The following is a 57671-nucleotide window of genomic DNA, read 5'->3' as shown; positions in this document are numbered from 1 at the left end:
TTCAGCAGACAATAAAAATGTAAAGATGTCCAATATTGTTGTAAAAGAAAAGGAATCTATAAGTGATAATCATAATTCTACTTCCTCTCTTTTAAACCGTAATTATTATATTAAAATTGGAAAAGCAGATGCTCTTTTAAAAGAATTAGGCATAATGAGTAAAGATTCCAAGGTAAAAAATGATAAAATAAGAAAATATAATCAAATAGACCATTATGTAGAATTACTTGAAGGAATAATTGATAAACTTCCAAAGGGTAATACAATAAACATATTAGATTGTGGTTGTGGAAAATCCTATTTAACTTTTGTACTTAACTACTATTTAACAGAAGTAAAGAAAATTAAGTGTCATTTTATCGGCCTTGATCATTCAGAAGAAGTTATCAAATCTTCTGAAAAAATGGCTAAAAATTTAGGTTATAGGAATATGGAATTTAAAGCACTAGATATAAAAGAGTATAATCCCAACAAAAAAATTAATGTAGTAGTATCTCTCCATGCCTGTGATACAGCTACAGATATGGCCATAGCTTTAGGTATAAAAGTTGAAGCTAACGCCATAATTGCTGTACCTTGCTGCCATAAAGAACTTGCAAGTCAATATAAGTATGAACCTTTTAAAGAAATACTTAAGCATGGTGTATTTAAAACACGTCTTGCGGATGTACTAACCGATGGTATGAGATCTCTTATGTTAGAAGCTAAGGGCTATGATGTATCTGTAATTGAATACATATCCCCTTTAGAAACACCTAAGAACCTTATGATAAGAGCGCTTAAAACTAAAGATGAAAATGAAAATTTATTAAATTCTTATATTCAGCTTATGTCGAATTTAAATGTCTACCCAGCTTTATATGATTTTATTAATAATTGGTAGGTTCCTTCATAAAAAGGCTTTATTTTTAAACATATTTCTGTGAAAAAATTTATTAATCACTATCTTAATGAAAATATATTACTATAAAAATCTATTAAATTAAAATAAATTTTTATAGCAATTATTTAATAAACTCTTTTTATCGATTTTATTAACGAAATATTCACTTTAATTGACATATTTTATCTATTAATAAGTACAATATATGATAAAATATATAATCATGATAAAAAAATTAAAATTTAGGATGGTGTTAAAATTTAGGATGGTGTTAAAATTAATGAGGATAATTGTTAAAAAGAGGACAATTATACTAATGCTATTGTGCCTAGCTATAGGTTTTGCCTTTGCTTATAGAATTTATGTGACACCTAAAGCTGATTCTAAACCTTGGACAATCACTAAAACAGCAGATGGTTCTAAAAAATTTATTACAAAGGATACTTTAGTAACTCAGATTAAACAAAAGCAAAAACTTATAACTACTGAAGTAAATTTAAATCAAAAAATGACCATAGATAATAGTTGGGGAAGCCTTAGCATTTTTAAGAAAATGCAAAATATAGATTTTATAGGTACTGGTATTTATGTATTAGATCTTTCTAATATAAATTCTGATAATATTAGTATAAATGAAAACTCAATCTCTATGACTTTACCAAAACCTTCTATAGAAACGATCACTTTAGATGAAGAAAAAACAGTATATGAAACTCCTGAAAGAGGACCACTTAGATTTGGTGACATAAAACTATCTCCTGAGGAACATGAACAATTAATAGGCGTGGTAAAAGATAAGATGAAAAGTAAGATGATGCAAGATCAATATTATAATACGGCTATAGATAATTCTGAGAAATCAATGAAAACTTTAGTTCAATCTCTATCAAACAGTAACTATAACATAAACATCAGCTTTCAATAATACTATATTTATGTACATGCTTGTAATTTAATTTCTTGTCCTTAAAACAATAAATTCTTAGATTCATATTGAGCAAACTTCTTGTGAATCTAAGAATTATAATAGGAATATTTTATATTTACTTAAACTTCGTATTTTTATTAGTTTATACTTATTATATCTTTCATTTCATTAAATAAGCCTTTTGAACACTTATCTCCATTAAAATTTATGCAATTGCTACAACTTTCACTGAGCCTTCCTACACTCATAGTGACTATTTTAAACTTAGTTTCATAAGAGCCACAATTTTCTGCTATTACACTTTTCATTTCACTGTCAAGCATATAAACACCGCCTATATTGTTTTTTATTATTATTACTCAAATTATGAAAAAAATTCTCTTTAATAATAAAAAGCTAGTATGAAAATCAATTAAATTTTCATACTAGCTTTAAGCTAATTTATGTTATATATTTTTTTAAATTTTTTATTTAAATATTCAATAAAATATTTCTCCGAAAGTTCCTCTCCTGTCACTCTTTTAATTAGCTCTGTTGGCTTATATATTGCTCCATATTTATGAATATTCTCATTTAGCCATTCATGGACAATAGTTAAATTACCTTGAGATATTTTTTCATATATATCAGGTATATCTATCTTCATCTTATTTAAAAATTGAGTGCCATAAAGATTCCCCAAAGCATAACTAGGGAAATAACCAAAACTACCATCAGACCAATGTATGTCTTGTAATACACCTTCTGCATCATTTTTAGGTTCTACTCCTAGATATTCTTTATATTTTTCATTCCATATATTTGGCAGATCTTCTACTGAAATATCACCATTTATAAGTAATTTTTCAATTTCATATCTTATTATTATATGTAAGCTGTAGGTTAACTCATCAGCTTCTGTTCTAATCAATGAAGGTTCTACAAAATTAATTCCTCTATAAAAATCCTCTAAGGATATATCTTTAAATTGTGGAAACCGTTCTAATGCTTCTGAATAGAAAAAGTCCCAAAAATACTTACTCTTACCTATAATATTTTCATAAAATCTTGACTGCGATTCATGAATACCCATGGAAGCCCCCTGCGCAAGGAGAGTTCCCTGAAGAGTATCTGGAATATCCTGTTCGTATATTGCATGACCCGCTTCATGTATAAAGCTAAATAGTGCTGGCCTAAAATCATTTTCATAATAATGAGTAGTTATCCTAACGTCTTTATTACCAAAATTAGTAGTAAATGGGTGTGTGGATTCATCTATTCTACCTGCTTCTTTGAAATCATATCCCATCTTACCCATTATCTTTTTTGCAAATTCCTCTTGAGCATCTTTAGGAAAATTTCCTTTAAGGAATTTAATATCGGGGCTATTGCCTGACTCTTTAATTTTATTTAATAATTGTACAATTGCATCTCTTAAATTGCCAAATACTTTATCTAATTTTTCTGTAGTAATACCTGGCTCATATATGTCTAGAAGAGCATCATATCTATTTTTTTTAAAACCCCAATAATCAGCAAATTTTTGATTATACTCTACCATTTTTTTCAGATGAGGCTGGAATATTTTAAAATCCGATTTCTTTTTAGCCTCTTCCCAAGCGGCTCCTGAAATAGATCCTGCAACTATATATTGCTTGTATTCTTTTTTAGGTATTCTATTATTTCTTATATAATCCTTTGATATCTTCTTTATAGTTCCTTTAGTTATATCATCTAAGTTCTTCGAATTACTGAAAAAATCAATGTATTGTTTAATTTTTTTTGATGTAGATATTTTATAACTTTCTCCAGAAAGATAACCTAATATTTCACTTCTATATTCAACTGCCTTACTAGGCATATTAACAATACTATCCCATTGTATCAAAGCTATTGAACTTGTTAAATATTCTAGCTTTTTCAAATATTCCTTTAGACCATCTAATTTTTCTTGAAATTCTCTTGCCATTTACATACCTCCATAAAATATAATATTATTTAACTACATAATACTGATTCCGTTTCCCTACAGTATCTTGTGATTAAACACTGTCCTAGGTTTCTAGGACATTTTTTGCACATACAATCCGTAACTTTACCATCGCAATTACCATTCTTTAATTCCGAACAATACTTGCAATTTGCTCCTTCTTTAATCATTTATAACACCTCTATATAGAACATCTACTTCTGTCTATTTTCCTGTTCCTTATATCTTTCCCTATAAGTATTCATCATTCCGCTAAAAATCTTAGCACTAGTTGGTGGTGTATAGGTTATTGCATTGGCACCAGCCTCAATAGTTTCCATTATTGATTCTTCCGTAGGGCCACCCGTAGCTATAATAGGAAATTCAGGAAATTTTTCTCTTATTTTCCTAACTATATAAGCAGTTCTCTTTGCACCTGTAACATTTAAAATTGTAGTTCCTGCATCAATTCTAGCCTGAATGTCATCATACTCCGAAAGCACACTTACAACTATAGGTATATCTATAGTTTCTCTTACGAGTCTTATAACCTCATTAGATGTAGGTCCATTTAGAACAATTCCCATGGCACCTTTAAATTCCGCATCTAAAGCTAAATTAATGACTCTCTTCCCTGTAGTTACTCCTCCCCCTACTCCGCAAAATACGGGAACATCTGCTGATAAAACTAAAGCAGCTGTAATTACAGGTTGTGGAGTAAATGGATACACTGCAATAACAGCATCTGCATTAGTGTTTCTGATTATTGCAACATCTGTAGTAAAAACAAAAGACTTTAGTCTTTTACCAAATACTCTTATACCACTTGCATTTCTTATAACCTCTGGTAATTCTATCATATGACTTCTTAAAGTTCCTTTTATGTCTGGAACAAATTTGTTATTACCCATATACTCACCTCTAACCATACTTTTACCTAAACTTGTTTCTTTAATAATTACAAATTGAAAACATTAAAATACAGACTAGAAATTTTACAACTCAATATACAAATATTTCTAAAACTATATTATCACGTTAACTGTAATTTTACTACATTTAAACAATAATTGTTACTTAGATTTAATAATTAAATTTATAAGTTTTTAAACATAGTATATATATATTGTAATAAATTATCTTCATTAATAAAATAGCTATTTTATGTAAACATCATCTCTGAGCTATTATTAATTAAATATAAATTTAAATTGCAAATTACATATTTATGGAAAATACCATTGACAGAATTATTGATATAGTGTACTATTTGAATATGACGCATACTATAATGGTAAATATAAAATTAAATACTATAATAGTTAATTAATAGGTTAATTACTTATTAATGTAATATTTGTTATAATATAATTGCAACTTTAAAATTATTATGTTATATATAATAATAGCTTTATTCTACTAATAACTACTAAAATACAAGGAGGTTTTAATTTATGTCTTATGTACTAGAGGTAAAGGATCTTTATAAAACTCTAGGTAAAAGAGAGATTATAAAGGGAATAAGTTTTTCAATAAAAGAAGGTGAAATTTTTGGATTCTTAGGTCCCAATGGTGCTGGAAAAACTACTACAATAAAAATGCTTGTAGGCCTTATTTCCCCTAATAGAGGTTCCATTAAAGTAATGGGGAATAATATACAGACAAACAAAGTTGAAGCATTAAAAAATGTAGGTGCTGTTGTAGAAACACCTGAATTATATACATACTTAACCGGAAGACAAAATTTACAACAACTTGCAAGAATACAAAAAAGTATAACTGAAAAAGATATTGAAAATATAGTTGAAATTGTTGGTTTAAAAGATAGAATTGATGACAAAGTAAAAAAATACTCTCTTGGTATGAAACAACGTCTTGGTCTTGCTGAAGCATTAATAGGAAAGCCTAAATTTATAATACTGGACGAGCCAACAAATGGATTAGATCCTACAGGAATTATAGAATTTAGAAATATTATTAAAAAGGCAGCAAAGGAAACAAAAACAGCTGTGTTTATTTCATCTCATATTTTAAGTGAAATTCAAAAGCTTTGCGATACTGTAGCTTTTATAAATAATGGAGAAATACAATCTATTGAAACTATAAATGGCAATTATAATGAAAATACTGATAATACTGATTCAAATGTTACTGAAAAATTTGAACATGTGGTTATCAGCACAAAAGAAAAAGAAAATTGTATTAAAATTCTAAACTCAATAAATTATATTAAGAATGTAACTGAAAACGAAAATGAAATTAACATAGAAATCACTGAAGGTTCTGTTCCAAAGCTAATTTTTAATCTAGCAAAAGAAAATATACCTGTTGAGGAAATATATAAGAAATATTTAAAATTAGAAGACAGATATATAGAACTAGTACAAGGAGGGAATAAATAATGCTTGGATTAATATCAAATGAATTTATAAAATTGTGGCATAGAAAAAAGTTTATAATTACTGTAATAATTTTAGCAGCACTTTGTGCATTATTTGCTTTTGCCGATGTAAAATTCTCTAAGCTCCAAACTCCCGATGCACAAATAAATGCTTATAAGCAGGCTGTTACTTCAATTCAAAATGAAAAAAATAGCACAAAAGATGAAAAAAAGCAAGCTCAGCTTCAAGACCAAATAGATCAGCTCAATACTCAAATTAGTCAACTTCAATTGTCAAAAGCCGCAGACTCAGATAACTGGAAAGATACTTTAAATAATAGTATAAAAGAATTAAAACAGCAGAGAGATAATGCATCAGATCTAACTGAGGCAAGTTCAAAAGAATATTTTAATAAACAAATTATAACTAATCAATATTACATTGACCATAACATAAGACCAGAAAAAAGTGGAGATGTATCAGCACAATCATTTTTACAAGGCTTAATCACCCTAATAGGTTCAATTTTTATACCTATTATAATAGCTATACTTGTAGCTGATATTGTTTCCGGAGAATATACACCACCTACAATGAAAGTATTATTAACCAGACCTATTACAAGAAATAAATTACTTTTATCAAAGTTTTTATCTGCTATATTATCAAGTTTTGCAGTAATTATAATAGTAGAATTAATTTCCTACGTAATAATGGGTTTAATCTTCGGCTTCGGAAATCCTCTAAATCCAGTTACCGTTGGTACAACCTATGTTAAAGCAATTATATCTACTAATGTAGGACAAACCTCATTAATACCTGTGTTTGGAAGTACATCAATAATGCCTGCATGGCAATTTATTATACTTATATTCTTATTTCAACTAATTTATATATTTGCTTGTTCATCTATATTTTTCTTACTTTCCACAATTTTGAAAAGCAGCTCAATATCTATGACTATAAGTATTCTTATACCAATTGTATTTATAATACTAGGTCAAATACCTTATTTACAGAAAATATGGCCTTTCTTATTTACAACCTACGGTTCTTCTGGAAGCGTACTAAGTAACTCTTTAGCACCTAGATTAGGAGTAACCTATGCAACACCATTATTCTCTGTTATATTTTTAATTGCTATAGGCATTATTTGCTATATTATTTCTCATCTTGTATTTAGAAAAAAAGATCTATTATTATAATTAGCAATTAAAAGCTATTTATAAATAAAAAAGGGGTGTCTCCGATGCATATTAATACATTTGGGGACGATCCCTTTTTAATATATTTTTTTATGTAACTTTTATTTTTAATACTAAACTTTCTATTATAGCTCGCAGCTTCCATCATCACATCTATAAGCCTTTTTGTCTTTATGCCCTACATTTTTAAGTACTTTTCTCACTACACTTTTTCCTATTTCATCTTCACACATTTCACAAAGTGCATCCTCTAAATTGCTCCAATCAACCCACTCTACTTCATCTGACTTTATTATATCACCACTTTCGTATTTCACCATAAATGTCAGCATTATTATTTCTCTTGATGATAAATAATAACTTCCTAAATATTTTGGTTCTTTCACAACTATTCCAGTTTCTTCTTTAACTTCTCTTAGTACTGTATCTTCTACAATTTCTCCATTAGTTACATATCCTGATACTAATACTTTTGAATGTTTAAAAATATAACTTTGCTTCAATAGCAATATTTTATCATCTTTAACAACTGCTACTATTACGCAAGGTGTAGGGGTATCAAAGTACATAATATCGTCTTTGGGACAATATGGAACTCCTCCCTCGTCATAACTAAACTTTTCCTCTAGTTTTCCACCACATATAGGACAATATTTAAATTTCATAATTATAAGTTATCCCCCTAAGCTATAATCTTATTATTAGTTATAGAATCTAATTTAAGTTTTATTTTATTTATATAAACATTATAAGTAAAATAAAACTTAATGTACATTATTTTATAATATAACATCTATTTCATTAGAGATAGTTATAAATTTTTCTGCCACATTACATTCATAGGCGAAAATATCAACTTGACTTTCCTTAGCTTTTCTAAGTGCTTCTCCAAACTTATAATCCATAGAATCGTATGGACTAAAAGACTTCATATTATCCATCTGAAGAACAAACATAACCCCTGCATTCATCCCCTCATTTTTCACATCAATTAGTTCAATTAAATGTTTTCTTCCTCTATCTGTAGGTGCATCTGGAAACTTGGCCTTACCATCCTCCTCATAGGTAACCCCCTTTACTTCTAAATAATATATGCCACCCTTAGAATCCGTAAGCTTAAAATCGAATCTACTATTACCATAATTTTTTTCTCTCTCTATATTAGTAAATCTTTTTAGCTTTTTAATTTTTTTTTGTATCAATGCTTCGTGAACTACTTTATTGGGTATTTGTGAATCTATATTTATAAGTTTATCTCCCTTATAGGCAGCAATTAAATCATATTTAGTTTTTCTATTTACTCCATTTTCTTCTCTTAAAATTACTGTGCAGCCAGGAATTAATATCTCTTTACATCTTCCCGTATTAGGCACATGAACCATAATAATTTCGTTATTTAATTTTACATATGCCTGAAATCTGTTAGGCCTATTTATAAATTGTACAGATATTGTATTTTTTTCTATATTCATATCATCATCTTCCATTCAATATAATATTATGACACACTTAACAAATAACTATCAATATTTTTATGAATTACTAAAAATTAAGCATAATATCAACATATAATGTTGATAAGTTATACACAGTATATATTATAACTCTGTAAACACTTATACTGTAATGGATTAGCTATGTATATAAGTTATTAACATTATGCACAATACTATATATTGATAATTTATATTTTTAAACTACAAAATATATAAAAATTATTATATTTATTCACAGCTTTCTGTTAATATCTATAAAAAACTGTGGATAAACTTAAATTTATCCACAGTTTTTTTAAAATCTCACTATAAAGCTTCAATTTAATAATAAAGTAAGTGAAAAAATTTTATACTTTTTATAAATCTTAGTTCTGCTATCCATAAACTTTTTGAATGACCATCTTAACTTATCTTTCACTAAATCACAATCTAACTTTAAGATACATAATAAAAAAAGAACCTTCTATATTTCAAGAAGATTCTTTTGGTGCGTCTTAAGGGATTCGAACCCCTGGCCCACGCCTTAGAAGGGCGTTGCTCTATCCAGCTGAGCTAAAGACGCATATGGAGCGGGTGAAGGGAATCGAACCCTCGTAACCAGCTTGGAAGGCTGACACTCTACCATTGAGTTACACCCGCATATATTTGGAGCGGAAGACGAGATTCGAACTCGCGACGTTCACCTTGGCAAGGTGACGCTCTACCACTGAGCCACTCCCGCTTAAAATTGGTGCAGGTGAAGGGAGTCGAACCCCCATGCCATAGGCGCTAGATCCTAAGTCTAGTGCGTCTGCCAATTCCGCCACACCTGCACAAATAATTAATAAACAAATGCTTAGTTAAACAACTTAAGGTAAAACCAAGCATAAGTAATTGGTGACCCCTACGGGACTTGAACCCATGATACCACCGTGAAAGGGTGGTGTCTTAACCGCTTGACCAAGGGGCCATAAAATAGTATTAAAAATACTATAAACCCAGCATCGACCTACTCTGCCACAGGGCTACCCCTGCAGTACCATCAGCACATAAGAGCTTAACCTTCGTGTTCGGAATGGGAACGGGTGTTACCTCTAAGTCATAGACACTGGATATATTAAATTGAGAGTTAAAATTAAGAATTAAAATGTACTCTCAAAATTGCATAGTAAAGGGTAAAAGTAAAATATAATATTATATTATATACTAATATACACTTTAGTAATTTATTTAAATATTGGTCAAGCCCTCGACCTATTAGTATCAGTCAGCTGAATACATTGCTGCACTTACACCTCTGACCTATCAACCTGATGTTCTTTCAGGGGTCTTACTAGCTTACGCTATGGGAAATCTAATCTTGAGGTGGGCTTCACGCTTAGATGCTTTCAGCGTTTATCCCATCCCGACATAGCTACCCAGCTGTGCCACTGGCGTGACAACTGGTGCACCAGAGGTCAGTCCATCCCGGTCCTCTCGTACTAAGGACAGCTCCTCTCAAATTTCCTACGCCCGCGACGGATAGGGACCGAACTGTCTCACGACGTTCTGAACCCAGCTCGCGTGCCGCTTTAATGGGCGAACAGCCCAACCCTTGGGACCTACTTCAGCCCCAGGATGCGACGAGCCGACATCGAGGTGCCAAACCTCCCCGTCGATGTGGACTCTTGGGGGAGATCAGCCTGTTATCCCCGAGGTAGCTTTTATCCGTTGAGCGATGGCCCTCCCACGAGGAACCACCGGATCACTAAGCCCGACTTTCGTCCCTGCTCCACTTGTTTGTGTCGCAGTGAGGCTCCCTTATGCCTTTGCACTCTACGCGCGATTTCCAACCGCGCTGAGGGAACCTTTGGGCGCCTCCGTTACTTTTTTGGAGGCGACCGCCCCAGTCAAACTGCCCATCTAGCAATGTCCCGTGACCAGCTTCATGGCCTCCGGTTAGAATTCCAGTACTGTCAGGGTGGTATCCCAAGGACGACTCCACAGCAGCTGACGCCGCTGTATCCCAGTCTCCCACCTATCCTGTACAGACAATACCGAAACTCAATGCTAAACTACAGTAAAGCTCTACGGGGTCTTTCCGTCCAATCGCGGGTAGCAAGCATCTTCACTTGCACTACAATTTCGCCGGATTCGTTGTTGAGACAGTGCCCAAATCATTACGCCATTCGTGCGGGTCGGAACTTACCCGACAAGGAATTTCGCTACCTTAGGACCGTTATAGTTACGGCCGCCGTTTACTGGGGCTTAAGTTCACCGCTTCGATTACTCTAACGGATCCCCTTAACCTTCCAGCACCGGGCAGGCGTCAGCCCCTATACATCAGCTTACGCTTTAGCAGAGACCTGTGTTTTTGCTAAACAGTTGCTTGGGCCTATCCTCTGCGGCCTACGTTAAGTAGGCACCCCTTCTCCCGAAGTTACGGGGTCAATTTGCCGAGTTCCTTAACAACGATTCTTCCGATGGTCTTAGGATTCTCTCCTCACCTACCTGTGTCGGTTTGCGGTACGGGCACCTTAATTCCTTGATAGAGGCTTTTCTTGGCAGTGTGAAATCAGATACTTCGCTAAAAATTAGCTCCCCATAACACCTCAACTAAGCAGGCGGATTTGCCAACCTGCACGTCTTAGTGCTTAGACGCACATCCAATAGTGCGCACATCTTATCCTTCTGCGTCACCCCATCTCTCAAAACGGAAAAAGGTGGTATCGGAATATCAACCGATTATCCATCACCTACGCCTTTCGGCCTCGGCTTAGGACCCGACTAACCCTGAGCGGACGAGCCTTCCTCAGGAAACCTTAGGTTTTCGACCACTAAGATTCTCACTTAGTTCTCGCTACTTATGCCAGCATACTCACTCCTGTATAGTCCACCGCTCCTTACGGTACGACTTCAATCCATACAGGAAGCTCCTCTACCGCTCTTACGAGCCCATAGCTTCGGTGGTAAGTTTTAGCCCCGGACATTTTCGGCGCAGGATCTCTTGACTAGTGAGCTATTACGCACTCTTTAAATGAGTGGCTGCTTCTGAGCCAACATCCTAGTTGTCTTAGAAATCCCACATCCTTTACCACTTAACTTACACTTAGGGACCTTAGCTGATGATCTGGGCTGTTTCCCTTTTGACTACGGATCTTATCATTCGCAGTCTGACTGCCGAAATAAAAGTATATGGCATTCGGAGTTTGATAGAGTTCAGTAACTGTTGTCAGCCCCTACCTCATTCAGTGCTCTACCTCCATAACTCAATTAATCGACGCTAGCCCTAAAGCTATTTCGAGGAGAACCAGCTATCTCCGAGTTCGATTGGAATTTCTCCGCTATCCACAGCTCATCCCATGGTTTTTCAACACCAATGTGGTTCGGTCCTCCACGGAATTTTACTTCCGCTTCAACCTGGCCATGGATAGGTCACCCGGTTTCGGGTCTACAGCATGCAACTAGTCGCCCTATTAAGACTCGGTTTCCCTTCGGCTGCGCACCAGAAGTGCTTAACCTTGCTGCATACCGTAACTCGCTGGCTCGTTCTACAAAAAGCACGTCGTCACACATAAAAAGTGCTTCGACCGGTTGTAGGCACACGGTTTCAGGTTCTATTTCACTCCCCTTCCGGGGTTCTTTTCACCTTTCCCTCACGGTACTGCTTCACTATCGGTCACTAGAAAGTATTTAGCCTTGGGAGGTGGTCCTCCCAGCTTCCCACAAGGTTTCACGTGTCTCGTGGTACTCTGGAATAGATCCGGCCATTTTCTCTTTTAATCTACAGGACTGTTACCTTCTACGGTAGAGCTTTCCAGAACTCTTCGATTAAGATATTAGGCTTTAATGATCTATCCACAACCCCAGGAACAAAGTTCCTGGTTTGGGCTCATTCCATTTCGCTCGCCGCTACTAAGGAAATCGATATTTCTTTCTCTTCCTCCGGGTACTTAGATGTTTCAGTTCCCCGGGTATGTCTCTATATACCTATGTATTCAGTATAAAGTACATGTCGTTAAGACATGTGGGTTGCCCCATTCGGAAATCTCCGGATCACAGGCTATTTGCGCCTACCCGAAGCTTATCGCAGCTTGTCGCGTCCTTCTTCGACTTCTAGTGCCAAGGCATTCACCATGCGCCCTTTGTAGCTTGACCTGTTATACTCTTAAGCGTTAGCTTTTCGAGTTTAGTCTTTTATTTTGTTTTAATCTTCATTTTATTAAAGATAAAGATTAATTATACAAAGGATATTTGTTTTATTATTTTACTTTACTTTTTGTTTCACTATGCAATTTTCAAAGTACATTTAAGAGATATTGATCTCTCAAAATTAAACAGAGATAAGAGTTAAACAACCATATCACAGTAGTTATCCTACCATGCTTACTCCTTAGAAAGGAGGTGATCCAGCCGCAGGTTCTCCTACGGCTACCTTGTTACGACTTCACCCCAATCACTAATCCCACCTTCGGCCGCTGGCCCCATAAAGGTTACCTCACGGACTTCGGGTGTTACCAGCTCTCATGGTGTGACGGGCGGTGTGTACAAGGCCCGGGAACGTATTCACCGCGACATTCTGATTCGCGATTACTAGCAACTCCAACTTCATGTAGGCGAATTTCAGCCTGCAATCCGAACTGGGATGAGTTTTCAAGTTTGGCTCCACCTCGCGGTATTGCATCTCGTTGTTCTCACCATTGTAGCACGTGTGTAGCCCTAGACATAAGGGGCATGATGATTTGACGTCATCCCCGCCTTCCTCCCGGTTAACCCGGGCAGTCTCACTAGAGTGCTCAACTTAATGGTAGCAACTAATGATAAGGGTTGCGCTCGTTGCGGGACTTAACCCAACATCTCACGACACGAGCTGACGACAACCATGCACCACCTGTCTTCCTGCCCCGAAGGGCTTCACGTATCTCTACGCTATTCAGGAGATGTCAAGTCTAGGTAAGGTTCTTCGCGTTGCTTCGAATTAAACCACATGCTCCGCTGCTTGTGCGGGCCCCCGTCAATTCCTTTGAGTTTTAATCTTGCGACCGTACTTCCCAGGCGGAGTACTTATTGTGTTAACTGCGGCACAGAAGGAGTCGATACCTCCTACACCTAGTACTCATCGTTTACGGCGTGGACTACCAGGGTATCTAATCCTGTTTGCTCCCCACGCTTTCATGCCTCAGCGTCAGTTACAGTCCAGAAAGCCGCCTTCGCCACTGATGTTCTTCCTAATCTCTACGCATTTCACCGCTACACTAGGAATTCCGCTTTCCTCTCCTGCACTCTAGATACCCAGTTTGAAATGCAGTCCCCAGGTTAAGCCCGGGGCTTTCACATCTCACTTAAGTATCCGCCTACACATCCTTTACGCCCAGTAAATCCGGACAACGCTTGCCACCTACGTATTACCGCGGCTGCTGGCACGTAGTTAGCCGTGGCTTCCTCCTTTGGTACCGTCATTATCGTCCCAAAAGACAGAGCTTTACAATCCGAAGACCGTCATCACTCACGCGGCGTTGCTGCATCAGGCTTTCGCCCATTGTGCAATATTCCCCACTGCTGCCTCCCGTAGGAGTCTGGACCGTGTCTCAGTTCCAATGTGGCCGATCACCCTCTCAGGTCGGCTACGCATCGTCGCCTTGGTGAGCCGTTACCTCTCCAACTAGCTAATGCGCCGCGGGTCCATCTCAAAGTGGATTACTCCTTTAATTACTGCTTCATGCGAAGCTGTAATATTATGCGGTATTAATCTCCCTTTCGGGAGGCTATTCCCCTCTTTGAGGCAGGTTACCCACGTGTTACTCACCCGTCCGCCGCTAGAAACCCGAAGGTTTCTCGCTCGACTTGCATGTGTTAAGCACGCCGCCAGCGTTCGTCCTGAGCCAGGATCAAACTCTCAATTTATAAGTTTGATGTTAACTCATCGCTTTGCTTCTCCATTTTACTGAAGAATTTGTTACTCTTGATTTCAATTTCTTAAAATCTAAAGAATTGCTGGTTTGTTTTATTCTTATACTCTGTTTAATTTTCAAAGATCAATTCCTGTCATCTGACAGCTTTTATATAATATCATTATTTAAGAATCTTGTCAACATTTTTTATTTTTTAATATTGAGTAGATTATTTTTATAAAATTGCAATGAGTATTATAATAGCATAAAGTTTAATTTATTATAATATGTTATTACTCATTATATTTATATTAGTCCTATATGATAGCTATATCTATTATTAACAATCTTTTTTACTTATAGATACACTAGGATAAGTATACATATAAACTAGTCCATTTAACCTAATGTGCGGATTTCTCCTATCTCTATAGGTGGGAGATGGATAGTACATTAATATGAATGATTCCATAGCATTTATATTAATTAAATTTGTATAATTATTATTATTTTAGATATAATATAAATGTTAGTTACTCTTTGTAAACTGAATATATAAGGCTGTGGGGAGAATACAAAAATGCGAAAACCAAGCTATGCCTTCCCTACGTAAAATCCAAGACTCATATAGGTCTCTATCGCATAGTTCCCTCAGTGCAAGTGGATTTCAAGCCTGTAAAGATTGTAGATTAATAACTCTTGGAAGCAGGAAGCTCTTACTTCTTTAAGTTGGAGTAGTTCGCAGAATACATAGGAAACCTTCAGAAAAAACTTAATAACATTCCTCATGTTATTAAATTAATATTGAGACCGCTATAAATGATATAGTGAAAATTAATTTATAGCTTTTTGTGGTTTAATCATAAAATAAATTTAAAAATTAATAAAAAAATAACTCCTGGAACACCAAAAAAGCCTGCTACAAGTGCTGTTACTAAGTTAATTCCTATGGTAAACCCAAAATGAACTCCTACTAAATTCACTATAAACAAGAGTATAGTTCCAAGTACTGCATTTATTATCAACTTAATGAATATTTTTAATGGCCACGCTAGTAGTCTAACAACAATAAATAATCCTATTATCGCTATTAAAAAATATCCCACGTATTCCATTTGATCATCCCCCTATTTATACATGTTAATCAACATTCTCTTCCACAGTATATATATTAAATCCGTCAACTCTTATGTTTAATTTTTTCGCTTCTGCAAGAAGATATATATATCTCGCCTTAGCTGCCGCTTCTTTGTAAATAGCATAATCTATTAATACAGGCTCATTCACAAGTTCAAAATAATCTCTACAAGCTTGTAGTTCCTTTCTGGCTTCTTCTATAGCAGCAATAATATCTTTTTGATCCAAATTATATTTAATATTGTTATTTAATTTTACACTTTTTTTCTTAACCATAAAAAAACCTCCCATTTTATACCTCTTTACAATTATAGACATAAAATGGGAATAATATTCCTGTTATATTTCTTTTCTTCCCTCAAGAGCTTTTGATAAAGTTATTTCATCTGCATATTCAAGATCTCCACCCATAGGTATTCCATGTGCAATTCTAGTAACCTTAATGCTTAATGGCTTCAATAATTTAGATATATACATAGCAGTAGCTTCTCCATCAACATTAGGATTTGTTGCAACTATCACTTCTTTAATTTCATCCTTCATGCGGCTTACTAGTTCTTTTAATTTTATGGAATCCGGACCTTTTCCAGACATTGGTGATATTACTCCATGTAACACATGATATACACCATTATATTCTCTAACCTTTTCTATAGCCATGATATCCTTAGGTTCTTCTACTACACAAATAATCTTTTTATCCCGGCTTGGATTAGAACATATAGCACATGGATCAGTATCAGTAAAATTTCCACATATAGAACAATACTTTATAGTACCTCTGGCTTTAACAAGTGCTTTTGAAAATTCATCAACTTCTTCTTTGGGCAAATTTAACACATAAAGGGTTAGTCTTTGAGCAGTTTTATGCCCTATACCAGGAAGTTTAGCAAATTCCTCTATTAACTTCTCTATTGCTACTGGATAAAAATCCAACACCGTCACCTCAATTATTAAAACATTCCAGGTATATTCATTCCACCTGTCATTTTTTTCATTTCACCTGCTGATTCATCCTCAGCTTTTTTAAAAGCTTCATTACAAGCTGATATAATTAAATCTTGAAGCATTTCTACATCATCTGGGTCAACTACTTCTGGTTTTATTTTAACATCAATTAATTGTTTCTTGCCATTAACTACAGCCGTAACAGCACCGCCACCCACAGTAGCCTCAAAGCTTTTATTTTCAAGGTCCTTTTGCATATCCTCCATTTGCTTTTGGAACTTTTGTGCCTGCTTTATCAAATTGTTCATGTTTCCTCCGCCCATTCCTGGGAATCCACCTTTTGCCATATATATACCCTCCTAAAATAAACTAAATTAAGTTTCAGTATTTTATATTTTACCATTTAAAACATCATTCATCAATAATATCAACTATTTCTTCTCCAAAGGTCTGCTTTATTATATCCTCTGGTGATAACTTTGTTTCCTCCTCATTTTTTTCTACACTATACTGCACTTTTATCTTTTCTTTAAGTATCTCTGAAAATATATCTTCAACTTTTTTATTATTTTCAGACTTTTGTAAATTCTGCTTACTGAAATTATAACTCTTTTTAAATCTCACTTCTATTATACTATGTTTACAGCTTACAGGTTCACCATTACTAAGATGAGCACCTAATACTCTTAATCTTCTAGCTTTAAAAGTTTCAAGTATGTCTTTCCAGACTTTTTTTACATCATCTAAAGTTAATTTTGATTCAATATTTATAAAATTATCTGTTATTTCTACAGAGGATTTATTTTCTTCATTAACACTCTTAGATATTTTTCTTATATCCTGTTTTACATCATTTTTCTTGGATGCTTTATTATTATATACTATATTTCCATTCTTTATCATACCCTCAAGTTTATTAAGTCTTGCAAGTATAATTTCATTAGAGGTATCATATTCTATTTTACACATTTTTATGACAGCTAATTCTAGATATATTCTACTTTGCTTACTCCACTTAGACTCTTCTTCTGTATCCTGAAGTATTTTTATATACCTCATAATTTCTTCAACTCTTATTTTTTCAGACTGTTCTCTAATAAGCTTTATATTTTCCTGTGACATATCTAAAATTTCTTCTGGATTCTTACTAATTTTAACCATCATGAGATTTCTCATATGGATTATAAGATCTTTAATAAATATATTTATATCCTTACCACTAGACACTATGCTATCCACTGTTTTCATGGCATTTTCGATACTCTTTTCTATTAATGCAGAGGTTATTTTAATAAGATATTCATTGGTCACAAGTCCAAGCATATTAATAATATCATCATACTGAACCTTACCATTTCCTGTAGATATAGCTTGATCCAATATGCTAAGTGCATCTCTCATGGCACCATCAGATATTCTTGCTATTAGATTTAAACTTTCATCATCTGCAAATACACCTTGTTTTGCAACTATTTCTCTGAGTCTTTGAAACATTTCATCTTTTTTTATTCTTTTAAAATCAAATCTTTGACATCTTGAAAGTATTGTTATTGGTAATCTTTGAGGATCTGTTGTAGCCAAGATAAACATAACATTTTTAGGTGGTTCTTCAAGAGTCTTTAAGAAAGCATTCACTGCACCCATAGAAAGCATGTGTACTTCATCTATAATATATACCTTAAACCTTGCTTCATGTGGAGGATATTGAACATCATCTATAATATTTCTTATATCTTCTACACCATTATGCGAAGCAGCATCTAATTCTGTAACATCTATTTCAAGACCAGCATTGATTTTTTTACACATTTCACATTGATTACATGGCTCCCCATTCTGAGGACTCAAGCAATTCACTGCCTTTGAAAGTATTTTAGCAGTTGACGTCTTACCAGTTCCTCTTGTGCCGCACAATAGATAAGCATGGGCTATTCTATTATCCTTAACTTGATTTTTTAATGTTATAGTAACATGTTTTTGCCCTACAACCTCATCAAAAGTTTTTGGCCTCCACTCCCTATATAACGCTGTATATCCCACTTTTTTCACCTCATTGTTGTTGAAACAAATATAAAATCCATAGTAAATAATACCCATTTACATTATACTACATTTACATAAACTAATTTAATATATAATAAAAAAAGATGCTGTATGCACCTTAAGAATTTATATTTAATTAAATGTCGTGCACCTTGTCTCGACTATAATCCATGAGCGTTACTTATACAGTTAGCTCAAACCAGGTTTTTCCACGGCACACGAAAGGGTTCACTTACCGCTGCTTCCTTCCAGATCTGACGGGGTTCATGAATTTTCGTTGCGTGGGACCAAGCTCTCAACACCACTTATATAAGGCAGACCTCACAGATTAAAGCCTCAACAAGGACTTCAACCCTGCTATAGCGGATTGCAGGTTACAAGACACCGCTAACTCCCCATCTAGCACGACAAAGTTTTAATGGCGGAGAAAGGGGGATTCGAACCCCCGGTTGAGTTTCCCCAACACACGCTTTCCAGGCGTGCTCCTTAAACCGCTCGGACATCTCTCCATATTTTATACAATTTACAGAACAAATTGTCACGCAGTTTATTATATACTTTTAATTTTACTTCGTCAATAAGTAAATATTAGCATTAATTATTAAATATTTTGGTTTTACTGTAAAATACAGAATAGGAGCAAGAAAAGACTAAAATCTCTTTTCTTGCTCCTATTTTTATTATTTTAACTCACTTACCATTTGAGTAACTTCAGTTTTAAGCTGTTGAACCTCATTCTCTGGTGCATCCTTAGTAGGATACCAAGCTCTTTGTTTCATTGCATCAAATACTTTATATTGAATATCCTGAGCACTTCTAAAATTATTTACAAGTGTATTTCTTAGATTAGCACAAGATGTTTCAGTTATACCTGTGCTGTAGGAGGAAATAACTTGTTTTTCTGTGGCTAATAGATCTTGCATCATTTCCTTTTCACTAAAATTACCATTGCTCTCCATAATATATACCTCCAAATTTTTATTATTGATGTGAATCAAGATAAGTTTTTAAACTATTAAAATTTTCTCTATGGGCATTACTTGCTTCAGTGCATAGTGACTTAAGCTGAGCATCATTACAACAATCTGCATATTTATGAAATTTTTTATTCATTAATAACTCATATTCAATTTCATCTTTAATTACCTTTAAATTATTGGCTTCTATTTGCTTTGAAGCTGTAGCATTCATAATATGACCTCCAGTTATTTTTTAATATTTTATTTCTAAATTATTTTACCCTTTTACAAATAAAATATAATGTCAATAAGCACCAATATGAAATTCTATCATATATTATTTTTTTGTTATAATTACATGAATTAATTTATTTTTTTTTAGTTATGTTGTAAAATAATGTTTGAAGTAATTCTATCTCAAGTATACTTATTAATTTCAAAAATATAAAAGGAAGTGATAAAGTGAATCCAGTAGCATTTACAATATTAGGTTTGTCTATAAGATGGTATGGAATTATAATAGCCTGTGGTATGTTAATTGGTATTATAATTGCTAATTTCACATCAAAAATCAAAGATATAAATTATGATGAACTATTTAATATAATTTTAATAGCCTTGCCCCTAGCTATAATAGGCGCAAGATTATATTACGACATTTTTAATTTTAGTTACTACAAAAGCAATTTATCAGAAATTTTTAATACACGTCAAGGTGGTCTGGCCATACATGGTGGTGTTATTACAGGTTTAATTGTTGCATATTTATATACATATTATAAAAAGCTTAATTTTTGGAAGTATGCAGATGTAGCTGCACCTTCAATAATACTAGCTCAAGGAATAGGTAGATGGGGAAATTTTTTTAACCAAGAAGCTCATGGTGGGCCAGTTTCTGCTGCTTTTATAAGCCATTTCCCGAGTTTTATACAAAAGGGAATGTATATAGACGGTATTTATTATCATCCCACTTTTTTATACGAATCAATTTGGGATATTTTGGTCTTTATTGTATTATTTATATTATTAAAAAATACTAAAAAAACAGGAATTGCAATATTTACCTATATAGGTTTATATTCTTTAGGAAGATTTTTTATAGAGGGCTTAAGAACAGATAGTCTTATGCTTGGTCCTGTTAGAGTAGCACAGCTTGTAAGTTTATTTGGTATAGGTATTTGGATAGTATTTTTGCTTATACTTCGCAAGAAAGGTGATTTTTTAAAGTAGCTTAATTTTATTATTAATTTTGAAAATATATTAATTTCGGAATAGATATTCACTTACTTTAATACCATTATGTATATATACTGCATAAATGCTATTTATTATGAATAAATCTTACTGAGTGTGAGTTTGCTTCTCACACTCAGTTTAAATGATAATTAATTTAAAATCTGAATTTTATAAATAAATAACTCTATGCAATTTATTTAATACATGCTATTTAAATATCTTGTACCATATGTAGTTTTAAAATACTTATCTTTTATGACTTCAATAGAATCTTTTTTAACGTTATCTTCAAATATGTTAACTAAAAAATCAGATTCTACTAATATCTGAAAATCTATATCATCTATTTTTGAATAAGTATGATGATTTCCTATAATATACAGTATTCTGTTTAATATTTTACTATCAAGATTAAATTTCTCCAATATTTCTTTTGCTACCTTTGGCCCCTCTAATTCCTGATATTTTCCTGAGGATGAATTATATTTTTTTTCACTTATTTTTATACCTATATCATGTAAAACTGCTGAAATTTCTAAAATAAACTGTTTATCATCATCCAATCTTTCTAAATTACCTATATTTTGGGAAAGCCCATGTACTTTTAATGCATGATTAATTCTAGATACATCATTTCCAAAATAATTGATCATGGATTCTATTATTTCTTCTATCATTCTACACCTCATAATAACTAAGTTTTTATAGTATTATATCAAATATTAACAAACAAGTTAAGCTAAGGTCTCATTAAATTATTTTTCAATTTAACACCAAAATAAAATACCAATAATTTAAATTATTGGTATTTATAAAGCACTTTATTATTGATTGCTTTGATTACTTTGATTATTAGAATTTTGTCTATTACCTCTTAAACCTTGCATTACTTTATCTGCTTGTTCCTGAGTTATAACCCCATCACTTACTAACTTACTTAAAGGATTATTTCTAGGTGTGCCTGTTTGATTATTCTTACCATTACCCTGTGTAGTATTATTTTGTGAATTTCCTTGATTATTTGGTCTCCTTCTACCTTGTCCCATATTATTCATATTTGCTGTAAGAGAATCTAATATTTTAGTAGATTGATCCTGCGTTATTGTACCAGCCTTTACTAATGCCTGAAGATCTTGCTCATATCTTTGTTTAACAGCATCTGCATTAAAAGTTCTTCCACCATTTGACCCTGAAGAATTCTGAGAACTACCACTATTTTTGCTTTGGCATCCCATAATTAAAAATGCAGACATAGTTAAAACCAATAGCATTATGGCTATCTTATTAAAAGTTCTAAACTTTGCCACTTAAAACACATCCTTTATAAATAATTTATCTATGAATAATAGTTTAGATTGGTTCTGTGTCTTTAATTTGGCAAATTTGTTAATGTTTTATTAAGGTATATTCATTTTAAAATCTCTTAGTTAGGTTAAAGCTCTGTAATACCTTTATTTTAAATAATTTCTAAACATTTTTTATTTTCATTGAAAATTATGGCGGAGAGAAAGGGATTCGAACCCTTGGCGGAGTCACCCCCACAGCAGTTTTCGAGGCTGCCACCTTCGACCTCTCGGACATCTCTCCTTATTAATACACTTAATTAGTCTCTTGCAGAATTTCGCAAGCATTGATTTGACTAGCTTTTAGTCCTTAGACTTTTATATTTTACTTATTATGAAACTTAACATATTAATTAATTATACTATTATACAAGTATAAATCTCAAGCATGTATTTTCACTTTTTTATTTATTGTCTTCTTTCCTTAAAAAAATCCTTAATAATTTTACTACAATCTTCTGAATATATCCATTTAACCTCTGTATTATAATTTAAATATTCATTTTGAAGCAAATTTACAACAGATCCTCCCGCTCCCATATTGGGGTCAAAAGTTCCTATATATACTTTCCTTATTCTAGACGCTGAAATTGCAGCAGCGCACATAGGACAAGGTTCTAATGTTACATACATTTCACAACTATTCAATCTCCAATTTTTTAATACCGAAGCTGCTCGCCTTATTGCCAATATTTCTGCATGCGCTGTGCAGTCCTTCAAACTTTCCTTTAGGTTATGAGCTCTCGCTAATATTATATTGTCCTTAACTATAATAGCACCCACCGGAACCTCTTTTATTTGTTTTGCTCTTTCAGCTTCTATTAATGCCTCTTTTATATATAATTCCTCCATATTTTTTCTCCTACCTATTTATTTAATGCTATAACATTATGAATATTAAATTCTATAATAATCATTACACTTAATTTATATACTTTTATCCTATATTGAGCAATTAATCTCTACAAGTATTGTTACTGCTAAGATTACACGCAAAAAATTTTTAATAGAGAATTAGGTATTATCAATGAGTTGCAAGGTTATTTGCCGAGTTAATGTTTGTATTATATAAATACGTCCGCTTTATCACAACAAAAGAGACACCAGTTATAACTGGTGCTAAATTAAAATATATATTTAAAAGAAGTAATCTTTACATTTTTATAATAGTAAATTAATGTTACAATTTATTTTCCATATTGTAACTATTGTATTTAAAATTTAAACATATTTTGTCAATTAAGATATAAAATTCAATACTGATATTTAATTACAAATATAAAAGAAACACTTTAATAATTAAATTATTCTAGTGTTTCTTACTTGGTGCACCTAAGAGGATTCGAACCTCCGGCACATGGTTTCGATTAAACACATTTTAATGATATATTTATTTAATTGTATTCCCTCTTATCCATTGGTATTGCTAGCTTTTCTCTTATTCAAAGTTATTGTTATTTTCAGTTTATCAATAACTTTGGAGGGAAAATGGAGGGAATTTTTAATGCTAATTTTTATTTATAGCACTTATGATCCATAACAATAAAATGAATATAAAAAGCATGTCCAATTAATCTTCCCAATATTCTACTTGGCGTTGGATTATTATTGGGATAAATTCTAATAATACAATACTTTTTAGGGCAACAAGATTTAATATATTCATTACTTGAAAAATCAGGATGGCACTTTGCTTTAATGGATATACCCTTATCTTCAATATATTCTAGCCCACGTTCCTTGCTAATAGAATGTATTTGTACTAAATCCATAGATGATAATTCACATAATCTATCAATTATATCTGCTTTCATATCCCTTGTTAAATTTTTAAAATTGTATTCAGAATTTGTACTTAAAAAAGAGAAGTTAAATTGTATACGCTTAAATTTATAACTTCCCTTTATATCTTCTTTTGAAGGTTTCTTTTTATCACTATTCTTTAGTTTAGGCATTAAATGCTATACCTCGACTATTTCATTACGAAAAAATTCTTTAATCAATTCATTATTTATAATTTGTCCTTGCTCAGTTTCTTTCCATGGTTTTTCGTTGTGAGTCATATTTCTTAATTTCCATGCTGTGTATTGTCCAAATTCCTTATAAACAAACTCTAACATATCAATGTTTTCTTTATCTTCTACTAGTTTTTTATATATCCCTTCATCATAAGGCTCAGGTATGTATTTTATACCGTTACCTCCGTTTTCTTTATATTCATAGTACACATCTACAACTACAGGGCCATGCTTCCATGCAACAATATTATCGGAAAATAATGGGTAGTCTTCAATAGCCAAATGAACGCCTTGAGCATAGTATAATAGCTTTTGTATCTTTAGATTGGTCATCTCTTCTATTTCGCTATCTTGTTGTTCTTCTGCGTAATTTCTTATTAAAAACCATCTAGCTATTTCTTTTGCTTTATACATAATGCTCTTACCTCCATTCATAAAAATATACCTTATATATAATATTCAATAATATCGCTATTATTTCCAAAAAATATTCTTAATATTCGCATTTTTAATTTTTATAGTTTTTTGTATATATTTTATTATAATTATATAATATTATATCAATAATACCTAACTTCACTAAGGTTCATCTAGTTAAATTGTTAATTTGCAACTCATATTTACTTCTATTTTCTATGTTTATTATATATTTTCTTATATTATCTTGTTATATTTATATTTTTCTCAATATATTAGCATTTTAATCAACTATTCTTTAATTATATAATATAAAGGTTTGCCATTAAATGTTCATAATAAAATTATTGTATATTTCTAAAATTCCTGGTAATACTAAATTAATAGAAAACTAAATAGAGGTGAAGAAACTATGTTATTAACTATTAAGGTTCTTGACATTAAAATTATTGCCATACGCGTAGAATTTAATTAAATTTTACGTGTCACTTCCAATATTATTTGGGAGTGAGCTCTAGTCGGTTATTAATAAATAATGTATACATAGCTTTTCACAAACGGAATGAGCGGAGAAATCCGCTCTATTATTTTATAATCTTGATACTTTTATTCATTTTTACCAATAATACTATAGAGTTTATTTTTAAACTTTTCATTTGTTTTTAATTCATTAAAACTTCCATCTTCATCATACCTTTTTATATATTCAACACACTTTACACCATAATAAAAATCTAATTGATCTAATATTTTTATACACTGATCAATTTTATCCCATCCACATGCTCCATTTAGATTAGCTAATAACCATAAATTTTCTTCAATGTCTTTTTCTAATAAATTTCCCATATCATCTAGTATTTTAGCTACTTCTTCATAGTTTCCTCTGGTTTGCTCCATATCTATCATAAGTTTATATGTATCTATTTTCTGATTATCTTCATTAGAGTCTTTAATTAATTCTAATGATTTTTTCAAAATTTTTTTCATATATATGTATGTTTCATAAATATCACATGTTGCAATATAGGACTTACCTAATTGAAAATATAATTCAGATAATTCACTTTTAGATAGCAAATTTTTAAATTCATCACCTAATTTTATATTACTGTTAAGTAAATCTCTTAATTCTTTTACCCAATATCCTTTTCCACTCAAACATTTATCTATCTTTAAATCATTTAATTCAACTTGTAATCTAGCATTTCTAAATTCTAGATTTTGCCTTAAAATATCTAATTTCATATATTCATCACGTAAATTAACAATCTCTAAATTACTTTCTTTTATTTTTTCTTCTATTTCTGCTGTATTTATTAAAATATTTTCTTTTATCTTATCAAAATCTTTTATCTTTACAAATTGAAACACCGATATTGATGCTACAATTACAGTAAAAAAAATTGCACTTACAGCTATTGTATTATTAATCCTTCCAGTTGCATTATTAGCTAATGCATTTATAGCATTTGCTTGATCTACACTATATGCCTTTGTTAATGGAATAGAAATGTTAACATCTTGCATTCCTTTACTAATAAACCAAATAACAACAGCAATTAATATTGAAAATATTATAAAATAAGCTATCCCATTTATATTTATTATATATATTTTTTTACTTTTATTCTTCATAATACACCATCCTTTAATTGTATATTATTCTACAAAATTTAACATTTACCTCCTACTATTTTGTTTTTATTATGAAACTAAAAATATTCTAAAATAATACTTTAAAAAAATAAAAAGGATACCCACATAATGAGTATCCTTATAACAGCATTTCCCCTACCATGACCAAGTTGTGTAGAAACTTCTCTTAAAGTTTCTCTATTGTAACCTTCACCTACACGCAGCCCTCTACAGTGATGATTAATTTCATGCGTATCATATTCTGTAAGTTCGTTGTGCAATTCTTGAGCATATTGACGTAGATTTACATTATTAAAATCTTTATCTTGTTTTTCTCTAATGCATTATTGCATAATTTATGAATAATTATTACCTACATGTGACACAATAATTACATAATTTAACGTTGACTTAGACAGCGTAAAGGCGAGAAGTACTAATAAGACATCATTGATGCTTGGTAACACTCGTTAAGCCTTCCAGCTTTAGCTGGTAAAATTCCAAGCAAATGCTTTAAGCAAGGCGTTTGGAAACATAACTTAATTTTAGGAATGCCTTAAATACAGTAGTTAACTATTAACATAGGTTATGTTTAGGCGGATGATACTAATACATTATTAAAAGACCAAAACGGTTAACTATTAACATAGGTTATGTTTAGGCGTACAGATAATCACCTTAATTTCAAAAACTTTTTTGTTAACTATTAACATAGGTTATGTTTAAGCCTATCTGATCTTTGTTTAATTGTTGTGTGTATAAGTTAACTATTAACATAGGTTATGTTTAAGCTATGAGCTCTTCCAGGATTATCACAGTCCGGAATTGTTAACTATTAACATAGGTTATGTTTAAGCCTAAGGTGTATGCCCCCCATATGTGCTATTTTCAATTTTAATCAATTTACTGTTATTTTTTTGATTAAGTTAACTTTATATCTAATTATATAAAATTATAAAAGTCGGTGTATTTGGGAATATGAATAAATGTATAAAAATAACCATAAAAAATTGTAATCAATTAAACTTTACAAATATTAATAAGACATTAAGTAATATTCGATATATGACATGTAAAGCCAGTAATAAAGCTATGCAAATGTACTATATGTGGGAATATGAAAGAATGAATTATAAAAAATTAAATGGTCAATATCCTATAGATAAGGATCTATTTGGCAAAACATATAGAAATGTTGTAGAAGGATATATGAAGGAAATAATGAATATAGTAAATACATCAAATGTAAGCCAAACAAATGCATTTGTGTTAAAAAAATGGAATTCTGATAAACAAGACATTTTAAACTACAGAAAATCTGTAGCAAGTTTCAAGCTAAATATGCCAATTTATATTTATAATAAAAATTATAAAATAATACAAGGAAATAATGGATACGAAATAGATGCAGCTATATTTAACAAGAAACAAGATTTAAGGCACGTAACTTTTAATATTGATAAATTAGATAACAACAAAAAGGTTACTTTAAATAAAATAATAAGTGGTATATATAAGCAGGGAGCCGCTCAGATAATTCAAGATAAAAAAGGTAAATGGTATTTTATAATTAGTTTTAGTTTTGTTCCAGACATTAAAGAATTAGACAAAAATAGAATTCTTGGTGTAGATCTTGGAATAACAAACACAGCAACATTACAAATATGGGACAATAATGAAAAAAAATGGGATAAATTATTATATAGAGAATGTATATTAGACGGTAAAGAGTCAATTCATTTTAGACAAAAAGTAGAAGCTAGAAGAAGAAGTATGTTAATCTCCTGTAAAGTTGCAGGTGACGGAAGAAGCGGACATGGTACTAAAACTAAAATTAGATCTGCATCAAATATAGGAGATAAAATAAATAATTTTAGAGATACATTAAACCACAAGTATTCAAAATATATTGTAGATTTCGCAGTAAAACATAACTGTGGAACTGTACAATTAGAAGATTTAACAGGCTTTAATCCTGAAAATAATTTTCTTAAGTCTTGGCCATATTTTGATATGCAAAGTAAAATTAAGTATAAGTCTAAAGAAAAAGGAATAGATATAAAAATAATAAATCCATACAAAACAAGCCAAAGATGTAGTATATGCGGTTGCATAGATAAATTAAATAGAGATTCTAAAAATAATCAATCAATATTTAAGTGTATTAATTGTGGATATGAGGAACATGCAGATATCAATGCTGCTAAAAATATAGCACTTCCTAATATAGAAAAACTTATTAAAAATTTTGCCAAAATACCTTAAAAATCTTTTAAATACTTCTGTTCAAAACTTATATCATCCATTACACTTGAATAATTATATTTTCTTGATTTTTTCTTATAAACGTGCACTTCTCTAGCCTTTTCAATACCCCAAGGAGTACGCCAGAGCTTGCCATAAGCTCTCTTTTTTATATAATTTATTTTTGAACTGGCAACACTGAATAACTCTCCTATTTCATTATGGTTCATACCCTTATTATTATCCCATCCATGATGCAGCTTTAATATTTCTCTTTCCTTCAAGGTTAAAGCTTTGTCCATTATTGACTCTAATTCTAACCTTAATTCCTGGTTATATATTTTCTCTTCCACATTCTCAAAGCTATAGTCTACTCCCTCTATATAGTCAAGTAATTCAGATCCATCTTCTTCTCCTATAGGTATATTTAAACTTGCTTCCTCATTAGTATTTTTACTTGTAACAAATCTATTAATCTTTTGGTATATCCAGTATACAGCATAGGTACTAAATTTACATGAATTCTTAATATCAAATCTATATTTATCTGCAGCGAGTATTAATCCCAAGAATCCCTCCTGGATTAAATCATCCTTATCTATAGAATTACTTTTTTCAACATAGAATTTATTAGAAAGTTTATATACTAGCCTTTCATTCAGCTTCACAAGCTCATTTAAAGCTTTTTTATCCCCTTTCTTATACAATTGTACTAATTCTTCATTACTCATTACCATCACCCTTAAATTGAAATAAGAGCCTATTTAAAGGCTCCATTTCTAATTAAAATTTTATTCCCATAGTCTTTTCCATAATTGCTTTTGTGTCATTCAGTTCCTTTTCCTGGGCGGATTTTTCTGCCTGTGCCCTTTCTGCCTGAATCCTTTCAGCTTCCTTATTCTCTAGATCAGCTTTTCTAATCTTTAAATATTCTGCTGCCATTTCCTCTGTACTCATATTATTAACATCCTTTTCAAACATAATTTTACCCTCCTAAAATTTATTTAAATACGTTCTTATATATAATCGTGCTGCTTTTTCCATGATACCTGCTCGTTTAATAACAAGATCTTGTTCAGACAATTTAATTTCCTCAACACAGTTATAAACATCTCTGTGGTTTTCAAATACTTTTAATACTGCCTGCTTAATATCATCACTTACAGAACATTCTCTTATCTCATCTTTAATTTCATGCATCTGATGGATTTTATCATCAAATACATCGATGCTGTCAAGAAATTTTTGTTTATAGTTTCCTATATCTTCCCTAGCTTTTTCAAGTTCTAATCCCTGAATAAAATCCTCAATATCTTTAGCAGCTTCCTCAGGAGTTATTGTCTTAGTTAGTGGTATAACAATTATTTCATCAGCACTCTTAACATTGACTTTTAATTTTTGTAGTTCCTGCTTTAATACCAACAATTCCTGAAATAATTCATTCGTAGGATTATTATTATATTCCTCCTGTTTAGCATCAATTTCAATTTGCTTATCATCTACTTTTTTCTGCATATCCTTTATGGCTGCACTTTTTTTACTTTTATTAGTAATTGTTTCATTACGATATTCATTTAATTTATTAATAAATTGTAATTTACTCATTGTACCTCCTATTTAAGCTGCTTCTTATTTTTAAATTGTATTAAAAGCTCTTCTAAATGGTTTGTGTCGCTTGTATTATCAACATCACCATTAGATGTATCAATAATTGATGTAGGATTACCATATATTCTATTAATTAAATACTGGTTAGCAGCCAGGCACACACGTTTATCTGACTTATCACTTGCCAATTCTTTAACATTATCTATATAGGATTTTAAATCACGTAAGATGTAGCTATTTCCTTCATTAACGATCTCATGTTTTCTGCTTTCAATTTCAGCTTTAATATTATCTTTTTTAATCCAGGAATATATAGTTGATCTGGTAACTTTCAATTTTTTTGATATATCCGTTATATTACGACCTTGCATAATCATTGTTATCATATCTTCCTGCTGCTGACTTATAACTTCACTTAACATATACTAGCCTCCTTCCCTGATGATTTTTTCTCCCAGTAACGATCCTGTGCTGCCTTAACTTTATCCTTATTTTTAGAACGCCACTCCCTCATATATTTATTTCTCTCCTTCCTTGCCTTATCATCCATAGGATCACTCCTTTCCTAAAAACTAAAAAGACCGCAGGAACAATACTCACATACCTCAATAAAGGTACATAATATATTTTCCCGCGGTCTTATGTTAAGCCTTCCATTCATATGAATGGGGTACTTCAATATTTAATTTATCTTCATATTTATTATAACATAAAAATTGATGTAAATCCAGTAATATCAATAGTTTGACTTAATTATTATTTTTATTAGCATTGCTTTTCCTTAACTTTATGATCAACTTGTAACACTCTATTTCAGCTTTAACTATCTCTTCCATCTTACAATACCTTCTAAATAAATTTAATATCGCTATTTACTATCTATCGTGTAATTAATTTTATACTATTATTATATTTTTTTCCACTTTAACAGCTCCTGGAACACTGGAACTATATTATTAGTATTACAATAGTTAGTGTAGTCTCTCAATATTAAAATGCTCATATATAATTACCTCTTGATTTGGAGATCCAAAAGAAGTAGAATGTAGTTGCTAAACTATTATTGTCTTACTCATTTGGGTAAGCCTTTTTTTATTTATCTAATAGGTCCAAATGTATTCTTTTATATGGACCTTCTTTTTTATATTCTTTAGATATACTTTTTATTTTGAAAATACCATTAAAAGCTGCAATTATTTTTTTCTTTTCTGCTTCATTTGAATATGAAGCTTTTATTCTAATCATAACAATCCCCCTATAGCATAGTTACTTCTTCCTCTGCTTCCCCAAGACACTTTAAATCTGTTAATCCGGCCTTAACACCTTGTTTAAAATAATATTTGCCATAACAGTTACTTTGATAATCCTTTATATCAATAAGCTTATTAATCAATACTTGTAAATTTTTTGGTGATTTTAACTTCAATTCATTTATAATCTTATCCTCATCTTTTAACAAATCCTTATATTCCTCTGAATTGTTTAATTCTTCACGCTCTAAAGTGTCACAAACATAGTAGTACTTTAATTCCATAGTTTTATCAATAATATTTTTTAATATTTCATTCATTAAAATTCACTCCTTTTATTTTGCTTTACATATTACAATTGACTTTTAAAAATACCACGGAAAATGTGGAACCCATGGGCCGGCTCGCAACGAAATTGTGATTTAGAAAGATACCCCCTGTTTCGTATCGTGAACTGCGTCAAATTTTGTTTTTACGTAATTCATATGCTATTATCCTAATGCACCATATATCGTATAAACCGCATGGTTACGCCATTCTTATACGTATATTTAATATAATCATTGTATCAACTTTGTATTATACAATAACCAATGTATATATATGCATAATAATACTACATATACATATAATATGCATTTGTTATACATTGCTCTTTTTTAGTTCAATGCTAATAATATTGTTAGTATTGAACTAAGCTGTGGTTTTACATCAGATGTCCACGTCTGCCAAGCTCAGCCTTAGTATAAACAACAAATCCTCTCTCTTTCAATCATACTTATATCAACATTTAACACCCATTACAGAATTAAATACTAACTACGGTTTGTTACGTCGACACATATACACTAATTCTTAGGACTTTAATACTTCTTTAATTATTTTTTTAATTTCTATAATATCATTCATACTCAAAGGAATATCTTTAAATTTTTGGTTTAAAAGTTCCGCTATACTATCACTGTTTTCTACTTCGTTAATATTTTTTCTCATAGTTTTTGCTGCCTCCTTTAATTAAATTTTTTTTACTTATAACAACCTTTTTATTCACCACCTCCTTTACAGCAACATCTGATTTTAATATTTTAAATTCTACTGGTTCAATATAATATCCAGAATGCTTTGAATTATCTAAACAATGGGGAGCTACAAAACCTTCGTACTTTCCACGAGCACAACTATGACTGTGAATTCTGCCGCAATAACAACAAACTATATAAACGGATTTTCCTGTAATGGCTAATGGATAAATATGATTTTGTTCATTAATTATTTTTGTCCTGGTGTCTATGTAAAATCGTGAACGACCCTTTTTTATGCTTCTCAAATTTTCAAGAAATAATCGAGAGCCTGTATATTGATTAGTAGCAACCAGCATTTCAGTTTTATTCATTTTCAACCCCTTTACAAATACACTGACACACCTTTGACACAGAGCTGACACAGCCTTGACACGGATTAAATGGCTTAATATAAGGCTTGACGCACATGACACAGATAAATGCAACTTACTTTATATATAATATATATCTATGTATATATTATTATTTTTTCAGGTGAAAAGTTATAAAATAGTGTGTCATGTGCGTCAACCATTGATATCGCTAACTTTTATCTGTGTCACAAGTGTGTCAACTAGTGTGTCAAACTAAAGCATGTGTGTCAAGCCTACTATTTCACATTTAAATATTTGACTTCTTGTATGCTTAAACTTATTCCAGTAAAGGCTCGGAATTTTGTTGTAGCTGTTCTAAAACTCTGTACATAATCTATTCCTGGTATTTTAAGTAGCTCTTTTTTAAAGTTAGGTTGTGAAACATTTTTTAAAGAATTATCTTCACAATAGCCTTTATATTTTGAATAAAGTAGACTACTTGAACAGGCTTTACCTTCTGATATATCACATTCCTCATTAATAAATTGCAACACATTATTTGCTTGTAATTTATATTCTTCAAGAGCTGCATAAGTATATTGATTTTCTGAAAAAGTAAAATCGTTTTTAATAAGTCTCGTTAATCCCTTTAGTGCCCAGTTGAATACACCATTGATTTCTTGCTGAATTTTCACCTCTAAATCTTTATCGATAACTTTAGGTTTCTTATCAAATGGAATTATAATAAATCGTCTATAAAAGCCATCTGTTCTATCAGTGTAGTTTGCTGGCATTTCATTACAGCTAAAAAGTAACCTTGCTTTATTTTTAAAATAGAATATACCCTTGTGTTTTATCTCTCCTTTAATAAAATCTTCACCTACAAGAGCTTTAAATACGCCAGTATCTTCAAGAGGGGTTTGTGGTAAATCTGCAAATTCATTAACTAACTTTCCATAAAGTTCTGCTGTGTTAAATCTATCCCCTAAGCTTTGCCAAGATATATTACTTATATTTTGCTGTCCTAACAAAAAACTAACTGTGTTTAAAAATGTAGATTTACCAGTACCACCTCTACCTTTCAACACAAAGAACTTTTGAGCTTTTGTTTCTGGTATGAGCAAGTATCCTAATATTTCTTGTATTAATGTTACATTCTCCATTTCCAATGCTTCAGCAATGTATTTCATAAAAATTGGACATTCAGCATTCTTATCATAAGTGGTATTTAGTTGTATTGTACTTAGAAAATTTTCAGTATGTTCTTTAAATTCTTTATGTTCAATATCTAAAAGTCCATTTTTTAAATTTATAATGTATTGATATTTATTAAGTTCATTTTCTTTTTTTAATATTTCATACCGCCATAAGTCAACTACTTCTGTTATTGTTCTACTTTTAACGTATTGATCTTCAATATATTTTTTTACTATAGCCCCTGCTTCATAATCTGATTTTTTAACATATGAACCTTTATCATATATATAAAATTTCTCTGCTGCATAAACAGAATGAACTGTATTAATTAAATGTCTTGATAAAATACCAGAATTTATTGAAACTCTTTCTTCACCTCGACTATTTGTACTTACAATGTACCATGGAGGTAATTCACCTTCTTTTTTAATACTTACATCTTCAGAAGTATATTCTTTTGTATTTTCAATAAGCTTCAGAAGTTCTTCCTTTGTATGACCTTCGTCTAACCAGTCACTTATATCCGATTTATCCGGCATTCCCTGAAATTCAATCATTTTTATAGTAGATACATAGCTTTTTAAACTTTCTGCTATATATCTCATATGATGGCGACCTGCTCCATCATTGTCAGGAATCAGCACCACATTAGCACCTTTAAAATATGGATTATAGTTTTCTCTCCATTTCTGTTTTTGTACACTCTTGGATGCACCATCAAAATTACATGTTGCTGTAAATCCCAGTTTTACCAAATTGTCGGAATCTTTTTCCCCCTCCACTAAGAAAATTGTCTCCTTATTTTTTACAGCCTTTATCACTTCAGGCAAATTATATATCACAGGTTCCTGCTTCGGAAACTCTCTTGTTACTGAATTCTTTCTTTCTCTTTTGCTCCAATTGTTGCTTCCAGTGTAAGTTTGAAAATATGTTCCTCCATCTAATCCCCACACTGTAGCACCATCTATGCTTCTTCTTTGTGTAAATCTCTTAGGATTAAATCTTACTTTTTCATATAAAACCTTGCCATTTTCATCCTTATATTGATAAATAGCTGCTATATTATTATTAAATGAATTAGATTTTCCTTGTAATGGTTGGTCCCATAAATCTGACATCTTAAGGCCTACTTTTTCAAGGATATCCCTTGTTGTGCATCCAGCATGACAAGTAAGCAGAGTTTTATCCTGTTTATGGCTAATACTTAAACTTGCTTCACGATCTTGATGACAAGGACATGTCGCTTTACATGTATCTCCATGATCTGATTTTATTTGAAAATAAGACTTAATCATACTATAATTCATTATTATCACCACTTTTCAATTAAACAACTAACTTTGTAACGTGCATTGTTTCTTATTTTTATGTGTATTTTTTTAATTTTGCTCTTTTGATAAGAGCTCTTTTTATATTCCCATAGATTTTGCAATAATCCATAAAGTTCCTATAAAAATCATTCCAGATAATAAGCCCCAAAAATAAGCTAAATTTTCCTTATTTTCTTTTTCCATGAACTCCTCCTCTAAAAATAATTCTCTTATATTTTTTAAAGCTGCTGCCCTGCTAAACTCTCTATAAACTCATTTAGCTTAGACCTAATAAAATAAAATCTATTTCCAAACTTCACTACAGGTGCCCCCTCCATATGGCACATTTTATAAATAGCTGTCATACTAAAACCCTCTGTTTTATGAAGCTCCGTTGTACCTATTAATTTACTGTTTATATTAGTATCAAGAATTTTATACTCTGCCATTACTTAATTTCCCCCTTTAATAGCTTCTCTCTGTGCTTTAATAGCACTTCCAGAGCTTCTTGGTGTATTCCCTTGTCTTTTGGAGTATCCTTTGGAATGATACTCTCTAAAGCTTTTATCTGTTTGTTTAACTTAACTAAATCGTCTGTAGGTATTACCTTTATAGGCATAGTAACCACCACCTTAAACAGAAATAGAATTTTCAACATTCTGATTTATTGTTAGATACTTCTTTTGGATCATAGACTTAATTTCTTTGTAATCAAGTCCTAAATCAATAAGAGCTGCAACTTGTTGTTCTAATTTTGCTACTCTAGCAAGTTGTTCTTTATCAAAATAATCTTTTAAATTACCACTCTTACCTATACCGAATTGAAGTTTTAAATCTTTGCTACTTTTCCCAAATAGAGTTTTGTAAACCAAATCAGTAAAATGCTTGTACTTCATAGCCTTATGTGGACTATCTGGAAGTTTATCAATTGCCTCTGTTAAAATATTTCTCTGTTCCTTGCCATGAACTCTCTCAATTCTTCTTTTTGTAAATTCTTCTCTCATTTCAAAGAACTGTTTTACTAAGTTAAACTTAAATTCAACAACCTTTTCAGTATTTTTCATAAGTGTTATTAAAAAAGTTGACTGCTGCTCATTTAACTTGTATATTTTTATGTTTTGTACTCCTCCATTTGTTTCTAAGGGTATCATTTGAAATGTAACCCTACCCACCTTTTTCAAATCCTTAATGTAAGTTTCTATAAGTTGCCTTACTGCTCTATGTTGCTGTCCACCATACTCTGAAATAATCTTACTTGTTGTATATGGCTCTTCATTTAAATTTTTAGATTCAATAAATACTAATTTCACTTTTCTCACTATCCAATCATTAAATTTTTAAGCATTGGGCTGTCCAAATTTGAGTTGTCCTATTCGTTGAAAAAAAGTTCATCAACTGGTGTTTTTAATCCCTTAGAAATAAGGATTTTCGTACCTATTCTTGGATTATTAGATTTTCCGCTTTCTAAATCGCATAAATATGACGGACTTACACCTGTCAACTTGCTTAGTTCTCTAAAAGATAACTTTTTCTTAGTGCGCATTTCTTTTAATTTATTCACGCAATCCACCTCCGTTCGCTCACTGTACATATATAATAGCACGCGTTCTTTAACCGTACAATATTTGTTTATGCCTTTTCCCGTAGTTTATATTTAAATATCTTGTTTTTTCTTCATAATTCTATCCTTTACTATGTTTTTTAAATTGTTGTATTTCTATTTATTAAAGTGTACGTTATAATATATTTGTACGTTTAAAGTACAAGGAGGATATGAAATGAAACTGTCTGAACTATTAAAAGATAAAAGAAAAGCTAAGAAACTAAGTATTAGAGGTTTGGCAAGAATAGCCGGTGTTAGTGCTAGTTATTTGAGCGACATTGAAAAAGGTACTTCCTCTAACCCAAGAGAAGGAGTACTTTTAAAGCTCTTTAAGGCTCTTGACATAACAAGGGATGATATTTTTAATTGTAACGATATAATATTCAATAAAGATTTAGTAGAAGCAATTTCCACCCCTGAAAGTAAAAAAATTGCCAATGAAGCACAAGAAGAATACAACAAACTTCAAAATGATAGTAAAAAAAAGCTTGTAGAACAACTAAAATCCTTAAACTTTTATATTGATAAAGATGGAGACGATATAATATTGTCTTATGATGGGAATTCATGTAACTTAAATAATAAAATTTATAATAATTTTTCAACTGATATAGACAAAGCTATTATGGGAATAGTTCTGTATTACATTCATAATTATAAATAATTAATAGAAAGGAGTTAATCAATGCCAACAAAAACCAATGTTATTAAAAATGGCCAACAATATTACAGAGTATATCTGGAACTAGGAAGAGATTCAGAAGGCAATCGTAAAAGAAAAGAATTCTATGGTAGATCTAAAAAAGATGCTGAAGCTAAACTGGAAAAATATAAGAATGGATTGCACTTAGGCTTATCCACTGATTATGATACTTTAACAATTGGTAAAACATGCAAACTGTGGTTGTTTGAAAAGGTTAAGAACAGTGTAAAGCCTTCAACATTTGAGCGATATGAGGCTGTATACAGACTATACATAAAGCCTTCTCCATTATATTCAGTAAAGTTAAAAGACCTTAAAAGCCTTATAATACAACAATATTACAATAGCTTAATAAAGAATGGTAAAACTCCTAATGTAGTTTATAACTTAAATAAATTATTGAAAATGTTTTTAAATTATTGTGTAGCAGAAGGCTTTATCGTTAAAAATTATTGTTCACCTAAATCTATAAGCATACCTATGGAAAACAAAAATTCAGATGATAGTATAAAAGTATTTACAGTTGAAGAACAGAATAAGTTTATAGAAGCCGTAGGAGGTCATAGGCTTAAAGCTTTATTCCTTCTTGATTTAGGTACTGGATTAAGAATTGGTGAGCTTATAGCCCTCACATGGAATGATATAGACCTGGTTAATTACACCTTATCAGTAAATAAGGCCATAAAGGGTACTTCTATTTTTGAAGGTGATAATAAAAAATATCATCTTATAGAGCAGACTCCTAAAACTAAAAGCAGCTACAGAACTATCCCATTCCCTAGAAGTCTAGTTCCAATATTAGAGCAATATAAAGAAAAAAAGGAATCAGAAAAAGAGAAATTTGGTAATGATTACATAAAAAATGAATATGTATTTTGTACTCCTATAGGTAGTGTAATAGATCCCAACAATTTAAGAGGCATGTATAGAAGAATTCTAAAAAAAGCAAAAATAGACTATAAAAAATTCCACAGTCTGAGGCATACATATGCTACACGTCTATTTGAAGCTGGTGTACCACTAAAAACTGTTCAAACCTTACTAGGTCATAATGATATATCCATTACAGCTAACATATATACTCACGTAATGCCTGAAGAAAAAGTTAAGGCCATAGATAAAATAAATTCTATATTTGATAACTCCAATGAAAATTCCGGAGGGAAAAAGGAGGGAAAATAAAAATACAAGCAAACTTACATTTCTGTAAACCAGCTTGTATCAACACATTTGGTGCACCTAAGAGGATTCGAACCTCCGGCACATGGTTTAGGAAACCACCGCTCTATCCTACTGAGCTATAGATGCATACCTTTCACTCTAGTATTCTATTATAGTTTAATTGTAATGTCAATTCAATATTACTTTTTATAAGAAATTTTTAAACTAAATATAATTATTATTTACAATTAATTGCTTTACGCACAAGTCCTTGTTATTTCTCAAATGAAGAAATTCATTGTCTGCTAACAGCAAAGGTCTTTGAAAATCATTTTTATTCACCTGTATTATCTTATATACCTTATCGTTATTAAGCAATACATTCTCTCCCATGTAGTAATTTATTACATGATTTAGGAATATGGTACAATAGTTATAATCTAATTTTCCTAAATTATCCTCTTTAATTATTTCCAAAGCCTCAAAAGGTCCCTTGCTCTTTCTATATCCTCTGTTTGAATTAACCGCATCAAATACATCGGCAATAGCAATTATTTTAGCAAAAGGATGAATTGAATTAATACTTTTTTATAAAATTTTATTATCTACATATACTAAACATATATTTCATATAAATTTGAATTCTATTAATAATCTTATCTAACTATTATAATGGTTAATTTTTATATTAGAAAATTTTTATATTTAAACACTAACTTTATTATTTAAAATAAAGTTATATAATTTTATTACAACAATGTATACATTTTATCATCTAAATAAAGAATATTAAATATAAATTCAGTGGAATTTTCTTACTATTCTTGAATTTACAATTTTTTATTTATTTGATATGATTGTATTATAGTATAATATTATATATGGGAGGTGTATATGATGGTAGATCAATTAAAAAAAGCTCTCCTTGCTGGTCTGGGTTCAGCTGCTTACACCTATGAAAAGGCATCTAAGGTCATAGATGAAATGGTTATTAAAGGTAAATTAACTATTGATGAAGGTAAGGAATTATCCGAGGAATTAAAAAAAGATATAGTATCAAAAAGTGAAAAAGTTAAGCCTGTAACCAAAAAAGACATTATAGATATATTAAAAGAAACAAATTTTGCTACAAAAGATGAAATTGTGGATATTAAAAATAGACTTACTGAACTTGAAAAAAAACTTAAACAATAATTTTCAACTGTAAAAGGCCCAAACTTATTTGTTAGGGCTTTTATTTTTAAGAGGAGAAAACAAGTATGCGTAGAAACTCTGTATATAGATTAAAAGAAATAGTTAAGGTACTAGCTTACTATGGTTTTGGATTTATTGTTGATTCAAAATTAAACGGAAATAAAAAGTCACCTGAAAACTTAAGAAAAGCTTTTGAAGAATTAGGTCCTACTTTCATAAAAATAGGACAAATTTTGAGTACCAGACCAGATCTATTACCTTCACCTTACATAAAAGAACTATCTAAACTTCAAAATAATGTACCTCACGAAAAATTTGACAATATACAAAAGCTTTTTTTTAATGAATTGAATACTACCATTGAAGATACATTTTTATATTTTGATAAAAATCCCATTGGATCTGCTTCTATTGCTCAAGTGCATGATGCTATTTTAAAAGATGGAAGCTTTGTTATCGTAAAAATTCAGCGCCCAGGAATTGCTGAAAAAATGAAAATAGATTTATCTATAATAAAAAAGCTATTAAATATTACAAAAATTAAGTTTACAGATGCGCTAATAGATCCCAAAGAAGCATTAGATGAATTACTTATATCCACAACTCAAGAATTAGATTTTAAAAATGAACTAAATAATATAAAGAAATTTACAAACCTAAATGAAGACGTTGCCTTCGTATCCACTCCTTATACTATTGATGAATTATGTACTAAAAAAATAATTACTATGGAAAAAATAGTAGGCATTAAAATAGATAATTTAAAAAAACTTTTGCAGTCAGGTTACGATTTAGATGATCTAGGTAAAAAACTTACACTTTCTTATTTTAAGCAAGTATTTGAAGATGGATTTTTTCATGGAGATCCTCACCCTGGTAATCTACTTATACAGAATGGTCATATATGTTATATAGATTTTGGAATAATGGGTACAATCTCAAAGTCATTAAAATCATCACTTAATGATGCAATGGTTGCTATAGCCTATCATGATATAAATAAAATGATATCTGTAATTATGTCTTTAGGTATAAGAAAGGGATATGTAAATAGGAATTCTCTTTATGAATCTATAGATTATTTATTTGCTAGCTACATGTCTGCCTCTTTAAAGAATATAAAAATTTCAGTTATGCTTCAAGAAATTTTTGAAATTTCAAAAAATAATAATATAAAACTTCCTAAAGAACTGACAACACTACTAAAAAGTACACTTATAATTGAAGGGGTTATTGCAAAAATATCTCCTGATTTATCCATAGTAGATGTACTAATACCCTATGTAAAATCTCAAAATAAAAATATATTCTTAAAGGATTTAGATTTTGATACATTATTATTAAATGGATTTAGATTTATTAAAAGTTCTTCTGAATTTCCTTCAAAGTTTGTAGAACTTTCTGATAGCTTAATTAGTGGAAGAGCAAAAATACAATTACAGCATAATAATTTACAAAAGCCTATTAAAGATTTAAATAGAATGGTTAATAGAATGGTTTTTGCCATTATTATATCTTCTATGATCATTGGCTCGTCACTTATACTTAGAACAAATATAGGACCAAAAATTCATGATATTTCTATTATAGGCATAAGTGGCTTTATGATTGCAGCGTTAATGGGATTCTATTTATTAATATCAATATTAAGATCTGGAACTTTATAATCATCTGCTGCTTATGAGTTTCTTTAAATAGTACACTATTAGTGATATTAATGGAATTATAATAGCTATAGGTATATGATTTAATCCTGTAGAAAGATGTTTAGGATAAGTATTTATCATTGACATTGTAATAGAACTAGCGCATATAAGAGTTCCAAATATAATACATAATAATCCCTAATTTTTAATGTTAAATAGTTGAACTGTTCCTAATACAGAGCAATACATAAATATAGATATTTTAAAAAATCCTCCCAGCATTAAAATTACTATAAATATAATTATTATTAATGCTAATTGTGCCATGTTTCCTATATTGGTGCTATGTCAATAAAAAGTACAAATTAAAATGAGAAAGTTCTAATTAACTTCCATATTTTAACTTGCCATTGACATACTAAGTTCCTTGACTTTTTCATATGTTTTTTCAAACTCATTTGGTGACATATAATTGCAGTGACTATGAATTCTTGTGGTATTATAAAACGTTTCAATGTATTCAAATACAAGAATATAAGCATGACGATAATTTTTAATTCTAAAACGATTTATCCATTCACGTTTAATAATTGCGTGGAAAGATTCAATACATGCATTATCCCATGGAAAAGCTTTCTTGGAATAACTAAGTATCATTTTTGAAGCAGCCTTTTGATATTCTTTTGATACGTACTGACTGCCCCTGTCACTGTGTATAATAACTGGGTTAGCAAGTTTTCTATTTTTCTTAGCTTTATTAATTGTGTCAATAACACATGAAACAGCTAAAGTTTCCGTAAGCGTCCAAGCTATAATTTTTCGAGAGTATAAATCCATGATGCTTGTAAGGTATACAAAACCTGCATTAGTCCAAAGATATGTAATATCTGTGCACCATACTGCGTTTGGTGCAGATGGATTAAATTGCTCATTTAGAACGTTTTCTAGTTTGCTGCTGAAATCAGAATCCTTTGTAGTAACGGTATATGGTTTTACATATTGAGCTTTAATGCCAAGCTCCTTCATGTATTTCCCAACTGTACGTTCTGATATTTTTTCACCAGCTTTTTGTATTTCTTTTGTGATTTTAGGAGCACCATAATTTTGGTGGGATTGATCATAGACTTCCTTAATTTTTTCCTTTACAATTTCTTTTCTCTTTTGTTGATTTGAAGGTAGGCGATGCAGCCATGAATTATACCCTGAACGTGAAACGCCTAATATACGAAGCATTCCGTTGACAGAAACTTGGCGTTTCCACTTGAGGTCTTCACATTTATCTTGGACTTCAAGATATATTGCTTCTGTCACTTTCCCAGAATGCTTATGGCTTTTTTTAATACATCAAGAGCATCCTTTGTATCACGAAGTTCACGCTTTAATCGTGCAATTTCCTTTTGTTCATCACTGGAATAATTACCTGAACCTCGAACTTGAATACCATTTTCGCTTTTAGAATCTCTAATCCACTTTGACAAAGTGCTACCACCTATATCAAGGTTTTGAGCACAACCTCTTACTCCAAGTTCTTTATGATCCATGTAATATTTTACAGCATCTTCTTTGAACTGCTTGTCATGTTGTTTTTTCATGATTAAGTTCCCCCATCTCTTATATTTATTCTAAAACTTATTAGGAACTTTCTCAATTTCTCTTGTACTATTTTTATTCTAACACCAATATATATAATACTTAATATATAGCCAATAAATTTACCATATATTTTAGGTAAATACGTTACTATAGAATCATTTGGATACTTATTAAACAAACTTATATAAATCATCTGTATGATTACAAATATAATTCCATAAGCTAATATTCCAATCCAAATATCAGTTTTAGTTTCTGGGGATAAATAAAATAGAACTGCACTACCATAAGGAAGTAAAAACATTATTATAAAAAATTGATGTGCTGTTATCTTTTCCTTCATGAATATATCTCTCCTAAAGCTTTATTGTATACCATATAAAAATGGTTAAATTACAATAATGTGTAAGTAAATTTCTATTATACAATAACAATAATCTTATATTTAATAATAGTCATAATATAAAATTATACTTTTATCAGCCTTTTTAAATAGTAAACTATAAGTGTTATTCCAGGAATAATAATTCCAATAGGAAGATTTACATATGGCAATACAAAATTCCAACCAGTATTTATATGTTCTGAATTATTTCTTGCAATTATTAGTGAAGTAATTAATACTAATACACCTAATATAGTACATAATAGCCCCCAATTTTTAACCTTAAATACTTGTGAAATCCCTAGTGCTGATACATACATCAGCACAGATATTTTAAAAAATCCACCTAGCATTAAAACCACTATAAATATTATATCTAATCTGTTTAAAAAATCTCCAATATGTACCAATCTAAGAGTTTCAAGTAAAGGATAGTCATTTGAACTAGCAAACTCATATCCTAAAGTTACTATAAATAAAATATTATTTATTGCAAGAAATACGCCCTCTAAAATTGATGTAAAAATAACAGTTTTCTTTAATTTGTTTTTTTGCATTAAAAAAGGATAAAGCATAGTCATAGTTATAAACTCACCATAGGGAAACGTAGAAAGTTTCCATCCCTTTGAAATCACTTTTATGAAACCCATATGTAAAATTGGGTATACGTTGTAAAATTTAAAGGCACCCTTAGTCATAAATAATAATATAAAAATAAGAATACTGGAAAATACTATAATTATAAAACCTATCTGTGCCATGTTCCCTATATTTTCAATACCCTTATAAACACTATAGGTAATAACAATCATAAAGACCGATGCTGTGATATACATAGGCATTCTTATCAGTGCAAAAGATGTTGTAAGTTCAGTAAAGTCTCTTAAATCTCTAGCAGCATCATATGCAAAAAACCATATATATATAACACTTAATATAAAACCAATATATTTCCCATATACTTTAGGTAAATATGTTACTATAGAATCTTCTGGATATTTATTAAAAAGATTTATATAAATCATCTGAATAATTATAGAAACTAATGCATAAAAAAGCATTGCAATCCAAATGTCATTTTTAGTATCCGGTGTTAGAAAAAATAAACTGGCAGTTCCATAGCCTAATAAAAACATTATTGCTAAAAATTCATATGATGTTATTTTTTCTTTCATGTTACTACCCTCCTAACCTTTTATTTAATAAATTTTATCTAAAAATTCTATCTATAGTGGAGGTTTTGAAAGAACTCCTGTTTTATTCACTTGTGTATTAACATTTATATCTACTTTTAAATTTTCAAAAATGTCATTCCAATTTTTTTCCATGTAAGTCCATTCATTAGGGTATTTTCGCATCATGATATTTCCAAAATCAAATATATCAAGCTTAAAATCTTTTTGAGCTTTATTTATTACTAGATAGACATCATTAAAAATAACTTTATTTTGTTCTTGAGCAAGCTCATCCATGATATTAGGATTTTTATTTGGATCTACATTTCCTGTCATTTCTCTTATTGATGATTTTGCTTTAATATTGACTTTAATATTTACATTATTATTATGTAATTTTATATCTGTTTTCTCTGAAGCTGATGTAACATCTAAACTTACCTTATAATTTTCAGGATATTGTATCATGTATTCTGCCATAAGTATATTTTTATCTATACTTCCACGAATCCAATTTAGTCCTACAGTTTCCCTAGTTGATAGATATCCTACAAGTTTATCCTTATGAAAAACTGCTGCACCACTTAAATTATAGTTTTTATTTTTATCTAACTTAGAATTATCTATATTAATTAAACCGCAAGTGGTTGATCTTGATCCATGAGCAACACTGTTTACAAAATCTAAATTAGTAGTAACAGCCGTTTCTCCTCTTTTCCTTTGCAACTCTAATAAATTTGTTACTGAAAGAGCAGCGGTAGTATATGTAGAAATTTTTGCACTTATAATATCCTGAGCCTCTCCATTTGTAACTAAAAAAGGTATTGTAGGTCTTATCTGATTATATCTTAGGGAAAAATCCATAATAGGGGCTATTCCCTTTCTTGCCATACTATCTCCAATGACAATATATTGTATATGAGCATAATTAAATTGTTCTCCTAATCTTTTATAAAGATTGGTTATAGCCTTAAAAACAGTTTCTCCCTCAGCAGTATAACTATTTGATTTTACATTATCACTAACACTGTTACTATCCATAACTTCAATAGTAACTAAATAATTATTATCACTAGTTAAGTCAAAGCCTACAGCCAATATAATCCCTAATCTCTCTATTTCCGTAGCATCTTTACATCCGGTAAAACTTACAACTGGTATAGCTAATATTAATAATATTATGATAAATTTCTTAATGATGTTCTTCATAGACATTCTCCAAAATGTTTTATTTTCTAAATAGCTTAATACTATTATCCAATTTTTCCATTGGTGTTCTAATAATAGTATCCTGGTTTCTCTTTAAACTAAAGGGCATAAATGGATACATATATGGTACTCCAAAGGAGCGCCTTGATGTCATGTATGTAATTAAAAATAATAGTCCACACAAAACGCCAAAAATACCTAGGGCACCACCTAAAAATAATATAGTATATCTAATAAAGAGAATAGTTGAGTTTAGTTCTGGAGATGGGATAGTATAAAGTGCTGTTCCAACAAAAGCAACTACGATTATCATAGGTGCACTTACTATACCAGCTCTTACTGCTGCTTCTCCAAGAATTAAAGTTCCCACTATACTTACAGTCTGACCAATGGTTCTAGGTATTCTAAGACCTGCTTCCCTTATTATTTCATAGGCAGAAAGCATTAAAAAACATTCCCATATTGATGGAAGAGGTATTCCTGATCGAGCTCTTATTATGGTAGTAATAAAAGGAGTAGGTATAAGTTCTTGATGAAAGGTTAATAAAGCCACATACACTCCCGGTAATGCTATAGATATCATTAAACCTATATATCTAAACCATCTATTTAAAGTGGCTGGTATATAATTTGTATAATAATCATCACTAGCTTGCATAAATTCAACAAAAAATGCAGGTACAGATAAAACAATAGGAGTATTATCTACAATAATAAGAATTTTACCTTCCAATAATTTAGAAGCTGCTACATCTGGCCTTTCTGTTTTAAATATAGTTGGTACTAAAGATATAGGATCATCATTAATAGCTTCTACAATATAATTAGATGCAATTGGACTTATTTTTATTTTTCTGATTCTGGCTTTAACTTCCTCTAATATTTTTCTATCAACAGCATCATCCATATAACATATAGCAACATCAGTTTTAGTTTCTTCACCAACTATAAATTTTTCCGTTTTAAAATTTGTATTTTTAATTTTTTTTCTTATAAGACTAATATTTTTAGCAATTGACTCTGTAAATCCTTCTCTGGGCCCTCTTATAGCGTTTTCAACATTTGGCTCCTGAATAGCTCTTTGTGGTGGCTCTTTAATATTTGCAATAAAAGCTTTATCTAGCATATCTGAAAAAATCACTACATTTCCATCAAGTATTGCATCTATACACTGACCAAAATCTTTACAAACGCTATCATCTTTTATAGCAAGCATATATTTTATTGACTGTTCTATATCCTTTATTTCAGTATTTTGCTTTAATGGAAATTTATCAATTATACTATCATTTATTAGTTTCTCAGTAATAAATTCATTTAAATAAACCATAGCAATTTTACCTTTATTATTATCATATAATGATATTTCTCTTATAATTAAATCATAACAATTGTTAAAAATACCCTTTATATAATTCTCATTTTGTTCAAGTATCTTATATATGCTTTGATTATTATTATATTTTTCTTTATTATTTTCTTTGTTATCTTTTTTTTCATTACTATAACTTAAAACTGTGTTATCAAAATTTTGTGGCTCATTTAGAGAAAAAAAATCTTTTATTTTTTTTAATATCATAAGCATCCCTTCTTTAATTATACTATTTATCTTTTAATGAAAATTAACTGTATAAATTTCATTAAAAATATTTATTTAGTTAAAATTTACACATATTTATTTCTAATATTGTTTAATGCATTTATATCTATACAGCCTTATAAATTAAAAAAATAACAGAGTCAATGAAAATTCTATTATTATATTTCCACTAAATCTGTTATTTTATTAATTTTTATAATAATTCTAGGTAACTTTTTATTTTTATTGATAAATCTAGGCTGCTGACTCATTCTTTTTTTCTTCTATAATTTCATGAAATTTAACAACTTTGCCTCTAAACGTTAGAGACAATGTAAAGAATACAATGAACACAAGCACTAAAAATGCAATATCCTTACCAAGTACACTATAGTTTATTCCATTTATAACTTCTCTTAATCCCGAAACCACATAAGTAAAAGGCATAAATGGAGAAATTACTCTGTAGAACTTTGGTGAAAGCTCTATTGGAAAAGTTCCTGCTGATGAGGCAAGCTGCAGAACTAAAAGTATTATACCAAGAAGCCTTCCTACATCCTTTAGCAAGAATATTAAACACTGCATTATAGATATAAAAACAAAGGATATAAATATATTAAATAAGTAGAATGCGAATAAATTGCTCGGTCTTATACCTATGAATAATACCGCTGTACTTACACAAATTGCTTGTAGTGCACCAATTCCTATATATACTAGATATTTTCCCATGACAATTGACTTTGCTTTTACCTTTATATCTTCATCCACTTCATCAGAAACTACAAAGAACATGAGTATAGCCCCTACCCATATAGAAATAGGTATAAAATAAGGAGCTAGTGCAATGCCGTAAGTTTCATCTGCAAATAGATGTTCTGTTTCTACATTTATGGGTTGGGATACAAAATTACCCATAGTAGTACTTGAATTTTTAAGATTCTTATTTAGATCTCCTGCACCATTTGAAAGTTTATCGCTAAGTTCCTTGGAACCGTCATAAAGTTTATTTGTTCCATCCTGTAATCCATTTGCTCCATCATATAACTTACTTGTTCCATCACTCAAACTCACTGCCCCATTATAAAGTTTATTTATACCATTATTTAAATCACTTGTTCCTGTGTAAAGCTTATTTGTTCCATCGTTTAAAGTACTTGCTCCATTATAGAGCTGTGTTATACCACTCGAAAGAGTTGGAGTGCTATTGCTTAAATTATTTAAACCATTATTTAATTGTAATGCTCCATTTCCAATTGCATTTGCTCCTGAAAGAATGCTGTTACTACCATCAAATAGTTCACCTATTCCAGGAACAAGATTATTAGTTGTACCATCCTTTAATTGCTGCATACCAGTCACTAAGCTTGGTTTATCATTAATTCCTATATTTACTGCCGTATTTAAGGCACCTACAGCTGAAGCTAAACCTTTTTGTGGATCTCTATTTGTAATTCCATCTACTAAACTTGGCTGCCCATTTCCCCCTACATTTACTTTTGCATTGAGAGTTCCTATAGAGCCTCCTAATTGATTTATATTAGATACTAAACCATTTTGTCCATTTACTTTAGTATTAAGCCCTTCTGATGCGTTCCCTAAATCATTTATTCCACTTGCAATATTTCCATTGGCCTTACTTACTGCAATAACACCATTATTAAGGCTTAACTCTTTATTTAATAATTCATTCATTTTAAAAACTAAATTAGCACCAATCTGCAATTTTCTACTATCACTGGTTGAAGAATTCATATACTCACTAATCAACTCTTGTAATTGTTGATCTTGAATAGCTTCATTTAATCCATTTGCTGATTTACTAAGTGAATCTAAATTAGAATTTACATTCTTACTTCCATTTACTAATCCATCATCACCATTTAAGCTGTTATTAATTTTCTGTACAGCCGACCCCAAACCCTTTTGTGGATCTCCATTAGTAATTCCGTCTACTAAACTTGGCTGCCCATTTCCACCTACATTTACTTCTGTATTGAGAGTTCCTATAGCACCCCCTAATTGATTTATACTAGATACTAAACCATTTTGTCCATTTATCTTATTATTAAGAATTCCTATAGCACCTCCAACTTCATTTACTCCTGTGGATTCACTAATCAATCCATTATTTAAGGTTGAAATCCCATCTTGTGCAGTTCTAATTCCTGTTGTAAACTTATTAATTCCACCTATTAATTTAGAAGAATCATCTGGATTGCTAATTCCAATTCCACTAACCAATTGATTTGAACCATTGAACAAATCAAGAACCCCATTCTGTAATTCTGGTATTTTACTGTTCAATTGTTGTAAACCAGTTTTAAGCTGACCACTTCCATCCTTAGCACTGGCTATACCTGTTTTAAGCTGGCTGCTTCCATCTACAGCAGTTGCCAAGCCATTCTTCAGTTGATTACTTCCACCCATTAAGCTTAAAACACCACTAGTTAGTTGATTGCTACCATCTTTAACACTTAAAATACCATTAGCTAATTTACTGCTTCCATCTACAGCCTGATCCATGCCATGTTTAACATTATATAAGCTATCAAAAATTACTTTTGTGTATTCATTTACCAATGTTTTAGTTATTTTATTGTCTAAATTTGTTTTTACACTTGAATATATCTTTGTAGCAATATAATTTTTCTTTGGATTATCCTTGAATACAATATTAGGTTTTTCAGGTACTCCATTTTTAGCACTAAGTGCCCTTTCTGAGAAGTCTGCAGGAATTACTACCTCTCCGTAATATTTGCTTCCCGTTAGACCATTATCGGCATTACTTTGCGATACAAATCGCCAACCAACATCATTATTTTTCTTAAGCTCATTTACTAAATCTCCACCATAGTTAACATTTTTACCATCATTTATAGTACCCTTGTCTAAATTTACTACAGCCACAGGCATATTTTGTAAATTGCCATAAGGATCCCAAAATGAGGATAGATAAAAAAGACTATAGAATAAAGGAGTAATTATAATAGCAACAACAGAAACTCCAATGAATCTATTTTTGAAAATTTTCTTTATGTCTCTAGATGTAATTTTTAAGAAATTCAATTTATCTTCCTCCCCTAAAGCTGTTATTTAAAAAAAGCATTTACCATTTTATACTGACTGGTCAGTTATATTTATAACTCTTTTTTTATTTACTGTCAATACTTGAAAACATAAATATATAAAAATAAGTATACAAAGATCATAATAAATCTATTATTTTTATTATAAAAATTTTATTGTAAAAGGGGCTGTCTCAAAAGAAATAAATATTCATCAGATCTGAGAATGATCTCATTTATTTATTAAAAATCAGATTTAAATTATTATTTTTAATAGCAGAATAGTTAAAAAACTGCCTCGCTATGCATAGATATGCATTGTGAGACAGCCTCTTGCTAATTTTTATTCAGTTATAAGCTTTTCATTCATTTTTAACCTAATATACGGAATTCTCCTATCCTCTATAGTTGGGAGATGGATAGTACATTACAAACCGTTAGAAGCAGGGAACTCTTGCTTCTTTAAATTTGATCAGTTGACTTTTGTAATCCTATACCCGTCAAAATATAATCCGTTAAATTGTTGATAGTACCATTAATATTATCACTTTCTGCATTTACTACTTCATAAAGAGATACAGAGCATAGTGTTCCTAAAAATGCATAAGCTAAAAATAGTGAATTACCTTCTTTAATAGAGCCTACTTCCATTGCGGCTTTTACAAACTCTTCAATATGAATAACATAACGCCGCATTATGTCTCTAAGCTCTAATTGCCTAAGTTCTTTACCCCAAAGCTGACTAGCAATAACTCTAAAAAAATCTCTATTTTCATGTATTAAGTTCAACTGAACTCTACACACTGCTTGTAATTTTTCTAGTGGGCTTTTTTCATTATTAGTTGCTTCATCAATCTCATTTTTCATGAGATCTACGCCTTCTGTGATTATGTATTTAAATATTTCTTCCTTACTTTTAAAATGATAATATAACGTTCCCTTAGCAACCCCTGCATTACTAGCTATTTCGTCCATAGTAGCACCATTATATCCATTATTTGAAAAAACTTTAATTGCAGAATGAAAAATTGCATTCTTAGTTTTATTCATAAAATCACCCCAAATCAACTGAAACATATTTTATTTGATTAATTATTGAATTTTTAAATTAATTTCACTATAGCTATAATTTACCATCAATACAATTCCATTTCATCCGATGACTATAGCCTCTAATACTCCCACTGCATTCTGCAAAAACCATTGACGCAAAATCTAAGATTTTTCTTCTCTGCTTAATTATACTATTAAAATGTCATATAACAATATATTTTGATAAAATTCCATCATATAAATAAACATAATTGTAAATTTATTAAAGAATTTATTTGTGCTATATAATTTTGACATTTTACATAAAAAGAGATTATAATCAACACTAGACCCGTTTAAATAAATTTGATGAGGAATTATAAAATGATTAAATACTATAATAGAAAAACCAAAAATTATGAAATAGAAAAGGTAGCTGGTGAAAAATATTTAAATTGGATATATAATTCTCCTATGGGAATGAATTTATTAGAAAAATTCTTAAAGAAAAAACTTTTCTCTAAATTTTATGGTTTCTATTGTAACTCTAAAATAAGCAGTTATAAAACAAAAAAATTTGTAACTAATTTTGATATAGATATATCTCACAATGAAAAATCTATAAATGAGTTCAAATCTTTTAACGATTTTTTTTCAAGAAAATTAGTTGAAAGTTCTAGGCCTATTGATAAAAATAAAAACTCTCTTATTTCACCCTGCGATGGTAGAATTACTGCTTTCAATGATATAAATCTAGATAATTTAATACAAGTCAAAGGTATAACCTATAAATTAAGTGATTTTATTAAAAATGATATTATTGCTGAAAAGTATAAAAATGGCAGTTGCATCATTTTAAGGCTTTGTCCTACAGATTATCACAGATTTCATTTTTTGGATAGTGGTATTTGTGAAGCTACTGTTAAAATTAAAGGCAGCTATTATTCAGTTAATCCCATAGCTTTAAATAAAATAAATGGGGTGTTTTGCGAAAACAAAAGAGAATGGAGTATATTTCATTCTGATAATTTTGGAGATGTACTTTATGTAGAGGTTGGTGCAACCTGTGTTGGATCAATAATACAAACTTACTCACCAAATAAAAGAATATCTAAGGGACAAGAGAAGGGATACTTTAAATTTGGTGGCTCCACAATAGTACTTTTTTTTGAAAACAACAGAATAAAAATTGATGATGATATATTAAAACAATCTAGGTTAAATTTTGAAACTAAAGTGTATATGGGTGAAAAAATAGGTTTAAAATTTTAATTTTTTATATTATGTAGTGTAGATTAACATAAAATTATACTAATTATTAGGTAATCTATTAATTATTTACTATAAATAATTAATATTGATTATAAATGAATAATTTTCATTAAAGTATTGACAAATGTAATTAAATTATATATCATAAAAGTGTACCAAATAGGTATAGTTTGTAGATAGGCGTGAGAAAATGAATATCATTCAAGAAAGTGATTATGCAATAAGAGCAGTACTTATATTAGCAAAAAATACAGAAAAAGATGTTTTAGATGCAAAAACTATATGCGAACTTGGGAATATACCTTTAAGATTTTTATTAAAACTTTTAAGAAAGCTTATCAAAGCTGGAATAATAAAATCTTATAGAGGTATAAACGGAGGATATGCACTGTTAAAAGAACCAATAGACATAAATTTAAGAAATATTATAGAAGCTATTGAAGGTCCTATAACTATAAATAGGTGTTTGTATGATAAGGATACCTGTTCCGCAAGTAAGGGAGATAATTGTGCTATCCATGGAGCATTATACAAAGTTCAATCAAATATGATTCATGACTTAGAAAAAATAAATTTTGAGGATTTAAGAAAAGATACTTGGTGAGTGCAGAAGATAAGTCTTTTATTTATCTAAAAGTATACTAATTTAGTATACTTTTAGATAAATAAATTTAAATTTTTATAAACTTATCATAAATATATTTTCAAATTTTGAGGAGGAATTAAAATGTCAATGTGTAAATCAGCCGATTGTAAGTTATGTGAATTTTTAGAGTCTAAGGAAGGTATGGAAACATCTTTTAACAGAGTGGAACAACAAAAAAACAAATGTAAGTTTGGTAAAGATGGTGTCTGCTGTAAATTATGTTCTAATGGTCCTTGTAGAATAACCCCTAAATCACCTAGAGGTGTCTGCGGAGCAGATGCGGATACAATAGTTGCAAGAAATTTCTTAAGAGCTATTGCCGCTGGTTCAGCATGCTATGTTCATGTAGTTGAAAATACTGCTCGGAACTTAATGGAAATAGGCAAAGGTAAAGGAAATTTAAAAATAAAGAGTCCAGAAACTTTAGATCAATTAGCAAATGCTTTTGGCATTAAAGAAGAAGACTTAAATAAAAAAGCTATAAAGGTTGCAGAAACAGTATTAAGCGATTTATATAAGCCAAGATTTGAAAAAATGGAGCTTGTTAAAAAACTAGGTTATGAACCAAGACTTAAAAATTGGGAGAAGAATGGAATACTTCCTGGTGGAGCAAAGTCAGAAGTATTTGATGCAGTAGTTAAGACTTCTACAAATCTTAGCAGCGATCCTGTAGATATGCTTTTAAACGCTTTAACACTTGGAGTTTCCACAGGTATTTATGGACTTATGCTTACGAATTTATTAAATGATGTAATGCTTGGTGCTCCAAAGATAAGAGCAGCAAAGGTTGGTTTTAGAGTTATAGATGAAGATTATATAAATATTATGGTAACAGGTCATCAGCATTCAGATATTGCTCATCTTCAAGATAGACTTATTGATGAAGATATTAAAAAGAAAGCTGAAGCAGTAGGGGCAAAGGGCTTTAAATTAGTTGGATGTACTTGCGTAGGACAAGATTTACAATTAAGAGGAGAACATTATGAAGAAGTATTCTCTGGTCATGCTGGAAACAACTATACAAGTGAAGCTGTTCTTGCTACTGGCGGTATTGATCTTGTAGTTTCAGAATTTAACTGTACTATACCAGGTATAGAAGATATAGCTGACAAGTATAAAGTAAAGATGATATGCATAGATGATGTAGCTAAAAAGAAAAATGCAGATTATGTTCCATTCAGTATGAAGGATGCAGAAAACATAAGTGATAAATTGATAGATGAAGCTTTAAATAGCTATAAAGAAAGAAGAGGCTCAGTTAACATAGACATTCCAAAGGATCATGGACATGATGATGTAATTACAGGGGTAAGTGAAGGATCTTTAAAAGAATTCTTAGGTGGAACCTTTGAACCACTTATAAAACTTATAGCAGAGGGTAAAATAAAGGGTGTAGCAGGAGTAGTAGGATGTTCTAATCTTACTGCAAAAGGACATGATGTATTCACTGTAGAACTTACTAAAGAGTTAATAAAGAGAAATATTGTAGTTTTATCTGCTGGCTGTTCTTCTGGTGGACTTGAAAATGTAGGACTTATGTCACCAAAGGCTGCAGAACTTGCTGGAGATAGTCTTAAAGAAGTTTGCAAGGCACTTGGAATTCCTCCTGTACTTAATTTTGGACCTTGTCTTGCAATAGGAAGACTGGAGATGGTAGCTGTAGAACTTGCAAAGGCATTAAACATTGATATACCTCAGCTTCCGCTTGTACTTTCAGCACCACAATGGCTTGAAGAGCAGGCACTGGCAGATGCAGCCTTCGGTTTAACTTTAGGTCTTCCACTTCATGTAGCAATTTCACCATTTATTGATGGAAGTGCTGTAGTTTCAAAGGTACTTAAAGAAGATCTAGTTAATATTACTGGTGGAAAACTAATAGTTCAAGAAGATGTTATTAAGGCGGCTGATGAATTAGAAGCTATTATTGAAGAGAGAAGAAAAAGTTTAAATATTTAAATTTAATTTCAATTACGGTATAAATTATTTATAGTATCATATTGTTAAACTCAATAATTTTAAATTAATTATCTAAAAACAAGAGGTTATTTGTATATTAATTAATTTAAAGAAGAATACACTTGGAAAGTTAAAATTAACTTTCCAAGTGTTTATCTGTAAATATGATACTATAGTATATGTATTTAACTTTTTTATAAATATTTTATTAATAATATAATTTTACTTATTGCAAAAATCCAATAAGTTTTGTAAAATTTATATTGTTAAGATAAAAATAATTTTTTAACTAGCTAACTATTGTGGATAATTGTGAATATTTTCACATAATTCTAACTAAGAATATAATTTTATTAGTGTACAAGTTATAATTGTGTGTATTTTTCAAATTTAATTTGGGAGGATTAATATGAATACAGTAATCATAAATGGTATAGAAGTACAAGCTGCTGAAAACATTACCATTTTAAAATTGGCAAAAGACAACAATGTAGATATATCTACACTTTGCTTTTTAAATAATTGTAATAATAATGTAAACAAGTGTGAAATATGTACTGTAGAAGTAGAAGGTAAAGGATTAGTAACTGCTTGTGATACTTATGTTGAAGATGGAATGGTCATAAATACAAACTCTGAGGCTGTTAATGAAAAGATTAAAAGTAGAATATCTGAGCTACTGGATATGCATGAATTCAAATGCGGTCCATGTAACAGAAGAGAAAACTGTGAACTTTTCAAACTTGTTATAAAATATAAAGCAAGAGCTTCAAAACCATTTTTACCAAAAGATAAATCTGAATATGTTGATTTAAGAAGTAAATCCTTAACTGTAGATAGAACAAAATGCCTACTATGCGGCAGATGTGTTAATGCATGTAAAATAAATACAGAAACCCGTGCTATTAAGTTCATAAATAAAGGTGATAAAACTATTATTGGATCAGAAGATGAGAAGTGCTTTGATGATACTAATTGCTTATTATGTGGTCAATGTATACTTGCATGTCCTGTAGCTGCTCTAACAGAAAAATTACACATTGATAGAGTAAAGAATGCATTAAACGACCCTGAAAAACATGTCATTGTTGCCATGGCTCCATCAGTTAGAGCTTCCATAGGAGAACTTTTCAATATGGGTTTTGGAGTTGATGTAACAGGAAAAATTTACACAGCATTAAGACAACTTGGCTTTGATAAAATATTCGATATAAATTTTGGAGCTGACATGACTATAATGGAAGAAGCTACTGAATTGGTACAGAGAATAAAAAATAATGGACCGTTTCCAATGTTTACATCTTGTTGTCCAGGCTGGGTAAGACAAGCTGAAAATTATTATCCTGAATTATTAGGTAATCTTTCATCTGCTAAGTCTCCTCAACAGATATTTGGTGTTGCAAGTAAAACCTATTATCCTGCTATAGCTGGGCTTGATCCTAAAAATGTAGTTACTGTAACAGTTATGCCTTGTACATCTAAAAAATTTGAAGCTGATAGACCGCAAATGGAAAATGACGGTATTAGAGACATAGATGCCGTTATAACTACTAGAGAATTAGCTAAGATGATAAAAGATGCTAAAATACCTTTTGCTAAACTTGAAGATAGCGAGGTAGACCCAGCAATGGGTGAATACAGTGGGGCTGGTGCTATCTTTGGTGCAACAGGTGGTGTTATGGAAGCAGCTCTAAGAAGCGCAAAAGATTTTGCTGAAGGTGCTGAACTTGAAAATGTAGAGTATAAACAAGTAAGGGGTTTAGATGGAATAAAAGAAGCAGAAGTAGAACTAGCTGGTGAAAAATACAGTGTAGCTGTTATAAATGGTGCTTCAAATTTATTTAAATTTATGGAATCTGGTAAGATGAAAGAAAAGCAATATCACTTTATAGAAGTTATGGCTTGTCATGGAGGCTGTGTAAATGGTGGAGGACAACCTCATGTAAATCCAAAAGATCTAGAGAAAGTAGATATAAAAAAGGTAAGAGCTTCTGTACTATATAATCAAGATGCTCATCTTACAAAGAGAAAATCTC

57 protein-coding genes, 8 tRNA genes, 3 rRNA genes, 1 other RNA gene and 1 CRISPR repeat array (2 of these 70 cut by a window edge) are annotated in these 57671 nt (G+C 30.6%); of the genes, 14 read left to right on the top strand and 55 right to left on the bottom strand.

The annotated features are described in order from the left end of the window. On the top strand, positions 1 to 883 hold the 3' portion of the coding sequence (locus CLOPA_RS00600) for a class I SAM-dependent methyltransferase (protein WP_015613541.1). It extends 284 nt beyond the left edge of the window; only the last 883 of its 1167 coding nucleotides appear in the window; the start codon falls outside the window, past its left edge; the stop codon is at positions 881 to 883. Positions 884 to 1163: 280 nt separating this feature from the next. Then, positions 1164 to 1808 (top strand): DUF4230 domain-containing protein, encoded by a 645-nt coding sequence (locus CLOPA_RS00595; RefSeq protein WP_041710688.1) that lies wholly within the window; start codon positions 1164 to 1166, stop codon positions 1806 to 1808. A 140-nt stretch (positions 1809 to 1948) separates the two neighbouring features. Here CLOPA_RS00595 and CLOPA_RS00590 read toward each other — a convergent pair whose 3' ends face one another. The 4 genes from CLOPA_RS00590 to CLOPA_RS00580 all read right to left on the bottom strand — a co-directional run bounded on the left by CLOPA_RS00590 (position 1949) and on the right by CLOPA_RS00580 (position 4670). Continuing rightward, positions 1949 to 2134: a hypothetical protein gene (locus CLOPA_RS00590; protein WP_015613539.1), complete on the bottom strand. Its 186-nt coding sequence runs from the start codon at positions 2132 to 2134 to the stop codon at positions 1949 to 1951. Between the two features lie 113 nt (positions 2135 to 2247). Then, the gene (locus CLOPA_RS00585) at positions 2248 to 3759 is read right to left on the bottom strand and encodes a carboxypeptidase M32 (RefSeq protein WP_015613538.1); all 1512 of its coding nucleotides are present in this window, start codon (positions 3757 to 3759) and stop codon (positions 2248 to 2250) included. A gap of 29 nt (positions 3760 to 3788) precedes the next feature. Beyond that, positions 3789 to 3950 (bottom strand): hypothetical protein, encoded by a 162-nt coding sequence (locus CLOPA_RS25470; RefSeq protein WP_015613537.1) that lies wholly within the window; start codon positions 3948 to 3950, stop codon positions 3789 to 3791. A 24-nt stretch (positions 3951 to 3974) separates the two neighbouring features. Further along, positions 3975 to 4670 (bottom strand): hypothetical protein, encoded by a 696-nt coding sequence (locus CLOPA_RS00580; RefSeq protein WP_015613536.1) that lies wholly within the window; start codon positions 4668 to 4670, stop codon positions 3975 to 3977. A gap of 543 nt (positions 4671 to 5213) precedes the next feature. Between CLOPA_RS00580 and CLOPA_RS00575 the strand changes: the two genes are divergently transcribed. Together CLOPA_RS00575 and CLOPA_RS00570 are read left to right on the top strand one after the other, a co-directional pair. Continuing rightward, positions 5214 to 6161 carry an ABC transporter ATP-binding protein gene (locus CLOPA_RS00575; protein ID WP_015613535.1) on the top strand — a complete coding sequence of 316 codons (948 nt, stop codon included), beginning with the start codon at positions 5214 to 5216 and terminating at the stop codon, positions 6159 to 6161. Further along, positions 6161 to 7345 carry an ABC transporter permease subunit gene (locus CLOPA_RS00570; RefSeq protein ID WP_015613534.1) on the top strand — a complete coding sequence of 395 codons (1185 nt, stop codon included), beginning with the start codon at positions 6161 to 6163 and terminating at the stop codon, positions 7343 to 7345. The genes CLOPA_RS00575 and CLOPA_RS00570 overlap by 1 nt, the downstream gene beginning before the upstream one ends. Before the next feature lie 125 nt (positions 7346 to 7470). On the opposite strand, the gene CLOPA_RS00565 is transcribed toward CLOPA_RS00570, so the two are convergent. From CLOPA_RS00565 to CLOPA_RS00480, 19 genes are all read right to left on the bottom strand, one after another. Next, positions 7471 to 8010: an NAD(+) diphosphatase gene (locus tag CLOPA_RS00565; RefSeq protein ID WP_015613533.1), complete on the bottom strand. Its 540-nt coding sequence runs from the start codon at positions 8008 to 8010 to the stop codon at positions 7471 to 7473. A gap of 114 nt (positions 8011 to 8124) precedes the next feature. After that, positions 8125 to 8817 (bottom strand): DNA/RNA nuclease SfsA, encoded by a 693-nt coding sequence (gene sfsA / locus CLOPA_RS00560; RefSeq protein ID WP_015613532.1) that lies wholly within the window; start codon positions 8815 to 8817, stop codon positions 8125 to 8127. A 509-nt stretch (positions 8818 to 9326) separates the two neighbouring features. Beyond that, positions 9327 to 9403 (bottom strand) — tRNA-Arg (locus CLOPA_RS00555). A gap of 3 nt (positions 9404 to 9406) precedes the next feature. Continuing rightward, positions 9407 to 9480: transfer RNA gene (locus CLOPA_RS00550), tRNA-Gly, on the bottom strand. Positions 9481 to 9487: 7 nt separating this feature from the next. After that, positions 9488 to 9562 (bottom strand) — tRNA-Gly (locus CLOPA_RS00545). A gap of 7 nt (positions 9563 to 9569) precedes the next feature. Further along, a tRNA-Leu gene (locus CLOPA_RS00540) sits at positions 9570 to 9653 on the bottom strand. A 62-nt stretch (positions 9654 to 9715) separates the two neighbouring features. Further along, positions 9716 to 9790, bottom strand: a tRNA-Glu gene (locus tag CLOPA_RS00535). 26 nt (positions 9791 to 9816) lie between these two features. Then, positions 9817 to 9933: ribosomal RNA gene (gene rrf / locus CLOPA_RS00530) — 5S ribosomal RNA — on the bottom strand. 124 nt (positions 9934 to 10057) lie between these two features. Next, positions 10058 to 12957, bottom strand: a 23S ribosomal RNA gene (locus CLOPA_RS00525). Positions 12958 to 13196: 239 nt separating this feature from the next. Beyond that, positions 13197 to 14703: ribosomal RNA gene (locus tag CLOPA_RS00520) — 16S ribosomal RNA — on the bottom strand. Together the 16S, 23S and 5S rRNA genes with 5 tRNA genes alongside form the textbook arrangement of a ribosomal RNA operon. A gap of 847 nt (positions 14704 to 15550) precedes the next feature. Then, entirely contained in the window at positions 15551 to 15805 is a 255-nt protein-coding gene (locus CLOPA_RS00515; RefSeq protein WP_015613531.1) for a pro-sigmaK processing inhibitor BofA family protein, read from the bottom strand. A gap of 25 nt (positions 15806 to 15830) precedes the next feature. Further along, on the bottom strand, positions 15831 to 16103 hold the full coding sequence (locus CLOPA_RS00510; protein ID WP_015613530.1) for a YaaL family protein: 273 nt from the start codon (positions 16101 to 16103) through the stop codon (positions 15831 to 15833). A 63-nt stretch (positions 16104 to 16166) separates the two neighbouring features. Next, positions 16167 to 16763 carry a recombination mediator RecR gene (gene recR / locus CLOPA_RS00505; protein WP_041710682.1) on the bottom strand — a complete coding sequence of 199 codons (597 nt, stop codon included), beginning with the start codon at positions 16761 to 16763 and terminating at the stop codon, positions 16167 to 16169. A 17-nt stretch (positions 16764 to 16780) separates the two neighbouring features. After that, positions 16781 to 17122 carry a YbaB/EbfC family nucleoid-associated protein gene (locus CLOPA_RS00500; RefSeq protein ID WP_015613528.1) on the bottom strand — a complete coding sequence of 114 codons (342 nt, stop codon included), beginning with the start codon at positions 17120 to 17122 and terminating at the stop codon, positions 16781 to 16783. A gap of 64 nt (positions 17123 to 17186) precedes the next feature. Then, positions 17187 to 18815, bottom strand: a complete 1629-nt coding sequence (gene dnaX, locus CLOPA_RS00495; protein WP_015613527.1) for a DNA polymerase III subunit gamma/tau — start codon at positions 18813 to 18815, stop codon at positions 17187 to 17189. Between the two features lie 146 nt (positions 18816 to 18961). Then, an RNA gene (ffs, locus tag CLOPA_RS24050) (signal recognition particle sRNA large type) lies at positions 18962 to 19226 on the bottom strand. 11 nt (positions 19227 to 19237) lie between these two features. Next, positions 19238 to 19327: transfer RNA gene (locus tag CLOPA_RS00490), tRNA-Ser, on the bottom strand. A gap of 171 nt (positions 19328 to 19498) precedes the next feature. Beyond that, complete coding sequence (locus CLOPA_RS00485) at positions 19499 to 19777, bottom strand: spore coat protein (protein ID WP_015613526.1); 279 nt, start codon at positions 19775 to 19777, stop codon at positions 19499 to 19501. Between the two features lie 22 nt (positions 19778 to 19799). Further along, entirely contained in the window at positions 19800 to 20009 is a 210-nt protein-coding gene (locus CLOPA_RS00480) for a hypothetical protein (protein WP_015613525.1), read from the bottom strand. Positions 20010 to 20191: 182 nt separating this feature from the next. Between CLOPA_RS00480 and lgt the strand changes: the two genes are divergently transcribed. After that, positions 20192 to 21007 carry a prolipoprotein diacylglyceryl transferase gene (gene lgt, locus CLOPA_RS00475; RefSeq protein WP_278246040.1) on the top strand — a complete coding sequence of 272 codons (816 nt, stop codon included), beginning with the start codon at positions 20192 to 20194 and terminating at the stop codon, positions 21005 to 21007. A 203-nt stretch (positions 21008 to 21210) separates the two neighbouring features. Here lgt and CLOPA_RS00470 read toward each other — a convergent pair whose 3' ends face one another. The 8 genes from CLOPA_RS00470 to CLOPA_RS24655 form a co-directional block, all read right to left on the bottom strand. Beyond that, complete coding sequence (locus tag CLOPA_RS00470; RefSeq protein WP_015613523.1) at positions 21211 to 21690, bottom strand: HD domain-containing protein; 480 nt, start codon at positions 21688 to 21690, stop codon at positions 21211 to 21213. Between the two features lie 147 nt (positions 21691 to 21837). Next, positions 21838 to 22320 (bottom strand): hypothetical protein, encoded by a 483-nt coding sequence (locus CLOPA_RS00465; RefSeq protein WP_015613522.1) that lies wholly within the window; start codon positions 22318 to 22320, stop codon positions 21838 to 21840. A 190-nt stretch (positions 22321 to 22510) separates the two neighbouring features. Further along, positions 22511 to 22600: transfer RNA gene (locus CLOPA_RS00460), tRNA-Ser, on the bottom strand. Between the two features lie 164 nt (positions 22601 to 22764). Beyond that, the gene (locus tag CLOPA_RS00455) at positions 22765 to 23208 is read right to left on the bottom strand and encodes a nucleoside deaminase (RefSeq protein WP_015613521.1); all 444 of its coding nucleotides are present in this window, start codon (positions 23206 to 23208) and stop codon (positions 22765 to 22767) included. 662 nt (positions 23209 to 23870) lie between these two features. After that, a complete protein-coding gene (locus tag CLOPA_RS00450) occupies positions 23871 to 24311 on the bottom strand; it encodes a hypothetical protein (RefSeq protein ID WP_015613520.1) in 441 nt (146 codons plus the stop codon). Between the two features lie 6 nt (positions 24312 to 24317). Beyond that, positions 24318 to 24788 carry a Panacea domain-containing protein gene (locus CLOPA_RS00445; RefSeq protein ID WP_015613519.1) on the bottom strand — a complete coding sequence of 157 codons (471 nt, stop codon included), beginning with the start codon at positions 24786 to 24788 and terminating at the stop codon, positions 24318 to 24320. 609 nt (positions 24789 to 25397) lie between these two features. After that, entirely contained in the window at positions 25398 to 26429 is a 1032-nt protein-coding gene (locus CLOPA_RS00440; RefSeq protein WP_015613518.1) for a hypothetical protein, read from the bottom strand. Positions 26430 to 26530: 101 nt separating this feature from the next. Then, a complete protein-coding gene (locus CLOPA_RS24655) occupies positions 26531 to 26710 on the bottom strand; it encodes a hypothetical protein (protein ID WP_155241846.1) in 180 nt (59 codons plus the stop codon). 287 nt (positions 26711 to 26997) lie between these two features. After that, positions 26998 to 27286: direct repeats of the CRISPR family, unit length 30 nt; unit sequence GTTAACTATTAACATAGGTTATGTTTAAGC. 268 nt (positions 27287 to 27554) lie between these two features. Here CLOPA_RS24655 and CLOPA_RS23490 point away from each other — a divergent pair. Further along, on the top strand, positions 27555 to 28694 hold the full coding sequence (locus CLOPA_RS23490; protein ID WP_172638594.1) for an RNA-guided endonuclease TnpB family protein: 1140 nt from the start codon (positions 27555 to 27557) through the stop codon (positions 28692 to 28694). On the opposite strand, the gene CLOPA_RS00430 is transcribed toward CLOPA_RS23490, so the two are convergent. From CLOPA_RS00430 to CLOPA_RS00380, 14 genes are all read right to left on the bottom strand, one after another. Beyond that, complete coding sequence (locus CLOPA_RS00430) at positions 28691 to 29404, bottom strand: sigma-70 family RNA polymerase sigma factor (RefSeq protein WP_015613516.1); 714 nt, start codon at positions 29402 to 29404, stop codon at positions 28691 to 28693. The genes CLOPA_RS23490 and CLOPA_RS00430 overlap by 4 nt on opposite strands. Positions 29405 to 29456: 52 nt before the next feature. Beyond that, positions 29457 to 29654, bottom strand: a complete 198-nt coding sequence (locus CLOPA_RS00425; RefSeq protein WP_015613515.1) for a hypothetical protein — start codon at positions 29652 to 29654, stop codon at positions 29457 to 29459. A 12-nt stretch (positions 29655 to 29666) separates the two neighbouring features. Next, positions 29667 to 30278, bottom strand: coding sequence for a hypothetical protein (locus CLOPA_RS00420; protein WP_015613514.1), 612 nt, complete (start codon positions 30276 to 30278; stop codon positions 29667 to 29669). Positions 30279 to 30286: 8 nt separating this feature from the next. After that, positions 30287 to 30703 (bottom strand): helix-turn-helix domain-containing protein, encoded by a 417-nt coding sequence (locus CLOPA_RS00415; protein ID WP_015613513.1) that lies wholly within the window; start codon positions 30701 to 30703, stop codon positions 30287 to 30289. After that, complete coding sequence (locus CLOPA_RS26350) at positions 30697 to 30831, bottom strand: hypothetical protein (RefSeq protein ID WP_015613512.1); 135 nt, start codon at positions 30829 to 30831, stop codon at positions 30697 to 30699. The genes CLOPA_RS00415 and CLOPA_RS26350 overlap by 7 nt, the downstream gene beginning before the upstream one ends. 542 nt (positions 30832 to 31373) lie before the next feature. Next, complete coding sequence (locus CLOPA_RS25465) at positions 31374 to 31526, bottom strand: hypothetical protein (protein ID WP_015613511.1); 153 nt, start codon at positions 31524 to 31526, stop codon at positions 31374 to 31376. Positions 31527 to 31536: 10 nt separating this feature from the next. After that, a complete protein-coding gene (locus CLOPA_RS00405) occupies positions 31537 to 31851 on the bottom strand; it encodes a hypothetical protein (RefSeq protein ID WP_015613510.1) in 315 nt (104 codons plus the stop codon). A 535-nt stretch (positions 31852 to 32386) separates the two neighbouring features. After that, positions 32387 to 32524, bottom strand: coding sequence for a hypothetical protein (locus CLOPA_RS24650; protein WP_015613509.1), 138 nt, complete (start codon positions 32522 to 32524; stop codon positions 32387 to 32389). Beyond that, entirely contained in the window at positions 32508 to 32924 is a 417-nt protein-coding gene (locus CLOPA_RS00400; protein ID WP_015613508.1) for a hypothetical protein, read from the bottom strand. Before CLOPA_RS00400 ends, CLOPA_RS24650 begins: the two co-directional genes overlap by 17 nt. A gap of 278 nt (positions 32925 to 33202) precedes the next feature. Then, the gene (locus CLOPA_RS23485; protein ID WP_015613507.1) at positions 33203 to 35410 is read right to left on the bottom strand and encodes a phage/plasmid primase, P4 family; all 2208 of its coding nucleotides are present in this window, start codon (positions 35408 to 35410) and stop codon (positions 33203 to 33205) included. Positions 35411 to 35652: 242 nt separating this feature from the next. Further along, on the bottom strand, positions 35653 to 35862 hold the full coding sequence (locus CLOPA_RS00390) for a hypothetical protein (RefSeq protein ID WP_015613505.1): 210 nt from the start codon (positions 35860 to 35862) through the stop codon (positions 35653 to 35655). Continuing rightward, positions 35862 to 36032: a hypothetical protein gene (locus CLOPA_RS25460; protein ID WP_015613504.1), complete on the bottom strand. Its 171-nt coding sequence runs from the start codon at positions 36030 to 36032 to the stop codon at positions 35862 to 35864. Before CLOPA_RS25460 ends, CLOPA_RS00390 begins: the two co-directional genes overlap by 1 nt. Positions 36033 to 36045: 13 nt before the next feature. After that, positions 36046 to 36723 carry a Rha family transcriptional regulator gene (locus CLOPA_RS00385; RefSeq protein WP_015613503.1) on the bottom strand — a complete coding sequence of 226 codons (678 nt, stop codon included), beginning with the start codon at positions 36721 to 36723 and terminating at the stop codon, positions 36046 to 36048. Between the two features lie 59 nt (positions 36724 to 36782). Then, positions 36783 to 37004 (bottom strand): helix-turn-helix transcriptional regulator, encoded by a 222-nt coding sequence (locus CLOPA_RS00380; protein ID WP_051115590.1) that lies wholly within the window; start codon positions 37002 to 37004, stop codon positions 36783 to 36785. Positions 37005 to 37191: 187 nt separating this feature from the next. Here CLOPA_RS00380 and CLOPA_RS00375 point away from each other — a divergent pair, with 187 nt between their 5' ends. Both CLOPA_RS00375 and CLOPA_RS00370 read left to right on the top strand, forming a co-directional pair. Further along, positions 37192 to 37680, top strand: a complete 489-nt coding sequence (locus tag CLOPA_RS00375) for a helix-turn-helix domain-containing protein (protein ID WP_015613501.1) — start codon at positions 37192 to 37194, stop codon at positions 37678 to 37680. Positions 37681 to 37701: 21 nt separating this feature from the next. Continuing rightward, positions 37702 to 38901, top strand: a complete 1200-nt coding sequence (locus tag CLOPA_RS00370; protein ID WP_015613500.1) for a tyrosine-type recombinase/integrase — start codon at positions 37702 to 37704, stop codon at positions 38899 to 38901. Positions 38902 to 38950: 49 nt separating this feature from the next. On the opposite strand, the gene CLOPA_RS00365 is transcribed toward CLOPA_RS00370, so the two are convergent. Beyond that, positions 38951 to 39027: transfer RNA gene (locus tag CLOPA_RS00365), tRNA-Arg, on the bottom strand. 78 nt (positions 39028 to 39105) lie between these two features. Beyond that, a complete protein-coding gene (locus tag CLOPA_RS00360) occupies positions 39106 to 39453 on the bottom strand; it encodes an HD-GYP domain-containing protein (protein ID WP_347460067.1) in 348 nt (115 codons plus the stop codon). Between the two features lie 324 nt (positions 39454 to 39777). Here CLOPA_RS00360 and CLOPA_RS00355 point away from each other — a divergent pair, with 324 nt between their 5' ends. Together CLOPA_RS00355 and CLOPA_RS00350 are read left to right on the top strand one after the other, a co-directional pair. Next, positions 39778 to 40074: a phasin family protein gene (locus CLOPA_RS00355; RefSeq protein WP_041710675.1), complete on the top strand. Its 297-nt coding sequence runs from the start codon at positions 39778 to 39780 to the stop codon at positions 40072 to 40074. 65 nt (positions 40075 to 40139) lie between these two features. Next, positions 40140 to 41741, top strand: coding sequence for an ABC1 kinase family protein (locus tag CLOPA_RS00350; protein WP_015613498.1), 1602 nt, complete (start codon positions 40140 to 40142; stop codon positions 41739 to 41741). Positions 41742 to 42119: 378 nt separating this feature from the next. Here the strand turns inward: CLOPA_RS00350 and CLOPA_RS00345 are convergent, their stop codons facing one another. From CLOPA_RS00345 to CLOPA_RS00310, 8 genes are all read right to left on the bottom strand, one after another. Beyond that, positions 42120 to 43031, bottom strand: a complete 912-nt coding sequence (locus tag CLOPA_RS00345; protein ID WP_015613497.1) for an IS3 family transposase — start codon at positions 43029 to 43031, stop codon at positions 42120 to 42122. Next, positions 43028 to 43312 (bottom strand): transposase, encoded by a 285-nt coding sequence (locus CLOPA_RS00340; protein WP_015613496.1) that lies wholly within the window; start codon positions 43310 to 43312, stop codon positions 43028 to 43030. Before CLOPA_RS00340 ends, CLOPA_RS00345 begins: the two co-directional genes overlap by 4 nt. Before the next feature lie 2 nt (positions 43313 to 43314). Then, positions 43315 to 43656, bottom strand: coding sequence for a GerAB/ArcD/ProY family transporter (locus CLOPA_RS00335; RefSeq protein ID WP_015613495.1), 342 nt, complete (start codon positions 43654 to 43656; stop codon positions 43315 to 43317). 125 nt (positions 43657 to 43781) lie between these two features. Then, positions 43782 to 44873 carry a GerAB/ArcD/ProY family transporter gene (locus CLOPA_RS00330; RefSeq protein ID WP_015613494.1) on the bottom strand — a complete coding sequence of 364 codons (1092 nt, stop codon included), beginning with the start codon at positions 44871 to 44873 and terminating at the stop codon, positions 43782 to 43784. Positions 44874 to 44924: 51 nt separating this feature from the next. Next, the gene (locus tag CLOPA_RS00325; protein ID WP_015613493.1) at positions 44925 to 46082 is read right to left on the bottom strand and encodes a Ger(x)C family spore germination protein; all 1158 of its coding nucleotides are present in this window, start codon (positions 46080 to 46082) and stop codon (positions 44925 to 44927) included. Positions 46083 to 46101: 19 nt separating this feature from the next. Next, positions 46102 to 47661 (bottom strand): spore germination protein, encoded by a 1560-nt coding sequence (locus CLOPA_RS00320; protein WP_015613492.1) that lies wholly within the window; start codon positions 47659 to 47661, stop codon positions 46102 to 46104. 255 nt (positions 47662 to 47916) lie between these two features. Beyond that, a complete protein-coding gene (locus CLOPA_RS00315; RefSeq protein ID WP_015613491.1) occupies positions 47917 to 50730 on the bottom strand; it encodes a YhgE/Pip domain-containing protein in 2814 nt (937 codons plus the stop codon). 461 nt (positions 50731 to 51191) lie between these two features. Next, a complete protein-coding gene (locus tag CLOPA_RS00310) occupies positions 51192 to 51779 on the bottom strand; it encodes a TetR/AcrR family transcriptional regulator (protein WP_041710673.1) in 588 nt (195 codons plus the stop codon). A 366-nt stretch (positions 51780 to 52145) separates the two neighbouring features. On the opposite strand from CLOPA_RS00310, the gene CLOPA_RS00305 reads away from it, so the two are divergent. From CLOPA_RS00305 to CLOPA_RS00290, 4 genes are all read left to right on the top strand, one after another. Further along, the gene (locus tag CLOPA_RS00305; protein ID WP_015613489.1) at positions 52146 to 53033 is read left to right on the top strand and encodes a phosphatidylserine decarboxylase; all 888 of its coding nucleotides are present in this window, start codon (positions 52146 to 52148) and stop codon (positions 53031 to 53033) included. A gap of 190 nt (positions 53034 to 53223) precedes the next feature. After that, positions 53224 to 53637, top strand: a complete 414-nt coding sequence (locus CLOPA_RS00300; protein WP_015613488.1) for an RrF2 family transcriptional regulator — start codon at positions 53224 to 53226, stop codon at positions 53635 to 53637. A gap of 123 nt (positions 53638 to 53760) precedes the next feature. Further along, positions 53761 to 55635, top strand: coding sequence for an anaerobic carbon-monoxide dehydrogenase catalytic subunit (gene cooS / locus CLOPA_RS00295; protein ID WP_015613487.1), 1875 nt, complete (start codon positions 53761 to 53763; stop codon positions 55633 to 55635). 409 nt (positions 55636 to 56044) lie between these two features. Further along, positions 56045 to 57671: the 5' portion of a ferredoxin hydrogenase gene (locus tag CLOPA_RS00290; RefSeq protein WP_015613486.1), read on the top strand. It continues 98 nt past the right edge of the window; the window shows 1627 of its 1725 coding nt (coding positions 1-1627); the start codon lies at positions 56045 to 56047; its stop codon lies beyond the right edge, outside the window.

The organism is Clostridium pasteurianum BC1, from assembly GCF_000389635.1.
Taxonomy (GTDB): Bacteria; Bacillota; Clostridia; order Clostridiales; family Clostridiaceae; genus Clostridium_I; species Clostridium_I pasteurianum_A.
The sequence above is the reverse complement of the archived record's forward strand: the minus strand, read 5'-3'. Positions and strand labels throughout refer to the sequence as shown.

Excerpts from the sequence above, each read along its gene's own strand:
- CLOPA_RS00595 (WP_041710688.1), top strand. The coding sequence starts at position 1,164 with ATGAGGATAATTGTTAAAAAGAGGACAATTATACTAATGCTATTGTGC.
- CLOPA_RS00590 (WP_015613539.1), bottom strand. The coding sequence starts at position 2,134 with ATGCTTGACAGTGAAATGAAAAGTGTAATAGCAGAAAATTGTGGCTCT.
- CLOPA_RS00585 (WP_015613538.1), bottom strand. The coding sequence starts at position 3,759 with ATGGCAAGAGAATTTCAAGAAAAATTAGATGGTCTAAAGGAATATTTG.
- CLOPA_RS25470 (WP_015613537.1), bottom strand. The coding sequence starts at position 3,950 with ATGATTAAAGAAGGAGCAAATTGCAAGTATTGTTCGGAATTAAAGAAT.
- CLOPA_RS00580 (WP_015613536.1), bottom strand. The coding sequence starts at position 4,670 with ATGGGTAATAACAAATTTGTTCCAGACATAAAAGGAACTTTAAGAAGT.
- CLOPA_RS00575 (WP_015613535.1), top strand. The coding sequence starts at position 5,214 with ATGTCTTATGTACTAGAGGTAAAGGATCTTTATAAAACTCTAGGTAAA.
- CLOPA_RS00570 (WP_015613534.1), top strand. The coding sequence starts at position 6,161 with ATGCTTGGATTAATATCAAATGAATTTATAAAATTGTGGCATAGAAAA.
- CLOPA_RS00565 (WP_015613533.1), bottom strand. The coding sequence starts at position 8,010 with ATGAAATTTAAATATTGTCCTATATGTGGTGGAAAACTAGAGGAAAAG.
- sfsA (WP_015613532.1), bottom strand. The coding sequence starts at position 8,817 with ATGAATATAGAAAAAAATACAATATCTGTACAATTTATAAATAGGCCT.
- CLOPA_RS00515 (WP_015613531.1), bottom strand. The coding sequence starts at position 15,805 with ATGGAATACGTGGGATATTTTTTAATAGCGATAATAGGATTATTTATT.
- CLOPA_RS00510 (WP_015613530.1), bottom strand. The coding sequence starts at position 16,103 with ATGGTTAAGAAAAAAAGTGTAAAATTAAATAACAATATTAAATATAAT.
- CLOPA_RS00500 (WP_015613528.1), bottom strand. The coding sequence starts at position 17,122 with ATGGCAAAAGGTGGATTCCCAGGAATGGGCGGAGGAAACATGAACAAT.
- CLOPA_RS00485 (WP_015613526.1), bottom strand. The coding sequence starts at position 19,777 with ATGGAGAGCAATGGTAATTTTAGTGAAAAGGAAATGATGCAAGATCTA.
- CLOPA_RS00480 (WP_015613525.1), bottom strand. The coding sequence starts at position 20,009 with ATGAATGCTACAGCTTCAAAGCAAATAGAAGCCAATAATTTAAAGGTA.
- CLOPA_RS00470 (WP_015613523.1), bottom strand. The coding sequence starts at position 21,690 with ATGATAGAAGAAATAATAGAATCCATGATCAATTATTTTGGAAATGAT.
- CLOPA_RS00455 (WP_015613521.1), bottom strand. The coding sequence starts at position 23,208 with ATGGAGGAATTATATATAAAAGAGGCATTAATAGAAGCTGAAAGAGCA.
- CLOPA_RS00450 (WP_015613520.1), bottom strand. The coding sequence starts at position 24,311 with ATGCCTAAACTAAAGAATAGTGATAAAAAGAAACCTTCAAAAGAAGAT.
- CLOPA_RS00445 (WP_015613519.1), bottom strand. The coding sequence starts at position 24,788 with ATGTATAAAGCAAAAGAAATAGCTAGATGGTTTTTAATAAGAAATTAC.
- CLOPA_RS00440 (WP_015613518.1), bottom strand. The coding sequence starts at position 26,429 with ATGAAGAATAAAAGTAAAAAAATATATATAATAAATATAAATGGGATA.
- CLOPA_RS23490 (WP_172638594.1), top strand. The coding sequence starts at position 27,555 with ATGAATTATAAAAAATTAAATGGTCAATATCCTATAGATAAGGATCTA.
- CLOPA_RS00430 (WP_015613516.1), bottom strand. The coding sequence starts at position 29,404 with ATGAGTAATGAAGAATTAGTACAATTGTATAAGAAAGGGGATAAAAAA.
- CLOPA_RS00425 (WP_015613515.1), bottom strand. The coding sequence starts at position 29,654 with ATGTTTGAAAAGGATGTTAATAATATGAGTACAGAGGAAATGGCAGCA.
- CLOPA_RS00420 (WP_015613514.1), bottom strand. The coding sequence starts at position 30,278 with ATGAGTAAATTACAATTTATTAATAAATTAAATGAATATCGTAATGAA.
- CLOPA_RS00415 (WP_015613513.1), bottom strand. The coding sequence starts at position 30,703 with ATGTTAAGTGAAGTTATAAGTCAGCAGCAGGAAGATATGATAACAATG.
- CLOPA_RS26350 (WP_015613512.1), bottom strand. The coding sequence starts at position 30,831 with ATGGATGATAAGGCAAGGAAGGAGAGAAATAAATATATGAGGGAGTGG.
- CLOPA_RS25465 (WP_015613511.1), bottom strand. The coding sequence starts at position 31,526 with ATGATTAGAATAAAAGCTTCATATTCAAATGAAGCAGAAAAGAAAAAA.
- CLOPA_RS00405 (WP_015613510.1), bottom strand. The coding sequence starts at position 31,851 with ATGAATGAAATATTAAAAAATATTATTGATAAAACTATGGAATTAAAG.
- CLOPA_RS24650 (WP_015613509.1), bottom strand. The coding sequence starts at position 32,524 with ATGAGAAAAAATATTAACGAAGTAGAAAACAGTGATAGTATAGCGGAA.
- CLOPA_RS00400 (WP_015613508.1), bottom strand. The coding sequence starts at position 32,924 with ATGAATAAAACTGAAATGCTGGTTGCTACTAATCAATATACAGGCTCT.
- CLOPA_RS23485 (WP_015613507.1), bottom strand. The coding sequence starts at position 35,410 with ATGAATTATAGTATGATTAAGTCTTATTTTCAAATAAAATCAGATCAT.
- CLOPA_RS00390 (WP_015613505.1), bottom strand. The coding sequence starts at position 35,862 with ATGGCAGAGTATAAAATTCTTGATACTAATATAAACAGTAAATTAATA.
- CLOPA_RS25460 (WP_015613504.1), bottom strand. The coding sequence starts at position 36,032 with ATGCCTATAAAGGTAATACCTACAGACGATTTAGTTAAGTTAAACAAA.
- CLOPA_RS00380 (WP_051115590.1), bottom strand. The coding sequence starts at position 37,004 with ATGTACAGTGAGCGAACGGAGGTGGATTGCGTGAATAAATTAAAAGAA.
- CLOPA_RS00375 (WP_015613501.1), top strand. The coding sequence starts at position 37,192 with ATGAAACTGTCTGAACTATTAAAAGATAAAAGAAAAGCTAAGAAACTA.
- CLOPA_RS00370 (WP_015613500.1), top strand. The coding sequence starts at position 37,702 with ATGCCAACAAAAACCAATGTTATTAAAAATGGCCAACAATATTACAGA.
- CLOPA_RS00355 (WP_041710675.1), top strand. The coding sequence starts at position 39,778 with ATGGTAGATCAATTAAAAAAAGCTCTCCTTGCTGGTCTGGGTTCAGCT.
- CLOPA_RS00350 (WP_015613498.1), top strand. The coding sequence starts at position 40,140 with ATGCGTAGAAACTCTGTATATAGATTAAAAGAAATAGTTAAGGTACTA.
- CLOPA_RS00340 (WP_015613496.1), bottom strand. The coding sequence starts at position 43,312 with ATGAAAAAACAACATGACAAGCAGTTCAAAGAAGATGCTGTAAAATAT.
- CLOPA_RS00335 (WP_015613495.1), bottom strand. The coding sequence starts at position 43,656 with ATGAAGGAAAAGATAACAGCACATCAATTTTTTATAATAATGTTTTTA.
- CLOPA_RS00330 (WP_015613494.1), bottom strand. The coding sequence starts at position 44,873 with ATGAAAGAAAAAATAACATCATATGAATTTTTAGCAATAATGTTTTTA.
- CLOPA_RS00325 (WP_015613493.1), bottom strand. The coding sequence starts at position 46,082 with ATGAAGAACATCATTAAGAAATTTATCATAATATTATTAATATTAGCT.
- CLOPA_RS00320 (WP_015613492.1), bottom strand. The coding sequence starts at position 47,661 with ATGATATTAAAAAAAATAAAAGATTTTTTTTCTCTAAATGAGCCACAA.
- CLOPA_RS00310 (WP_041710673.1), bottom strand. The coding sequence starts at position 51,779 with ATGAATAAAACTAAGAATGCAATTTTTCATTCTGCAATTAAAGTTTTT.
- CLOPA_RS00305 (WP_015613489.1), top strand. The coding sequence starts at position 52,146 with ATGATTAAATACTATAATAGAAAAACCAAAAATTATGAAATAGAAAAG.
- CLOPA_RS00300 (WP_015613488.1), top strand. The coding sequence starts at position 53,224 with ATGAATATCATTCAAGAAAGTGATTATGCAATAAGAGCAGTACTTATA.
- cooS (WP_015613487.1), top strand. The coding sequence starts at position 53,761 with ATGTCAATGTGTAAATCAGCCGATTGTAAGTTATGTGAATTTTTAGAG.